Consider the following 57,671-nt stretch of genomic DNA (forward strand, 5'->3'; position numbering starts at 1 on the left):
TAGTGATCGTTGCAATCAACCCTGCTTGCGTTCCACTAATATTAAAAGTTGCGATCATTGAAGATAATGAAAAAGCTAAAAACATAATATCCATATTTTCTAAAGCAATACCCGCCGATGTTGATAATAATACCTTTCGTTGATACTTCGTCATTTTTCTTCCCCTTTTCTTTAAATCACCCTAAATTGTTAAAATCATATCCAAAATCCAAGAAAAAATCAAGAACTTTTTCAGTATATGCGAAAAAATTTTGATCCTTCTTTTGTAAACGAATGATTTTTCCAATGGAAGGTGCTGTGAATAAAGCCCTTTCTCTTTACACGCATGAAAGCGGATGCTATATTTCTTGGTAGAAATTGCTTACTATTGTTTTCAGATTGGAGTTTTTGACAAATGGACAAACAAGAATTTTTAGAACAAATCAGTCATGGATTGATCGTTTCTTGCCAAGCATTACCTGGCGAAGTTTTTTATTCAGAAGAAGGTGGCTTGATGCCTTATTTTGCACTAGCTGCAAAGAAAGCTGGCGCAGTCGGTATTCGGGCAAATTCAGTCAGAGATATTTTAGAGATCAAAGAGAAAGTTGATTTACCGATGATCGGTATCATCAAACGGGACTATCCACCTGAAAAACCGTTTATCACTGCAACGATGAAAGAAGTGGATGAATTAGTCGCCACTGGCGTAGAAGTGATTGCACTTGATTGTACCCTGCGTAAACGACACGATGGCTTATCGATCAACGCATTCATTGAACAAATCAAAACGAAATATCCTCATCAATTATTCATGGCAGATATTGCGACCTTTGAAGAAGGAATCAATGCTTATAAAGCCGGGATCGATTTTGTCGGAACGACATTAAGCGGCTATACCGAAGAAAGTGAAGAAACAGAAGGGCCTGATGTGCAGTTGATCAAACGCCTTCTTGAAGCAGATGTGTGCGTGATTGCAGAAGGAAAGATCCACACGCCCCAACAAGCCAAGGAAATCCAAGCGTTAGGTGTAGCTGGTATCGTGGTTGGGGGCGCCATTACCCGCCCACAAGAGATCACGCAACGATTTGTTGCTGCGTTAGATTGACAACACTTGAAAACAAAAAAACCACTGTCTTGAAGTAACGGTTCACACTGATCAGGGAATGGGACATTCGTTCACCTCCCCCACCTATAACCGAATAAACGGCGGGAACAGAAGTACCCTCTTATTATTAAAGTGCCCCTTCTTGAACTCCGTTTATTCCATTCTAGACAGTAATGGCGTACTAGATACTTTTTACCTACACAAAAAACGGTCTTTCAACACGTGCAAGGATGATCGCACGAATGGAAAGACCGTCTTTTCAGCCAGGGGGCTAAATAAAATATAGGATAAAAAAGAAAAAAATTTAGTTGGCTTTCATATGTGCATCGAGTAATAACTCGTCAGGAAATTCACGAACATTAGCCATGGCACACTCACCAAAATAATCTGGCCCGTTCTTCCCTTTAAAATCAGATCCTCCAAAACAGTGGATATTGAAACGATCAACTAATTCCTGTACTTTTCGTTGATCTTTCAAACTATGTTCTGGATGATATTTTTCGATACCATCAATACCAAACGAAGCCAGTTCAGGGATCAACTCGAAACTGTCGAGCTTTCCCGGATGGGCAACGACGGACATCCCGCCGCCGATCTTGATTGCTTGGATCACTTCGTAGACATCGATCATCTCTGCCTCTTCTTGACCAAAATCATTATATTTGAATAATTTACGGTAAAGATGTCCATCAATCGATGTATCGTATCCTGCTTTGATCAACGCAGACATGATGTGTTGTTTGTAAAGAGCGGTCGCCTGTTTCGCAAACTGTCTTACTTGCTCTTCTTTGATACGAAATCCTTCAGTTTGGATACGTCTCAACTGACGTAAGGTATTTCTTGTTCGCGCCGCACGCAACGGTTCACATAACTGTTCGATATACTGATAATTCAGTAAATTATACCCCAAGATATGTACCTGTTGCCGGCGTTTGAAATCATAAGCGGTCACTTCGATGCCTTCAATAAAATTGATTGGGGAAGGAGCGAAGACCTGTCTTATGTGAGCTAATCCCGCCGAGGTATCTTGATCTACGACGGACAGGATATTCATGTGATGATTCAATGCTAATTTGAGTAGTTCTTCTGGTGAACTGCTACCATCTGAAAAGTAACTATGGACATGCAAATCTGCTTTCACTCGACGTTCTCCTCTCCTTTTTTCCAGTCAATTTCATCTCAATCAAGCGTGAATGATATATTTTTTTCGTAGTCTGATCGCCACGACTTCTAAGATCGCAACTACTGCTAAAATCATATACACTAATACGCCGATCTCATGAAAATCAAAATAAAAACTACTTGTCATCGCAAGTTGGAACCCTAAACCACCCGCTCCTGCGGCGGCACCTACGGCAATCGCATTAGTAAAGTTGATCTCAAAACGAATGAACAACCAAGAAAGCAAAGCGGTCATACAAGAAGGTAAAATTGCTTGGAACACCACCTGCCACCAACTTGCCCCACATGCACGCAATGCTTCGATCACACCAGAATCGATTTCTTCAATACTCTCAGAAAAGACCTTTGTGAGGTAAGCAATCGTGTGAAAAGACATGCCAATGATTGCCGCATTCGCACCCAATCCAATCAAGATCGAGAAAATCATGACCCACAAGATCGTTGGCACCGCACGGATGAAGGACATCACTGTTCGGATCGCGTTTGATGGGCCTGAATGGCTGATATTTCTTGCTGTAAATAACGCCATCAAGAAGGCTGTCACACCTCCAAGCAATGTGGTGATCACCGCCAAACCTACCGTCATACCTAAAGCTTGGAGCAATGTCTCAAAAGAAAAACGTCCAGAGAGTCTTGGCTGGAGAAAAATCCGTTGCAAGTCTGTAAAAAATTGTCGCGTCGCATCCAGCAATACAACCTCGCCATAATCCATCGTGAGTAAGGTGTAGATCGATATACTAGTCAGTAGCGTAAACAAGACCCAAGGGACGATCCGATAGGTTTTCCACACGCGAATACGGATTTTCTTTTTAGCATTTCGTCTGATTTTTGTCGGTTGGGCTAAGACGGTTTCTGTCACCGCTAATTCAAGTTCACTTTGTCGTTGGACCATATCAATGAATCATCCTCCTAATTTTATTGGACGAAAGTTCCAGTGCGATCACGATGACAACGATCGTCAAGATGACCATTCCTGCCATATCGTAGCGAAATTTCTTATAATAGAGGTCAAATAGAAAACCGATCCCCGTTCCGGTCAATATGCCGACCAATGTTGCATCACGGATGTTGTTTTCGATCATGAACAATATCCAACTGATCAGCTGACCAAAGACCATCGGTAAGACGCCTTGAAAAATGATCGCAAAGTAAGAAGCACCAGTCGCCGTCATCGCTTCTGTGATACTTCCTGCCACTTCATCGATCGTTTCCATAAACGAGCGTGTCAAGTAACCGTACGTTGTAAAGGTGATGGCTAAATAACCAGTAAATTCATTTTGTTTGAAACTCAACAGTAGGACCATTGCCCAAACCACGATCGGGATATTTCTAAAAAAACTAGCAAAGACCCGTGCCACTGTTTTTGTTCCCTTATTCAGGCCAGTTGTCTCTGAACCAATGATTGCCGTGATCAATGAAAATACTGTGGCAGTCATCGTTGCTGTGATCGACAACAAAACCGTCTCAAGTAATTTAGATAAGATCAATGGCAAGGATTGGATCGAATTTTCCGTTGGGATAAAATTGGTGAACAACCAGACAAAACTCTGGGGAATCGCCGCAATAGCTGCACCAAATTGAAAGCCAACAAATTGTGAAAAGGCAACGTACACGACAACAAAGCTAAAGAGTGTCACAAATAAAAACTGCTTCTTTTTACGAAAGAGATCTTGATTCAGTTTTTTATCCATCCAAGCCCTCCCTATACTAACAATTCATCAGACTGATAAATCTGATTGATTTGATTTGTTGTCAGTTCATCTGGGTTCCCAGAGAACACGACATTGCCACTGTTTACGCCAATGATCCGATCGGAATAATCGATCGCAACCTCTACTTGGTGAAGATTCACTAGACAAGCGATATCTAATTCTTTCGTCACTTGCCGTAAGTAATCCATAACGACTTTCGAAGATTTGGGGTCTAAAGATGCAATCGGTTCGTCACATAAGATCAACGCAGGACGTTGCATCAACGCTCGAGCAATCCCGACACGTTGTTTTTGTCCACCACTCAATTCATCACAACGTGTGTAAGCAAACTCTGATAATCCGACTTTTTCTAACAAATCGAAGGCTTCCTGTTTTTCCTCTTCATTGTAGACACCAATCGAGCCTTTCACGGCAGACTTGTATCCAAGTCTACCGTGAAGGACATTCTCAACAGCTGTGAGGCGACTGACTAAATTATAATGCTGGAAAATCATACCGATTCTTCTTCTTTTTAAGCGCAAAGACTTCTTCTTTAGACGTTGCATGTCCTCATCTTCAAAGAAGACAGCCCCTTCATTGGCAGAAATCAACTGATTGATACAACGTAGAATCGTGGATTTTCCTGCCCCAGATGGTCCGATGATCGAAACAAATTCTCCTTTTTCTAGTTGAAAGGAAATGTCCTTTAACGCTTGTTTCCCGTTACTATAGGTTTTTGAAATCGAGTCTACTTGTAATAGCATGGCTCGTCCTTTCTACTTCGAGCGAAGTGGGTCATAGAAACTATCAGTGACTTCTACAAATTGTTCATCGGCTTCTTTCTGATATAGACCCACAGATTCTGAGTCTTTTGGTGAAAAGATCGCTTCATTATTCGTCACTTCTTCACTCATCATGGCTTGAGTGATTTTATCGACTGTTTCTTCATCCAGATTATCTTTGTTGACAACAAATGGTCCATTTAACACTGGGATCGAATGGATCACACGGACTTTTTCGCCTCTGACTGTATCAAATGGTGCCTCTGCATCAGCTTTTACTTGGTAAACGACACCAGCTTTGTTTTCTTCCCCCTCCACGACATCAAAATATTGAGCCATGTTCATAAATGCTGCTGCATCCGCATCTCCCTTAAGCAAGTTGACGGCAGAGCCTTGATGGGAACCTCCGAAAAGTACTTTGTTGAAGAAATCGCCATCGATGATCAATTCATCCGAACTACCAAGTCCAAACTGATCAACGATTGCTTGACTTGGTACTCTAAACCCAGAAGTCGAAGAATTAGAGACAAAGGAAAACGCTTTGCCTTCGATCGGTTCCAACGTATAGGCATCACCCTCTTGATACTCCGCTGTATCTTCTTCATTGACGACAATAAAACTGTAATAGACGGCATCTTCCAGAGTGCCACTTGCACCCGAATTTGTTAAAATCGCTTGAACATTTTCGTTTTTTCTATTTGCTTCAATATAGCCATCGGGCCCCATATATGCCAAATCTACTTGTCCGTTGGCAATGGATTCGATCACGATATTATAGTCCGTACTTATGACGATTTCGACGTCTCTACCTGTTGCTTCTGATACGATCGATTGGATTTCATTTCTTGATTGTTCAAATTCACTTGCTGATTCATTGGGATAAAAAGCAATCTTGATTGGCTCAGAAGAATGTTGACTTTCGCCATCCGCTTGAGCATTAGAATTACACCCAGCTAATAAAAATAAACCGGTCATGAAAAACATCGCACTAATAAGTTTCAATTGTCTTTTATTCCAAAACATGTGTGGTAAGCTCCCTTGTTTTTTATTTGGTACATCTTCCATTTTATGGACTCAATGTAAATTTCTAATGGACTTCGCGATAGGAGTAGATGAAGATTGTAAATCATTTGTAAAACAAGGGTTCTTTTCTTTGATCAACCAACACCTTGGTACATCTGCGTCTTTTTTTGAAATAAATGAAAACCATAAAAAATCCTCTTAACAAATTCATCCAATGTTTACAAAAAAACGCAAAAAATAAAGGATGACTCGGTTGATTTGTTTCATCATCGAGTCACCCTTTTCTATTTTTATCTTTCATATTCGTGGTTTTAGGTAGTTGGTCTAGTTGATTTTGTTTAATTTGATTCTAACAATAAACGGATAGATGAGACGGTAATACTTCGATCGTTACTGGAAGTTTTGTTCCTTCATCTCCATCGATATTTGTTGCCAGTTCTTCTTCGTCCACTAAAGAAATCACTAGTTTTTCTGCGGTCTGATACGCAAGATTCTCCGTTGTCGCATCGACCCCTTTGATCAAATCAGGCACTGCTTTTAAGGTATCAAAAAATGAGCGGTCTTTTAAATATACAAAATGAAGCTTGCCATCATTGATTTCTGCCTCTGGTAAGAGCGTCTCAAAACCACCGACTGAGTTTGTCAAACCAATCAGCAGTGTGCTACTTTCGATTTCTTCCTCTACGCCATCAGCTTCCACACGGAACGTATAGGATTGGGTATTCGTCAGTTGTTTGAAGCCAGAAATAAAATAAGCCATCTTTCCTAGTTTGGTTTTCTTTTCAGGATCAACGTCATTGATCGCTTCTGGAATCGTTCCAATGGCAACGACGTTCATAAAGTATTGATCATTGATTTTCCCGATATCTAACGGTTTCGTGTGGTCGATCGAGAATTGTTGGATGGCTTCTTCTGGATCAATCGGCATATTCAATGCTCGGGCTAGATCATTGACCGTTCCTAAAGGAAAGAAGCCAAAATTTGGTCGTTCCTCTTGCTCTGCGAGACCGCTGATTGCCTCATTGACTGTTCCATCACCGCCCATCGCAAAGACACTATCGACTTTTTCCAACGCCCCTTCACGAGCAAAATTTGTTGCATCGCCACTTTTTTCAGTGTGCAAGACTTGGACTTCCTCAAAAATGGTACGCAATTTATTTTCTGCCATTTCTTCATATTCTTTTGCTTTTTCTCCTCCAGAACTAGGGTTAACGATCAACAACGCTTTTTTCATCCGATTTCTTCCTTTCTTGTTTGTTCTTTCTCTTACAATAACATAAAACAAGAAAATTCTAAGGAATGATGCTATTGGGAAAAGCAACAAAAAAGCGGTAAATCCTGAATCAACAGAATTTACCACTTCACTTTTCAGATCATTTATGCGACAAAAAATACTGCCGCTTCAAAACATGCCACTTGACTCATTAAACCTAAACTATTCAGAAGCACCGGTTATTCGGCTTTAGTGCATTCTAGACCTTCTTCCGCACTCTCATGTAACGATACTTGAAATAAAAAATAGCCACTCACTTAAATTGATTATTTGCACCTATTCATTGTTACCTGAGATCATGAAGCCCGACCAGCCATAAAACCAAATAACCGGTACTTCCGAAATACTTTGTTTATTGCGATTGCCAATCGGCTGGATAAGTGACATAGATAAAGCGTGCTTCACCAGTTACTGAGAACTGGATACTCGTACTTTTCGGGATCAAGATCAATTCGCCAGCTTTTGCAGAGACTTTTCGTCCATCGATCAATACATCTAACTGACCAGAAATCACATAATCGATTTCATCATATTCTAACGTCCAATCAAAAGTCGTATCGGTCATTTCCATAATGCCACAACCTAGACGTGGGCTTTCTTGTAATGAAAAAAGATCTTTTGTATACACACGGTCAGCAGGGTTACCTGTATCAAGGCGATCTTCCTCAGAAACAGTCATTTCTGCTAGTCTAATGGAAGCAACACCACTAGGATCGACCTGTTTTGCCGGCATCAATTTTTCCATCACTAATTGTCGTACTAAGTTTTCGATCATTTGACGATCTAATTCTGCCATTTTCGCCACGCTCCTATTCTACGATCGTTTGCTCTTTCGTTGTTGTTTGCTCACTTACGGTTACTTCTTTTTCTTTTCCTAATAAACGATTGGCCATGAATACTGCGACAAAGATTGCAGTGATCCCACCAACGATTTTTCCAACCATCATCGGGAAAATCATTTCTTTCGCCACGCCCGCAGTAAAGCCTAAATGATCACCTAAAATAAATGAAGCAGAAACTGCAAATGCTACATTGATGATTTTTCCACGACGGTCCATATCTTTTAACATTTGGAACATTGGGATATTGTTTGCTAAAGTAGCCACCATGCCGGCAGCTGCAATTTCATTCATACCTAAAACTTTTCCTAATTTCATCAATGGTTTGTTGAACACTCGTGTGATGACAGCTACTAAACAGAATGCGCCAGCCAATGTCAACGCAATGTCACCCACTACTTCGATACCTTCTGTCACCGGAGCAATTCCTGGAATCAATGTGATGTCAACTAATTGTTGGATTGCACCAATGACCAAGCCAGCAATTGCGACGATTACTACACCTTTACCAAAGACATTGAATCCTTTGATCATCCCTTGTGGCGCTAACCATAGACCAACGATGATCAAAGCAGCCACGATCACGATCGGCAATAAGTTTGGTAAGATCATACTCATTGGCATACCAGCGACTAAGCCACCTGCTAACAAACCTAATGGAATCGTAATGATCCCGCTCAGCACACCTGTTGCTAAGTATTGTTGATCTTCTTTTTCAATGATCCCTAAGGCAACGGGAATCGTGAAAACTAATGTTGGGCCCATCATTGCACCTAGAATCGCACCGGCAAACAAGCCAGCTTGTGGATCATGTGCCATTTGTTGTGCTAAGGCGAAGCCACCCATATCGTTTGCTAACAAAGTCGTCGCAAACATCGAAGGATCCGCACCTAAGAATTCATACACAGGTACAACGATTGGGCTAAGAACTGTTGCAAGAACAGGTGCTAATGTGATGATCCCGACCATTGACAAAGCTAATGAACCCATCGCCATCAAGCCTTCTTCAAATTGTTCCCCTAAACCTAATTTGTTCCCGATACATTTATCGATCCCGCCGATAACCATAAAAAGAACCATGATATACATAATGATTTCATTGATACTCATCGTAAATCTCCTTTATTCTTCAATTGAATCAATCACACCGACAATCATTGCATCAATGGGTGTATCTGGATCACCAGCTGAAATTCTGGCTGCTTGTCCTTTGCTGATCAATACCTTGTCACCAACTCCGGCACCGGCATTGTCTGCTGCGACAATAAATCCGATTTTTGTTTCTTTCTCGTCTAGTACATCGACCATCAGTAGTTTCCAACCATTTAGTTTTTCATCTTTTCTGGTCGACCATAGACTTCCAGTCACTTCACCTAATAGCATCTGTGATCCCTCCTCATTTGAATAAACGATTTCTTAGCGCATACTCCTCTGCTAAAGGTGTCAACCGTTCCTGATTCATTAAATCTATTCCATTTGTTTGTTGTAGTCGCTGGATCAATTGCTTCTCTGTGATATACTTTCGCTTTGGCAACTCATTTGCTAACACCTTTTTTCGGCAAGCCGCTAAAAATGAGTCATAGCTTGCATTTTCTTCTTCGAAAAAATACATCCCATAACGTTGGCATTGCACTGTTGATTCAGTGATTTTCTTTTTCAGGTGGTACTTCATTTTGTTTGGACTGTTCACTGACTCTGTTTGCAGAACCAAGACAGGCTTTCCTGCGAACAAAAAAGAAAGGATACTCGCCGTTTTACGATCAATCGGTAGCAACTGAGCAATCGCGGCCAATTGAGGAAAACTGACATGTTGGACGACTAAGCCATCGCTTTTCGTTGGATCTTGCGTTTCTATCCAATCGACCATCGATCGTTCAGCGAATAACGTTGTAGGATAACTTGCTTTTTCGTCCATCCATGCTAACTGATAGTCAGCTGCGGGCAATCGGTTCATCAGCATTTCGGTGACTTGCTGAATGACTTTTTCAATCTCCGTTACCTTCACGAAATCCCCTCCCTATTTACAAATGTAACCACGATCTCCTTTGTTCAAGCCACACGCATTTGCTTCATCGTAATCAATGTGCATATACGTCGCAAAATCTGGACTGACACGGACAACCACATCATCAAAGATCAGCGGACGACTTGCTTCCACACGTACTTTCACCGTTTGACCATTCACTACTTGGTTTTTGTTTGCATCTTCTGGCGTCATATGGACATGGCGCTTTGCCACGATCAACCCTTTATCTAATTGAACAGCTGATTCACCGTTCATCAAGACCACACTTGGTGTTCCTTCGATTTTGCCGCTTTCTCTGACAGGCACGCGACTGCCTAAAATACGTGTATCCGTCATCGAAACTTCGACTTGTGACTCCGCACGTTCTGGGCCTAAAATAACCACATTTTGGAATAAGCCTTTGGGACCTGCGACAGTGATCCGCTCTTTGCAGACATACTGACCTGGTTGGGACAATTCTTTTACTTTGGTCAATTGGTATCCTGGACCAAATAATGCGTCGATATCTTTGCGACTCAAATGCACGTGTCTTCCTGAAGCTTCTACTTCGAAAGAATGTTGTTGTGACTGGATACGTTGTACCACTTCATTGATAATTTCATTTAAATGATCCAATCGGTTCATCTCCTACTCATTTTTCGGCAGTTGAATCATACGTTGCAATTCTTCTGCCCATAACATAAAAATAGCTAAATCTGTCGGAAATTCTTCTAACAATTGACTGATTTTCTCTATTTGATACTCGATCTCATTGATTGAATAGCGCAAGGTTCTTTTTTGCAAGGAGGAACGATACATCATTCCTGAAAGTCGTTTTGGATGAGTTGAGAGCTTTTCCCCATCCAATCGACTAAAGCTTACTAACCAATCTTGCTGATACTCTAAATACAACCAACCTTCGGCATAAATATCGTTTTCTTCCAATAAATGAAAGAAGAGTAGATTTTTCAGTTTTTTTATTTCTAAACAGATTTTTCGTCGCACACTGGGCATCAACGATTCTTGTTCAAACATAGGTTGCTTAGGTTTCTCCATTGGAGAAGAAACGAGGTTTTCTCGCATAAGCGGAATATGATGCTCACGTAAATAGCTAGAAGCTGCGGGAGTCAAAAGACAATCCTTTGGCACAACGAAAGTGATTCCTGTTTGTATTTCTTTTTTCCGAAACATGTGCCGTAACTGGTCTTCTGTAATCACACTCATAGGACGCTCTCCTTTCTCCAATGGATTATTTCCAAGCATTGATCTCGTCTTGGAAACAAGCCTATAACAATAATATCCACTTTACTTCCACAACATAGATAAACGGCATTCCAGAAGCAACTCCTTCAAAAATAAGGGCGAAAAGCCAAAAATATGAGAAAATATTTTCGGCTTTTCGCCCTTATTTCTCGGAGCTGAACCCTTCTGTCACAACCTCTTGTTTCATTTTAGATGTCTATAACGATGATTATTCAGCCTCTTTTGGTAAAATCGCATCTACTTCAGTGTGAGGACGTGGGATCACGTGTACAGATAATAATTCGCCAACACGTTCAGCTGCTGCTGCACCTGCATCTGTTGCTGCTTTTACAGCCCCAACATCACCACGAACCATGATTGTTACTAAGCCGCCACCTACTTGTTCTTTGCCGATCAATGTTACGTTTGCTGCTTTCACCATTGCATCTGCTGCTTCAACAGCACCTACTAATCCACGAGTTTCGATCATTCCTAAAGCGTTTGTACTTGACATTATAATTTCCTCCTATTGTGTGTGTTTTCAATTAATATATATTACATATTATTGTAATCGAGCTAATACTTGGGCAACGAGTGTATCGATCAACTCATCTTTGTTGCCCCCTTGGTTGTTTGTTTCTTGGACTGGCATTTGAGCGCCAGCGCCAAATTCTTGACGGATGTCCGCTAGATCAGTGACACCGTAAGCGACACGACGAACATTGAATAGGTTTTCTACTCCGATATTGTCAGATGTAGAACTTCCACCAACGGCGCCACACCCTAGTGTCAACGCTGGAACTAAGCCAGTTGAAGCCCCGATTCCGCCTAATGAACCTGCGGTGTTGATCAACAGACGAGAAACTGGTTTTCTTAAGCCAAATTCACGGACGACTTCTTTGTTTTCAGTATGGATACACATTGTGTGTCCTGCACCTTCACCTTTTAAGATTTCTACCGATAGATCACAAGCTTCTTGCCAGTTTTCTACCGTGTAAAAAGCAATGATCGGTGCTAATTTTTCTCTTGAGAATGGATACTTGATGCCAACGTTGCTTTCTTCTGCCACGATCAGACGACGATCAAATGGAATATTCAACCCAACTAATGAAGCGATATGACGAACCGAACGTCCAACGATTTGTGGGTTCATCGTGCCGTTAGGTCGTAAGATAAAGCGAGACAATTTATCTGCTTCGTCTGGACTCAAGAAGTAAGCACCTTGTTTGATCAATTCAGCTTTGACTGCTTCACGATTGACTTTTTCCACGATGATCGACTGTTCTGATGCACAGATCGTTCCATTATCAAATGTTTTAGAATCCATGATCCGTTTCACCGCCATTGGGATCAATGCGCTACGTTCAATATATGCTGGACCATTGCCTGGGCCTACGCCGATCGCCGGTGTTCCTGAAGAATACGCAGCTTTGACCATCGCATTGCCACCAGTGGCTAAGATCAAGTTTGTATCTTTGTGGGTCATCAATTCTTTTGTTGCTTGCATCGTTGGTGTCGTGATCACTGAAACACTCTCTTTTGGTCCATCCGCAGATTCGATCGCTGAACGAATGATCTCCACTGTCGCTTGGATCGATTGTAATGCGTTTGGATGTGGGGAGAAGACGATACTATTCGCAGCTTTCAATGCGATCAATGCTTTGTAGATCACTGTTGAAGTTGGGTTTGTCGATGGGATCAACCCAGCAACTACGCCAACAGGTACGGCAATCTCCGTTACCTTTTTCTGTGGGTCTTCATTGATGACACCCACTGTTTTCGTATGTTTGAATTCTTCATAAACGATTTTTGAAGCAAAAGCATTTTTGATGATTTTGTCTTCATAGATGCCGAAGCCAGTTTCTTCATTCGCCATTTTCGCTAGACGTTCACGTTGTGCAAATGTAGCGTCTGAAACGGCTTTGACGATTTGATCAATCTGCGTTTGCGAAAATGTTTCTAATACTTTTTGCGCCTTTTTTGCAGCTTCGATCAAATCACGGGTTTCTTGGATCGAGCGTAAATCTTTATCCACGATGGGTCACTCCTTTAATTTCTGCCATGATCGCCTCTACTAATGATTGTTTGCTTGCAGATTTGATTTCTGATGGTTTTAAATGTTTCACATTCAATTTGTAAGCTTCTTTTCGTAGCTCTGCGACACGTTTTGCTTGTAACTCCGCACGACGATCGTTTGTTTCACTGATCTGGGTGGCTTCAACCTTCGTTTCGACTTTCGTCGGCTCGGCTGGTTCTTCTGTTTTCGGTTGTTGAAAAAGGATGTGCGTCTGTTCATCCACCCGTGAAATCACATGATGTGAGATCAGACAGTTCAACGCCTTCGCTACGACGACCCCTGCATCGACTGCTGCATTCACAGCAGCAACATCACCACTTAGTTGGACAGTGGTTAGTCCACCTTTGATGATCTCCGCATTCAACAAGGTCACATCTGCGGATTTCAACGCAGCATCGCTGACACTGACAGCGCCTAAAAATCCGCGAACTTCGATCATTCCAATCGCATTCATTCGTGACACTCCCTTAGTAGCTCAACGGATTTTCTGCAATCCGTTGAACGACCTGTTCAAAAGCTGTACAAGCTGCTTTACATGCTGATTGACTACCCGTTAAAAGCGCCCCACCAAAGTTTGTTTCAGATGGTGGTCCAAAGAAACTGCAGATTTCAACATCCGCCGCTTTCAATGCTGCATCTAGTGCAACCATCGCTTCTAAAGGTGGCGCGATCAAGTAAGCAATTGCTTCGCCTTCACGAATGTTCGCTTCTTTTGATAAGTATCTTCCAGAACGAGAAACCACATGGGCAAAGTACACGATGCTGTCATCGTCATTTGCACTGATAAAGCTTGCTTCTTGTTCAATGACTTGTGTCACGACAGATAGTCCACTGGTGATCTCAGCCGGACTTGGTCCAGCAATGATCCCAATCACTTCACCCGCAAGTTTCGTAGAGGCATTCGCCGCTCCTGCATACATACTTTTTGCATAAACAACTTCTACTTCCGCTGCCTTTGTTGCTTCATCTAAAGCCACATAAGTCACATCATCACAATCTGATGTCACGATACCTAATGAGCGCATCCCTGGTGTCAACCCAAATTGCTCCGCTAATGCAGCATCTACATTAGGAATGACTTGAACACTTAAGACGTTTGCGCCTAAACGATCATTTTTCATTGATGTTTCTCCTCCTATTCGGCTTCTTTCAACTCAATACCAGATTTTTTCTTATCTAACATTTTCTTGATCAATTCCGCAATATATGCACCGGCCTCGACCGCTGGTGTCCCACCTTTATGGATGTTTGAGATCACTGTACGACGAGCTTCTGGCATTCCGACAGTTGGACGGTAAGCAACATACGCACTCATCGATTCTGCTGTTACAAGCCCAGGACGTTCACCAACTAATAAACAAACGACCTCTGCATCGGTGATTTCGCCGATTTGATCCATTGATGGTACACGACAATATTTTACGAATACGACTTGATCAAAATCTAAGCCATACATTTTCAAGCCTTGTTTGATTGCTGGTAGTACTTCTTTGATATTTGCTCCGATAGCCGCAGAACTTAATCCGTCCCCAACAACGATCTGTACTTTGGCTTTTGCGGTCGTTTGTTGTTTGATTTTTGTGCTATTTTCTTCGTCAAATTGACGACCAAAATCTGGACGAGTCAAGTATTCGTCTTTTGTTTTACAAATCGTTTGTGTTGAAATGAAGCCCATTTCCTCAACCAATTGCGGATCAACATCAGAGAATACGGCATCTTGTGCTGCTGCATGGTCCGCACGGAAACGTAAGGTAGAATCAGTCATATAGCGAGTGCCTGTACGTCCCACTCCGATACGAGCAGGTGTAAATGCCTTCATACGCAAGTATCCTGTTTCGTCTTTTGCATCTTTGACCAAAAGCTGTTTCCGCAGATCTAACTCTGTGATGTCATCGATCATCCCTTCTTCTACTACTGGCATGGTTGTTGTCATCGTATTTGTTGTTGCGGCTGGTGCTTTCGGTTGTTCTATTGTTTTTTCACCGGCTACCATTTCACTTAGCATGGAAGTGATCATTTCTTTCAATTGTTGTTCGTTCATTTTTTTCTTGCACCCCACTTATTTGATAAATACTGAAGCATCGCCGGCTAGGCTTGTTAATTTCCCATTTTCCATCAAGCCCATTTTCTCCATCCAACCTTCAAATTCTTTAATTGGACGTAAACCGAACAATTCACGGACTGTTGCTGTTTCATGGAAACCTGTCGTTTGGTAGTTCAACATCACATCATCCCCATGAGGAATCCCCATAATATACGTACACCCGGCTGATGTTAGTAACACAGCTAAGTTTTCCATATCATTTTGATCTGCTTTCATGTGGTTTGTATAACATACGTCACAACCCATTGATAAACCTGTTAGTTTACCCATGAAGTGATCTTCTAAGCCTGCACGAATGACTTGTTTTGAATCATACAAGTATTCTGGTCCAATAAAGCCGACAACAGTATTCACAAGGAATGGATCAAATTTCTTCGCTAATCCATAGCAACGTGCTTCCATCGTTACTTGGTCTGCACCAAAATGAGCTTCAGATGATAACTCAGAACCTTGACCAGTTTCAAAATACATCACGTTCGGTCCAGCTGCTTGGCCATTGCTCAATGCTAATGCTTGCGCTTCAGCTAACATATCCGCATTCAAACCAAACGCAGTGTTTCCTTTTTCTGATCCAGCAATGGATTGGAAAACTAAACCAGTCGGTGCGCCTTGACGCATGGCTTCCATCTGGGTCGTCACGTGAGCCAAGACACAGGTTTGTGTTGGAATCTCCCATTCGCTACGAAATTCTTCAAATTTATCTAAACAACGTTTCACGCTTTCTGTCGAATCATCCACTGGATTCAATCCGATCAGTGCATCGCCGGCCCCGTACGATAATCCTTCCATTACAGAAGCCATGATTCCGTCTACGTCATCTGTTGGATGATTTGGTTGTAGACGATTGGAGAAAGTACCTGCGCGACCGATTGTTGTGTTGGCTGTTTTTTCAATGTGGATTTTTTTTGCGCCTACGATCAAGTCCATATTTGACATCAATTTGCAGACTGCCGCAATCATTTCCGCAGTCAATCCACGAGAGATATATTTGATTTCAAAATCTCCTGTTTTGTCTGAAAGGATATATTCTCTTAATTCGGCAACTGTCCAATGTTTGATCATGCCGAAAATACGCATGTTGACTTGGTCGATGATGATACGTGTGACTTCATCTTCCTCATAATCAACCACTGGATTGTTGAATAAATCATTTAAAGTCAGATGAGATAGCACGACTTTGGCTGCCACTCGTTCTTCCGCAGAAGTTGCTGCCACACCCGCTAATTTATCTCCTGATTTTTCTTCATTTGCTTTAGCCAATACTTCTTTGACTGAAGAAAATTGATAGGTTTTGCCAAATAATTTTGTTTTTAAAATCATTTTTCTTGTCGCTCCCTTAATTAAATACTAATGTTTTGACAACTACCGGTAACACTGCACCTTCGGCAACAGGTTGACCAATATCGATATAATCCCCATTTTCTACTTTGACGGAATCAATGCAGATGAACGGATAATTCCCCGGTAAATACGCATATAATGCATGACCTAATGCTTTTGCCATGTCCTCGTCCACCATGATGACTAGTGGGATATTTTCATTGATCAAGGCAGATAACCCCCGAACGATGCCTTCCCCATATCGTTGGACGTCTGCGAATGTCGGATTCACGAGCCCCTTCATCGCTAAAGCGATTTGCGGTGTTTCTTCCAAACGATGCCAAGCCAGCTTTTCATTGATTCGCTCACCCATTGCTTCCGCAGGCAAGGACTCATCTTCTTGGGAAACTTTCAAGATCGGAATATTTTTGATTGGCAGGATCTGCTCATGATAAGCGATCGTACTGCCACTAATATCAGCGGTATGGGAACCTGCACCGACCACCGTTGCCCGAATCGTTTCATTACTTTGTAAGACTTCTTTTTCAACAAAAATTTGCGATTTTCGTAAAGCCGTACCTAATAACAGACCGATATCCCCATACTTGAATATATCTGTCACTTCTTCGATCAAGCAATCCGCTACGCCACCAGAAAAAGTGACGATTGGTAGTTCGCCATCTAGCCGTAATCCTCGGTTCGTAATGAATAACTCATAAAAGGGACTTCGTTCTCCGATACCCACACTATTCGCCAAAACTTTTACTAACTCATCGATCACTGGTTGGATGGCAGTAACAGAAGCTTTTGTTCCAACTTTCAAGGGTAATCTCAACTGCTCGACCATTTCTGTGATCTTTGGTGAAATATACGAAATATTCCCTGCTTGGTCGACCTTGATCAACCGACCACCGATATCAAAACAGGCGGTATCATCGATTTCCCCATCGGTGAAGACGACTAAATTACTCGTGCCGCCGCCGATATCGATGTTGACGACCGAAGCATGACGCTTTGTCGAATACTCTTGCGCGCCTGCCCCTTTTCCGGCAATGATACTTTCAAGATCTGGGCCAGCTGTCGCGACCACGAAATCTCCAGCAAAGCCACTCAGTGCTTGTAATACTTTGCTCGCATTGGCTTTACGAGCTGTTTCACCGGTGATGATCACCGCACCCATTTGGATTTGCTGCTTTTCTATCCCTGCTTGGTGATATTGTCGGGAAACAAACGCTTTGATTGCTTCATCATCAATCATTGTCTGATTGATCAAAGGAGTGAAGATGATTTCACTACGGTAGATCACTTCCTTATCTGAGATCGTGATCCGAGGAACAGAAAACGCAGAGGCGAAATTTTCGATCGTCAACTCAGATAAAACAAGCTGAGTCGTCGAGGTACCTAAATCGATCCCTACAGTAAGAATTTTTTCTTTTGCCATCTTTTTTCTCCTTTCTGCAAACAAAAAATGCTTAAAGACAGCCTAGAATCTCTTCTACGCATCTTTAAGCATCGTTGCTTTTTCACCGAACAACATCTTTGGTGTTCTGTTCAAAATAGAAACAAGTTTTTGTTCCTTTATTGGATGATTCAATTTTTACTTTTCCTTTTAGCTTATCTTTGATATAGCTATTCACGATCATCAAACCTAAACTGGTCTCTTTGTTTCGGTTGATATCGTAGCCATTGCCATTATCTGTGACAGTGATCGTAATGACTCTATTTTCGATTTCCCCGCTGACTTCAACTACGCCATTTTGATCTGCCTCAAAGGCATGATCAAAGATATTTTGGAGTAATTCGTTAACGACTAAGGAAATGGAAACCATTTGATCGCTAGAAACAGTGATCGTCGGATCAACGGTTAGATTCAATCGCACTTTCTCCGGATTGAAAATATGCCGGAAATTGTACATCACTGCCTCAAGCATTTGTCGCAAGGAAACATTATCTTCCACTTGCTTCGACAATAATTCATGTGTCATCGCGATCGCCATGATCCGGTTCACACTTTCTTTTAGTACTTTACTAGCCTCTTTGCTAGTGGTACGGCGTGCTTGGATCCTCAATAACGAAACGACGGACTGTAAATTATTTTTGACACGGTGATGGATCTCGCGGATCGCCACCGATTTTGAGACGATTTCATCTTCTTTCTTTTTCACTTCTGTATTATCTTGAATAATCATTGCTACTCTCGATCCTGCATCAATCCAAACTTTTCGAATATTAAAGTAATAATTTAAATACGCTGTCTCTAATTCGATCAACCGATTTTCGGTCTGATCGTTCATCTGATAAAGAACATATTCGAACGTTGTATAATCAAGGGAGAGATTGTCATAGTGTAAATCGTTGATCATTTCGCGATAGCCTAGTTTTCGGTATAATTCTTTGGCCCGATGATTTGCTAAGACCAAATTTCCTGTGGTCGTATCAAAAATCAAGACCGCTTCGGCTAACTGGTCCATGATTAGAGGATCAACTGTCGATTCGATTGCTATTGTCCCTTGCTCGTTTGACTGTAATTCTTGTCGTTCAACTGCCCCAATCGGTTGCTCGACTCCCTCTTCTACGATGATCACACCAATTGTTCGTTGTTCATTACGAATCGGAAAAATGTTTTGTTTGATCAAGCGATTCTCTTGCGTAACTGCTAACAAACCAATGCTATTCAAGCTTGTTTCCATGGTCCGTAAAACGCCAGGTTCATTTTTTAATAACGCTTCTTTTCCGACAACTTCATGTTTATATAATGAGGGAATATATTTTGGCTTTTTGTGATAGACAACTAATGCTTCTTTCGTCATTTCATTAAAAACATCGATGAACACATCTGCCATCTCATAATGCTTAGACTCTGCTAAATAAGCACTCGTCCGACAAAGCTCTTGGATATCTGACTGGGTTAAGTTGGTATAACGCTGACATAATGTATTGATCCGTTCCATTATTCATCATCCATAATAATCAATTCTGCGATGTCACTCATCCGTGCGCGTTTGTTCATACTTAATGCGCGCAACATCTGATAAGCTTCTTCTTCAGAAATATTATTTTCTTTTGCTAAGATCCCTTTTGCCTTCTCTATAACTTTTCGTTCTTCCAATTTCAACTGTAGTTTATCGATCTGCTGCAGCAAGTTTTGGGTTTCTTTTCCTCTAGCGATCCCCATTTCAATGGTCGGGATCAATGATTTTGCATCTAATGGTTTTACCAGATAACCGATTGCTCCTAATTTCTTCGCTTTCTCCGTATTCTCATGATCACTGTAAGCAGAAAGAAACACGATACTCCCTGCTAACTGATCTTGGATGATTTTTTTACCGGATTTTAGACCATCTAAAATCGGCATTTGGATATCCATCAATACGAGATCCGGCTTGTTCTCTTTACAAACTTCGATTGCTTCAAATCCATCTGCGGCTTCCCCAACAACTTCATAACCAGCTTCCAGTAGAATATCTCGAGTGTCCAATCGTGTGATTGGTTCATCGTCTACTATCACAATTCTGCCCTTCATATTCAATACGCTTTGTCTCCCCCGAACTAAGTTCTTGTAATTTCACACGTCACAGAGAATTGCAAAATCTGTTTGAGTCCATCCAATACAGCATGTAATGCTGCTTCAACAGAACTCACGTCGCCAGAAATAACTACTGAACCAGAGAAACGATCGATAAAACCAATGGTAATGTCGCCACTTTTCGTTGCAATATCCACAGCGATGATTGCGGCTTCACTTGGCGTGATCGTCAAAATCCCTAACGCATTGCTTGTGCCTGCCGGTAATCCTAATTTTGTATAGACTTCCTTGTCGGGACTCGCAATGATGTGGGCTAAAGTGACTTGTTTTCCTGGGACGTATTCTTGGATCATTCGTTGTTTTTCTTCCAAACAAGACTCGCTCCTTCATTTTAAGCAATAAAAAATCCTCAATAATAAGCCATAAAGTGTTCACTTTACGCTTGTTATTAAGGGCCCCATTGCTCTTAAATTTTGAAGCACTCCGTTGTGCTCATTCATTATATGTTAACCTTTTCACGATGTCAATCTTTATAAAATGGCTTTTAATATTGCTCTAACGCCTTTTTCATCTGCCTTACGAGGATTCGTTCTCGTGCAACCATCTGCTAAGGAAGAGGTGGTAATTGCTTCTTCTTGTACTAATACTTCTTTTGAAGACAAGCCGTATTCACTCAACGTCGCTGGCATCTCTAATTTTTCTCGCAGCTGTTTGATCATACGAATCAAATTCTGCACACCTAAACGAGGATTTTTCGTTTGCGTATTGCTTATGCAGTTTGCTAATGCCGCATATCGTTCAGCCACTTTGATTTCAGTCACTTGACCATTTTCTAAACCACTATTGTAAGCAATCACTTCTGGCAGTAAGATCCCATTGATCCGTCCATGTGGCACATGTAAACGAGCGCCAGCAGCATGAGCGATTCCATGATTCAACCCTAATGAAGTTGAATTGAACGCCATCCCTGCCATACAAGAGGCTAAGTGCATTTGCTCTCTTGCTTCTTTGTCTTGCCCATTTTTGTAGGCTCGCTCTAAATATTCGAAAACTAAAGCAACCACTTTCTCACATAAGGCATCTGCTACCCCATTTGCTTCTGTAGAAACGTAGGATTCAATCACATGGGTCAGCACATCCATTCCCGTATCGGCAGTGATTTTTGGTGGGACACTCATGACTAGTCCAGTGTCTAATATCGCTATATCCGGTTGGATCTCTTCTGTTACTAAAGGGATCTTCAACCCCAATTCACTGATCGTGATCACTGAGAAGTTTGTCACCTCAGACCCTGTCCCACTGGTGGTTGGGATTGCAATAAATTGGGCAGTCAAGAGATCCATTGTCTTTTGCCCAAAATATTTCATTGCTTTCGCTGCATCGATGGCTGAACCGCCACCGATTGCTACGATGACTTCACTTTGAAATCTTTCCATTTCTTTGATTCCTGAAACGATTTTATCAAGTGGTGGATCAGGAACAATATCACTAAATACGTGATACTGATTTAAATAAGTCATGACTTTTTCTACCAGACCATTTTCTACCATAAAGGGATCAGTAACGATGAAAACACGCTTATCTTTGACACTCTCAAGACTTTGTAACGCATCTTCTCCCACAATGATCTGTGTCGAGAATTGTATACTTTCCACGAACATTCCTCCTTGAAACCAAAATAAAAGAGCCTTCAAACCAATGGAAATCACAAGATCCATTTGTCTGAAGCCCCTTTGCTTCTTTTACAATCCATACAACAGTGTATGGTGTCTATTCTGTAATTATTAATCAACACATGCGCTGGGAATCAGCAGTACGCCATTGTACTTGAAATCTCTTTCCCCATTGAAAGACCAGCCCAATATTCCCATACACATCATCGTGCTATGTGTGGGATTGAATCAAATATTCTTGGGCTGACTTTCAAAAAACGTCATTTTTTTAGCAACACCCTGTTTTGCCTCGAAACAGTTTGCCCAATAATGAAAAATAAGAAAAGACCTGACTTAAAAGCTCGAACGCTTTATCACAGTGGCGGGACCGTGCCAGCATCTCACTGGCTTCCATTCGTATCTCTCATAAACATTTGATTAATCTAACAGCACTTTACCACACTGTTTGTGAAAAATCAAACACTTTTTATAAACCTTCTTCTTTTATCTTATGGAAGACCTTCTCTCCTCTTGTATAAAAAACATCCTCTTGCCCCATTTGCACATTCATATAACGCGCCAACGCATAAAAATAGTCAGACAAGCGATTCACAAACACGATCACTTCAGGATTGATCGCCGCAGTCGCACTTAAACGGACGATATGTCGTTCCCCGCGACGAGCAATTGTTCGCGCCACATGGACCATGCTCGCTCCTTGACAGCCCCCTGGTAAAATAAATCGTTCGATATCCGGCGATTGCTGTGTATAAAAATCAATCCGTTCTTCCAACCAAGTAACGCTCTCTTGTTGGACTTTCAGCGGTCGTCCATCTTCCAAGACCGTTGATAAATCAGTCCCTACATCGAATAAAAGTTGTTGTAGTTCTTCCAATTCTTTCTTAAAAACCTCTTGTTCTTTTGACAATTGACTGATCGTATAGCCCAACCATGAGTTCAATTCATCGATCGTTCCATAACTTTCCACACGATCTGAATCTTTCGATACACTATGACCGCCAACTAATTTTGTCATTCCCTTGTCGCCTGTTTTTGTGTAGATTTTCATGATTCTCCTCCTAAGTACTCAATCAATTCTGCTAGTCCCGTTTTTTCGACTGATGAGACTTCAAACAGCTTCGTTGCTCCAGCTGCAAGCAATTGTTCACGTACACGCGTCAACTCTTTCTCGTCTTTCACTAGATCAACTTTGGTCATGATCCCGATGACTTCTTTTGGAAAGATGTGGCCAAATCCTGGTGAAAAAATCTGTTCTTGGTCTAACGCACTTTGCACCAAACCAATGACATCTGCTTCTGCTGCTGTTACAGTCAAAGCAGCGTAGTATTGGCGATGTAGAATAAATTCCCCTGGTGTATCGATCATCTCAGGATGAAATTCTACCGCTTGGGTCTTATCATAAACGATCGCTTCTCCTCGCAAGGCTTGACAAAGAGTGGTCTTTCCACAGCCAATCGCACCCATTAAAATGATTCTCCTCATTTACCTCTCCTCCATAAAAAAAGCCTAAAAAAGCAGAAAAAGCTCTACTTTTTTAGGCGTCATTGCCGTATTCATACGCACACATCGTTGTGTGCTTCTTTTCACTAGTGTAATCGCTTCTTTCAAGTTTGTCAAAATAAATCTTAGCATCTAACTATGTGAATAGTAAAATCCCTCACACTTATATTAAAATTTGAAGTTAACTTCAGATAGTCTATAAAATTGTGATTACTGATAGAAATCACAACACAAAGCAAATTGCCGCTATACCAATTGTATATATTGTTAATTAGTTGCTTGAACAATAGTAATAAAAAAAGGACCTCCACTTTCACTTTTTAGAATATATCTAAAATGAAAGTAGGGTCCATTTAATCACTTAAATTTCTAACGCACGATCGAGCGTGACATCATCGCGATCGTATAACGGTTTCCACGGATCGCACGGCTCATCGCCATGATATTTTCTACCGGAGCGATTCCCGAGTAGCCGGCATCCCCGATATGTTGGATATCCACACCACAAATTTTATTTTGGATCGCAATTTGTTTGATCGTGTCTGAATCGGATGATTCTTGGCTCATACCAATTACATTTGAAATTGAACTGTTCAAAAAAAGAAATTTCTGTTGAGAATATCACCCCTTCGATCGCACAATATTTAGATTTAGGAAAACATAACAAAAACATCTTTGTTGTTAGGAACTGGGCATATTTGACTGATTATACCCACTTTCAATACACAGAAAGTTGGCATCAAGTCGATTCATTCAAATTCGTTTTGTTGGCTGATCGGCCGATGAATCACTAATTGAGTCAAATAAAAATGCCATTGGAAGAGAGAACTCTTCCAATGGCATTTTTTCATTATCACTAATTAAAACAAAACAGTTGCTGGATCAATCAATTGCGCTTGAGCTAAGCTGTTGTCACGACTGATCTCAAAATGCAGATGGCTGCCTGTACTATTACCAGTAGAACCGACAAACCCAATGATTTGTCCTTGTTCAACTTCATCATCAACTTTCACAACGTATTCTTGTTGATGAGCATAAAGCGCTGTTGTGCCATCTTCATGTTCAATGGCAACATAATTTCCCCATGAAGGATGGAATTCTGCTTTGATCACAGTACCCGCTTTACTAGCATAGATTGGCTCCCCTTGAGGTGCCGCAAAATCTAATCCACGGTGGAATTCACCACCACGAGGACCAAATGGGCTAGAAATCGTATAATTTCTTAATGGCACGATATATCCTTCTTTATTCACTTCAGGTCCGGCAACTTCTTTGTCATATTGTTCTAAATCATAAGTTTCGATCAGACCATTTAGTTTTTCGTTATATCTTGTATCTGTTGCGTAACGGCCTGTTAAAAATTCTGTTGCTTCTTTATAAGTTTCTGCATTGGATTTCCAAGCACCTGAATAGAACTCACTATTTCCAGTCAATCCTTCAGTCATTAATTTAGCATAGTCTTCAAGACTTTCTTCATAGTTGGCATATTTTCTGAATGTTGCTTGGATCGTATACAATGTACCATCACCAGCATCTTCTTGTGTGGCAAAAGTCACACCATTGCCCTCGTGTGTACCTTTGATCCCAAAAAGATTGTAGTTAGGGGCTTGCGCCAACTGGCTTTGTCCACTAGCTGATTCTAAAATCGCTTGGGCGATCATCACTGATGCGTATAAATCATGTTCTTGCCCGATTTCTCGAGAAGATTCACCGATTTTGCGAATGAAGCTCTCAACTGATTCATCTTTTTCAAAATGGATCGATCCTTCATCCGTTTCTTGACTTGATGGTACAAGATCTTGAATCGGTGTAGTTGCAGAAGGTTGACGTACCTCTTGAGCAACTGGCGCTGCAGGAGCAGGCGTTGGTGCCACAGGTGCAGCTGGTTGTGTCGGCTGACTCGGCTGTGGTGTAGTTGGTTGTGTTTCTCCAGTAGAACCGCCAGTTGATGGTGGCGTTGGTTTTTGTGGCTGACTCGGCTGTGTTGGCTCTGTCGGCTTCGTCGGTTCTGTTGGTTTTGTCGGCTCCGTTGGTTTTGTTTCCTCCGGTGTGCTTGGCTCTGTCGGTTCTGAAGTATCAGGTGTGGTTGGTTCACTTGAATCACCAGTAGACGGTGGCGTTGATTCTTCTGTACCATCTGTTGTTGTATCTGTTGTGTTATCTTCACCTGTGATATCAGACGAATCCGTCGTTGTTTCTGTTTGGGCTTCCGCTGTTACTGGTTGGTCCGCAGAAAAAACTTGTTCATCTGCTAATACTTGTAAAGGCGTAGTTAGTAACATTTGTGAAAGAAATACAAATGAAACTAATTTATACGTAGACTTTTTTTTCAATTTTCTTACATCCTTTTCTTTAGTTATTTTTAAGATACATGTTAGTTATGAATTTTTTGTTAAAAAAATAATAATTTTTATAAAGTAATAACAATTATTTATCTCATATTAATGCTTCGTTCCACTACTAATAACAAACGTTAAGTGAAAATATCTAGCGAACACTGAGATAATACGACAGACTTTTACTTTATTATAATTCATTTTAACAGGAATAAGAAGAGTTAAGCAGTCCATATTTTTTCATCATTAAGAGCAAAATTTGAACTTGACATTGATTTTTCCCCATTTTTTTTACCGAGTAATATCAAATAATCTATAAAAAAAGCCCTCCAAATATTGCTATTCAACTATTTGGAGGACAGTCTCTGCTAAATTGATATCGAAAAAAAGATAGAATAACCAATCCTATTAGTGAAGTTTACTACAAATTAAATACAGTTTGATTATTCAGTTTTTTTACGTCCAGTCAAATCATTGTTTCCTTTTTTACTGCAACGATTAGTACAACTACTACTAAGATACCTCCTAGAGCGATTCGCATATAAAAAACAGATTTTCTCGTTTTAGGAAGAAATGATTCTCTTAAACCATTTTTCTTTGGAGCGGATCTTCTTGGCTATGGTTGATTAGGAAACTCTTTTTCTGGTGTGGCTTCGTTATTCACTTTGACTTTAACGATGCTTAAACAAACTTTTATATCATTGATTTTTCCATATTCGGCGATGATCGTTCTATCTTTATAAATTTGACTTGGCAGCTGTGGGGCGTCGTTTTCACTTGTCAATCTATCTTCAATAATTCATCGTCTATTCAAAATAATATCTGTAAACTTTTTCTACAAACAAACGTATCTCTTTTTTATATGAGCATTTTTTTCTAACTTCATTTTCTATTTGCTCTACATCTAATTCTCCAAAAATATCTAAAGGTTTATTTCGAAGCATACGTATGGTTTCACTTAGTAAAGAGGTAAACTTTTCTAGAGTAATTCTTTGAGGTAAAGTATTTTGTAGTTCGATTATTTGTTCTGGTGAAAGTTCCAAATCAAAGAGTTCACTTCTCCTTAACTCAGTGTCCTCATTTTTAAAGACAGGTTTTTGTAACTTACAGTAAAATGTTTGACTCTCTTCATTTTTTAATACAAAGACTTCTTTATTTTTCTGTGACCTTATAGGGTATTTATCTACAACTGTTAGATTGTCAAAAGGACCTAGCTTTACAGACTTTTTCTTTCTATCATTTCCATGTAGTTCTTTTATCAAATTTTTTGATTCAGAAAAATTCCACATATCTCTTCTTTCGGGAATGGTTGCTTCCGGTATCGTTTTAGCCAACTGAGTGATATACTCAACATCTTGAACACCCAACCATTCTGATTTGATCCATCGTGTGCCATGGATTGCTCCTAATAAACCACCTGTTGCTGCCGAATTTGTATCCGTGTCACTCCCTTCAAAAAAAGCGATCTCTAACAATCCATTCTGTGGATCTATAGAGAATTTAGATACGATATAGATCGCTGTCAAACAAGTAACGACTCCTGAACCTTTCACTTTCGGATTATTGCAGTCTAATTTCGATAACGTCTCAGATGTTTGATCAAATAATCCATTTGCTAACGTTTCTTTTATTAATGTTAATCCATCAAATAACTCTTCTCCCGTCTGTTCCCACAGTTTTTGATAATTTATACCTATAGAAAATGAAGCATTCAACCAATCATTGATATTATTAGGTACAGGAAACTTAGACCATTCTTCTTTTTTATTAATGAGATAGTCAACTAATTCCCCATATTTCATTTGTTTGTTGTTGGTAATCAGATACTCCGCAGCTTTTCCATAGACTAACGCACTCAAAATAGCTCTAGGATGTCCATGGGTAGATATTCCATTCAAAAATATTTTTTGATTCATTTCTTCACTACTTATATTTTTCTCATAAGCATGCGAAATGACCCTCATGACTACACCATTTCCACCCGCTTCAAAATAGGATTGGATGGCACTCTTATTTTGCTTCCACGGTGGTTTGCCATTCGACCATGAACGAGCAGCGCGCTTCGTAGCTCCTCCTCCTCCACGTTCATAAAGCAACCACGAAGGTAATTCGCTTCTTCCAAAATAAGATAGAAAATTACGATAGTTTAACGCCCTCGCAGTCGCTAGCGTCAGTTGGGTATCATCACTGTAACTTCCTTTTTGTATGATTTCTTCTGTATAGGTGTGACCATAACCCGAACGTCTTACCCATTTTTGAAAATCTGTACTCCTAGCAGATTTATTTTTTGTTTGACTTCTTTCTTGTGGCCATCCCATGGCATCACCGATTGCAACCCCTAATAAAGATCCCAGATATTTATCTTCTATTGAGTTCATCCTCTCACTCCTATTCCATATAAAGACTTTCTTCAGGGATATCACCGGCTCTTAATTTATTCGCCAAATTTTTGTCATACATATCTGCACAAGTAAAAATTTTAATTGTGGATAGATCACATTGAGCAATTTCAAGACGATTCAATTCTTTCTTCGCTTGTGCTTGGTCTCTAAATACAATTCCTTTAATATTTGTCTTTGAGATCGAATGTCTTATTAGCACCTCCGCTTGATTATCAGTAGGTGAGCAGATCAACATATTCTTTGTTCTGTTCAATTCCATCTTCCCTACTGATCTAGACTTATACAGACTCTTGAAACTCGATAGACCACTCCTTATGAGTTTCCCACTTTCTGTAGCAGCATTACATGGACAAAAAAGAGTTTGATCATTAATGACACTAGGAGAAATCAACAAAATAGAGAATTCTTTAAATAAATCAAGCCTATTCCTCTTCTCTAACTCATATAAATAATAGACATTAGGGTATTCGATTGAACAACAAATATAATCTTCTTTACCATCAATTCTATTTAGATCATTTTTTTCCAGATCTTCTTTGATAAAATTGTTCGCAAGGATCTTACCATCTCTATCCAATATCTTGGGCAAATTTTTGGACTTAGTAAAATGGCACAAACGAGTAATTTTTCTCTCACTAATATATGATTCATACTCATTCATAACCGTTCCTCAAATCATATAAACTTGTATCCTCTGGCAATAGTTCAGTTAATTTGTCCACATACGTAATTATTACTCCAGATTTTGCCCGCGTCACACTTACATAGATCAATTTGACAAATTTTACTAGCGCGTCTTGTTTGCTACCATATTTAGCTATTTCCTCTTCTGTAGGCATATATCGATCACTCATAAATGGTAAGAAAACTAAATCAAATTCTAATCCTTTAGCAGAATGATAAGTTCCGATGTGCAAGTTGTCAGTATTCTTCCATTTACCCATGTCTTTTTTTAATATTGTATGCTCAATTCCTTTTTCAGCAAAAATAGACGCTATTAAATTGACATCTTCTCTCGTTTTGACTAGCACTGCTTTGGTTCTTGATACATCCGAGTTGTCTACTAAACCCATCAAAGATTCTATTTCCTCTTTTTTGTCTCTACATTTTATTACAAGAGGATTTGGACCAACCACATCTGGAACAATGGAGTCGATTTTATCATTCTCATCAATTTCAAAAAAGGGTAATTCCGAAATTGCTTTCGCTAACTTTCCGACTCCTGATTTGTTTCGATAGTTTTTTTCCAATTTCCAAATCTTGACATTATTTAGTCCCGCAGAACGCCATGAAATCCTACTTCCATAAATTTGTTGATTCTCATCACCAAAGAAATTGATACTACCATCTTTCGATACTAGCATACTCAAAGACTTCAACATCATTGGCGAAAAGTCTTGACCTTCGTCAACAAGTATATATTTATATCGCTTTTCCGTATCATCTCTTTGCGCTTCTTCAAACACCGCTGTAGCTATACTATCCCAATCATATAAATAGCCTCTTTTATTCCTTAGATCTACATATTGTTGGTAGACTTCGTAAAAATAGATTCTGTTTTTCCTTAAAATCCGAGCATCCCGTCTTCCAGTTCGTTCAATTTTAATATACGTCTCTTGATCCATTATTCCCATTTTTTGTATCCATTCAATTTCATCGATAAAAATATCCATATGTCGTTCTAACGTATTCTCATCAGGATATTTATTTTTCACTTTATCTAGCGCCTCTGCAATAAGTTTATTTTTTGATTGTAAGATGGCGTTTGTCTCCATTTTACCTCTTGAATTCAGATACCCTCGTGCCAACTTATGATAGTTTTGAATCAATAAATTTTTGGGAGAATCTTCTAATATAAACTCCATATATTTAATAAGTGTCCTATTATATGTAAGTATAAGGACTATATCATCAGGGTAATTTTTTGCCATATTTATCGCCCTAACTAAAGCAATAGTTGTCTTTCCGCTTCCTGCCGTACCTAAAACAACAATATTATCTTCATCAGAAAGATATAGTACATCCACTTGTTTTCCTTCAGGTTTTGGTAATCTCATAAAATAACCTCCACTATTTTATTTATCCAGATATCTCCCCCACGAAGAAAAGCGCTTACGAAAATTTATTGATTTGTCCCGGAACCTCCTTTATCAATTATTTTATATTATCATTATATACACTGAATTGTTAAACCGTAAAGTTATAATCTGTATTTAAAATAACTTTTATTTTTTAATAAGAAGAGAGGTTATGAAAAAATTATTCCGCGACTTCTCTTAAGCAACATTATTTGATCAAAAATAAAAGAATCGATTTAAGCATATTTCATGCTTAAATCGATTCTCGATGAAATTATTTCAATTAAAACTAACCAAACGTACTGTGTCCGGAAATATAACAAACTGAAGAATTGTTAAATCACATAACTGTTTATCTTTTTGAGGATGTTTATATAAGGTGGTCGCCTTTTTTACTAACCTTCCACCCTCTTTTTGAACTGTTTCCATTTTGGAAATAGTTCGATCTTCTATCAATTCACTAGAATTAAATATATTTTTCAGATGTTTACTAATTGCCGGAATGCCAACATCAAAAGCTTCGAAATCGTCTTTTGTGTTGCCCAAATGGTCTCAGCTTGACCATTTCTTCACTGTATTCATACATCAAAAAATTGGATTTCATCCAACTTGATTTATTCTCCCTTCTTGATTCCATCTGTATTTTATTAAGATAGTTGCTAAAATTGTCACGATACTTGATTCATATCATATGTAACTCGAATGAACATTGTTCTTATTTGGCAACTCCCCAAAAATATTGTGTTCAACTGATTTATTTGTGTTATAGCAAAAAATCGTGTTACTAATATATACGCCAAATATTGCCATGAAATTATAGTAGGTATTATTATTTACAGAAAAAACTAAGACTTTGTTCAAAGTCTTAGTTTTTTAGATTTCAAGAGTATTTATTTATATAATAAAATGACTGGGTGTATACAACACACGATATAATTATAATCCAATACGTTGTTTAAATATTTTTTCTACATCTTTATCTTCAAAATATACTCGACATCCATCAATTCCTCTTGTAAGAAGTACGTAATATATATTCAAAATATATTCAGTTAATTCAGATAAAGAAAATTCTTTTTTTAGAGGTGTCCCACCACTATCCTTATAATTACTAGGTACTGCCATTATTTGATTATCTATTACCGTGATATCATTTCCTATAATTACTCCAGAATAATTCAGATCATATCCTTGAATTGAATGTATAGATCCAATTTCTTTTTGTGAATTAGGTTTTTTTATCCAATCTTCATAAGTGGAGTTCCATCTTCTATTAATACCGTCTATTTCCCAATCATAAGGTAACTCATATAATTTTTTTCCTTTGTTAGACTTTTTATTTATATTAGATTTCCATTCTCTACAGTATCCAGCTATTACTCTATTAGTTGTTTCAGGATAGGCATGAGAGTGAAGCTCTACATACTCGATAACTTCATTAAAATTATCCGCGATGCCAAAGTAGTCATTTTTGAATACATCTAAATTAAAATTTTTATCTTCACTTAATTGTAGAGCATACAAAATCCCTTTTAAATAGTCTTCTCCTGAAAAATTACCATCACCACTAATTCTAAATTGTTGTGATAAAGTTAATTTTTTATAATTAATAGTTAATTTTCGAATTTCAGAAGGAGTAATATTTTGCGGTTTAATTCCTTGATAGGAATCGTATAACAAAACCAACCCCTCAGTTATTTCTTCTAAGAGTGTAATTTCATCATCATCTTTATTAAGGTGCCTTCTTGAATTAGGATGACCCTTTGTATAGTATTTTTTTAACTTGTGTGCTTCATCAACAATTATGATATCAAATTTTTCTTTGTTTTTCTTAGCATCTGTTATCAACTGTGAACTAGTCTTAACAAATAATCTATTATTCAAGTTTATAGATTTAAAAATTAAATTAAACTGTTTTCTTAAATTCCCAGTTGTAACAACACCAATCTTTAAATTAGGGTTATTTATTGCTAGGGAAAAAGCTAAATTTGTAAATAATACAGACTTACCTGAACCCGCGGGTGCTTCGACTATAAATTTTCCTGAAGGATCAGTTTCAATTTCATCAATAATTTCTTTTTGCTTTACGGATAGTTGTTTAAATGGAGAATATTTAAATAACAAACTTTCTCTCAATTTATTTATATTTTTATTTTTGGATAAACCTAGCTCAAATAATTCATTTTTCCATAATCTATAAAATACACTAGAACGAATTTCCTCTTTATTTTTATAAACTAATTTTGTTTGTCCATTATTGCCATTTGCCAAAACAAAATTAGTTTCATCAGATTCAGCGACCATATAATTAAGTAGTAAGGATTCCAAATCTAATACAGCCGATTTATGAAATAGGTTAGAATAGATAACTAGACATTCAGTATACTCACGATAATCAGTTTTAGGTTCTTTTTCAGCTAAATGCTCTCTATGTCTATTATTAAAGCAACTAGTTTCACCAACATAAATTATTTTTCTTTCTAGATTATAATATATATACGTAACTGGATTATTATTTAATATATCATTTTCTATTTTTGATAGATTATTCGATATCCATCCATTGTTTAACTGTAGTTTTAAAACTCGATAATACGACATATTTCTCCCCATAAATTTTTACTTATTTCTTGTATTTATTATAACATAAAACAATTTATTGTTTTTCATGTTATTGTCGTAATTATCTGTCTATAACTATCACTTATTTCGTTATTAATAGTGTTTTTTATTTAAATATAAGCTACTATTATTATTTAGAATATATGATTTAATGTAATAATTTGTATTTTTTTAATTATAGCCATTAAGATATCAAAATAAAGTATCTATCTTTTTTTGTTGAACAAATATTTCTCTTTATTCTTTGTGTTAGTTAAATTCAAAATCGCTTTATCTTAGTCGACAAAAAACTCCGAAACCTCAAATAAGTCTCAGAGTTAATTACTATTTCTCTATTTGCGATGCTCCTTCCCCCAACTTCTCCCATATCTCACTCTGCTCCTGAAAATGCTTCACTAGATCCACCTCAAAGATATCTTTGAGCAATTTTCTCGAAACTGTTTCCAGAAATGGACCTTGCTTGATGACTTGGCCTGTTTTCATGAACAAGACTTGGTCGCTTAAAGAGAGGGCTAAACGGATGTCGTGGAAGACTCCGATGATTGTTTTGTCTTGGTTTTTGCCCCAGTCTTTTAAATAGCCGATGAGTTCGAGCTGGTGCTTGATATCGAGATGATTATTGGGTTCGTCTAGTAATAAGATATCTGGGTCTTGGGCTAATACTTTGGCTAAGAAGACACGTTGCTTTTGACCTCCGGAAAGTTGGTTGACGGGGTGGTCTTTCAGCTCTAATAAATTAGTCAGTGCTAGGCACTCCATGACTTTTTCGCGGTCTTCTGCTGTGGTGACTGACCATAGTCCTTGTTTGATGTGCGTATAGCGGCCCATCATGACAGTTTCATAGACGGTGTAGTCAAAGGCAATGGTTGAAAACTGGCTGAGTAAGGCGACTTTGCGTGCGGCTTCCTTGCGTTTCATCGTGCGGACTTCTTTTCCATCGATCGTGATCGATCCTTCGTAGGAAAGGATGCCCGCAATTGATTTTAATACGGTCGTCTTGCCACAGCCGTTAGGTCCTAGGATACATAGGTTCTCACCTTTGTTCAGCTCGAAGGAAACTTCTTTGATGATTTTTACTGAGCCATAGCCAGCTGTGACTTGCGATAGCTTCAAGGTCATCACTTTTCCTCCTTTAGCGGTAATTTCTGCTGACAAAAGGAATTTCCGTTACGTCGTCTTCTTGGTTGAATTTCATCGCGATCATGAAGAAGTAACCCGACAATAAATTGAAAAAGTCTAGCAAGCCTGAATCGACTTTTTTACCTTGATAAAGATGGCGATACAGCAAACGAACGATTACTTTACAATCGACACGTAAAATATGAGCTAATGCACCTCGTTCACTTCCTTGAGGTAAGAAGAATGGTCCACTTTGGTTTGTTCTTTCTGCATTCAATTCATCGACACGACTCTTTAACCAGTCGACTTCTTCTTGCGTGATCGTCATTTTTGTACGCACGCACGCATTTGCATGGTAAACCAATTCACCGATTTTTTCTAACTCCTTGTAAAAAGGAGAATCTTCACACTTTGCGCGTAGTAACCCGATTTCTGAAGATAAGCGATCGGTGTGTAATTCATAATCGCAACGTAAATCATCTGCATCGTCTGCTAAAAATGGATAAGCCTCATAAGGACTTCGATAAATATCTTTCATAATTGTAAAACACTCACTTTCGTTTGAAATAAACATAGGCAAAAAAGGGCGCACCAATCAATGCTGTGACAGCGCCTATTGGTATTTCTTGGGGAGATAATAGCGTTCGTGAAATCGTATCGCCGACGACCATCATGCTGCCACCTAACAGTGCTGCTCCTGGAATGACCCAACGATGACTGGCACCGAAGTAACGTCGGATGACATGGGGGGCAATCAAATCAACAAATCCGATCACGCCGACAAATGAAACCGCACTTCCTGCAAGTAAAGCCGCAAGAACCATCACCCATAGCTTGATCGTTCGAACATCTACACCAGAGATTAACGCCTCTTCTTCACCTAAAGATAACACATCTAAACTTCTAGCAGAGAACCAAAGAGCGATTGTTCCAAATAGTAAGATAGGTAAAAAGATATGGATTTTTGCCCACGTGCTTCCTGAAAAGCTACCCATTTGCCAGAAGACTAATTGCTGCAAATGATCTTTGAACAATGCCGTGACGATCGTCAACATTGCGCCCACAAATAAGGTCATAACCATTCCCACTAAAATAACTGTTTGGTTCGATAATTGCTGATCCAATCTTTGACTCATCGCCAAAACAATAAACACAGTTGCTAAACCAAAAATAAAGCCTGTCAGAGGTAATGTGAAATTCGGGAACAACGGTAAAGTGATTCCTGAAACAATGATCAACGCAGCGCCAAGTGATGCCCCTGATGACACACCTAGCGTATAAGCAGAAGCCAACGGATTACCTAATAAGGATTGCATGACCGTTCCACTAACAGCCAAAGCAGCTCCTACAAGAAACGCCAAAACCACTCTCGGCAGGCGAACCTGCCAAAGAATGGTGACGATCGTTTCATCTAGCTGTTTGTCTCCTCTTGAAAATAATGCTTGGATCAAGGTATCAAAAGGAATGGATACACTCCCGATTTTGATCCCAAAGAATACCACGATGATACTTAAGACCACTGCTATCAGCAACCGACTTTGTTTATTCATTTTCCAACGATTGGTATTCATCAGGGTAGATTGCTAATGCCATTTCTTTTAAGGCTTTTGTCATATGGTGGTTTGGTAAAGAGCTCGCAGCGTTATCGATATAGAATACTGCTTCATTTTTCACCGCAGGAACGTCTTTCCAGCTTCCACGATCTAAGATTTCTTGCACTGCATCATCCAAGTAATTTACGTTCGTCAAAATTACATCTGGCTTACTAGCAATCGCTGCTTCTTCTGTTACTGGAATCCAGCTTTCTTGATCTGCTAAAACATTTTCTGCACCTACAAGTTCGATCATTTCATTCAAGTAAACGCCTTTACCAAAGCTATAGATTTCAGGTAATGCGCTAATCTCAAACAATACTTTTTTCTTATCCGTAATCGTTTCACCAATTTCTTTGATTTCATCGATCTCTTTGTTCATTGTATCGACTAATTCTTGTCCTTTTTCATGCTCTTGTAAAGTATCCGCGATAAATTGGACATCTAAAGCAATATCTTCAATGGTATTACTTGTTGGAATGTTCACGACAGTAATTCCTGCATCTTTTACTTGTGACCAAACATTTTCAGAGCCATGCAGACTAATATCTGAAACATAGATCACTTGTGGGTTCAATGAAATCAATGTTTCTGCATCCACAGCCATCATATCAATTTGTGGCAACTCATCAATATCTTTTGTCATTGCTGGGCTTTGTGTGTCAACCGCTACTAATTGATCTTTACGTCCTAGATCATCGATCACTTGTGTAACTGAAGGAACTAAAGAAACCATTTTATCCACTTCTTCAGGAATCTCGATTTCTTCACCGCCACGATCTTTCGTCGGCAAAGCAACTTCTGAAGCTGTCGTTGTTTCTGCTGTTTCGCTTGTTTCGTTGTTATTATTTGAGCAAGCACTCAACCCAAAGACTACACTCAATCCCAATACAGCAACTAATTTCGATAATTTTTTCATCATCTTTTCCCACTTTCTTTGACTCATTTTTACTTTTCCCAGTGATTACTTTTTTACGATAACCCTTTCATTTCCATTTTCTTATCAAACAACTTTTTTTAAAAGTAAATAAAAACTACCTTTCCTTTTACAGGAGAAGACAGTTTGATTGATCACACAAAAAAACGCTTGATCTTTCTCCTACAAAAGAACATGATTGCCGTTAAACCGGTCTCCTGACTTGGCTTCCATTTACTCCCAACCCTTCCAGAATTATCTGTGGTCCTATTGGTTTCATCCACCTTACAGTAGGTAGGTCTGTAGAGGACTTTCACCTCTTTCCCTGACATCTAATCGACTATTTTATTTTAAATTCACTTTTATTCACTCATTTATCTCTTGGAAATTTTAGCTCTATCAACAAAAGTATCTCCGCCAATACTTTAACATATGGATTTCATAAAAGATAGACGAAAATCAAGCGAAAAGAGCTACAAAATACATGAATTTCAACAAAAATATATTATTTTCTGTTTTTTAAAATGGTATTCATTTATACTATAAAAACTGACGACACTGTATCATTCGTTGATTTATCTAACGTTTTTTATTTTAATAAAACAAAGCTATTGATAGTCATTCCTATCATGTAAGTGTAAGGTAAAAGGACAAGAATTTGCTAAAAACCATGCAAAAATTTCCTATGTTATTCATTAGAAAAAAGAATAGATTTATCAGATTAAGGCGATTCATTTTAATAATAAAGTCAAAGATTACATTGAGATAGATGCCGAGATCCAAGTTTTGGGCTATCTTTTCTACCTGCCATAATTATTATCCAGTACTAACCAATCGACTTCACTTTGTATCATTTACCAGTTTGGCATTATACTCAAATAATTTCTAAAATAAGTCTACAGGCTGATGGATCGATTCTCCTTCTATGAGATTATTAACTTTACTAATTACCCATTAACTTAAGGAAAGAAGGCGGAAAATATGACGCAACAAATCGGGTTCTGGGAATCCATAGTAGATATCTTGACTTTAAAACCAGTATTCTTGATAGGTCTACTGATTTTGGCAAGTTTTTTATTCTGGCTCACTAGAAAAAATAAAGATTCCTCTAAATTGATAAACATTCTATCAGCACTTTTACTATTTTATTATATGAGTTTCACATTCTTCAATGTGTTCGGTGTTCCTACGCTTCGTGAGTTGAATAGGATCAGTGGATTTGGTGAGAGTATTTTCAATCCGAATATCAATCTTATCCCTTTTATAGATGGAATAAATGCAGGTTATATTCTTAATATTCTTTGCTTTATACCCATCGGGTTCTTGTGTCCGTTAATTAGCAACAAATATAGAAAATTCAGTTATTCTCTTTTACTTGGATTTGGTACCTCATTGTTGATTGAAATAAGCCAACTATTTACGATAGCTAGAGCAACAGACATTGACGATTTAATTTCAAATGTACTAGGAATGATTCTAGGTTATTTTCTGATTGAGGTCATCTTAAGAATGATCAATCATTCGTCAAACAAAATCCTTGATAAAACGTATGGTTTTTCATGGATGATTCCTGTATTGGTCGTTTTTATTGCTTTCGCTAATACATTTTTTAGTTAATACGCAAGAAACAGGAAAACATATCGCCGTCACTTAAATGTTTTGACGTCAGTTGTCCTCTCGTTGTATTAGAAATACCACCTCTATGAAAAAGGCTAGACCCCCTAAAGAATGAACGAACATTTCTTTAGAGGCTTCTAGCTTTTTATCATTCTATTCCGTTTGTTTCAATCACACTTTTATACCAGTCAAACGATTTCTTTTTGTATCTGTTGCCACTGCCCTTTCCTTCATCATCCAAGTTAAGAATGCTGCTAACAATGATATATATAATGGAATTTGCGTTTCTCCACCAGATTTTTGCTCATAAGTTTTAGATAATCGTTGTGTACTATCTCCTTTTGTAACTATCATATCGAAGGTCAAATAAGTTTTGTAATCAGAAAAAGCTTGAATTCTACTCTCTTTACTTTGCCCATTATCCAAGTCGTTTCCAGATAAAATAGAAAATAACACTTCTATCTGTTGAGCATATTTACTTTCAAAAGCAGCACTCAATAAATTCCACTCTCCATTGTCCATTAACATTTCATCCATAATCATTTCATAATATTCTTTATTATTACTAGCCGCTGTAATTTTAAATCTATAGGTGTCCTCTCCAAATTTTCGATTCTTTAAAGCGTCATTAATTTCATTTACTTGCCGCTGTATATTCTCAATATTACTTTTTAACTTACCTAAAAATTCATACCTGAATTCATAGACAGCTTTTTCTTTGGCATCTTTAATATCCAATTCAAACTTTGGCAATTCACTATTCGTAAATTTTTCGTATTCTTCCAAATACAGATTAGACTGTTTAAGATTAATTGACAAATTTTCAGTAAACATTTGATTATAATCATTCATTTTTTCTCTTATTTTTTCTTCTAATTCATTAATACTCACTTGTGTTTGTTTCTGATTATTTTCGTAATTTGTAATAAATTTTTGATAGACAAGAATATCTAATTTATTAACTGCCACTCTATACGCTTCTTCAAAACTTGGTAGTTGTTGGCATGATTCAAATTTGGTTTGAAAAATTTTTTCTTGTGCCATGATTTTTTCTAAACATTGAGGAAGGAGGGTCTGATTTATTTGATTCATTGTTTCTTGGCTAGTATTTGAATTTGTTGTTATTTTAGTAATCTGAACAGTTAAGTCGCTTACTTCTTTATCCAAACGCTTGATTTTTTCATCTAACTCTACAAGCTCAGAGTCATCTAAATTATTCAACTTATTTTCTAACGTCTTTAAATCTGCTAATTTTTGATTCAGTTTCTCACTATCAGCATATTCAGTAACTATTTCACATGAATAGGAATCTTTTTTTTGATAATTTTCTACTTCTTTCAGAATAGTGAGTTTCTTTTCTAGCGTTCGTAATTCTTCTTGACATCCATTGAGTTTTTCTTGAACATCAAGTAGTTGCTTTTTAACAGCAGTACTTCCAATTGACATCGTCAAATTTTTAAATTGCAGCTTACGAGTAACAAAACCTTTATATAAAAAACCATCTATAGTAATTGAAGTAGAGAATTTTGCTAAACTAAAAATATCTTCACAAGCAATAACATGTCCCAAAAGAAAATTAATGTATGCTTGAACTAACTGATCACCTGTTTTTAATTTCCGCGCTAGTGAATTTTTTTTTGCATTAAAATGCTTTTTCTGTAATTTCTCTAAGTTAATTATTCCGATACCATAAATCTCTTTTTGCTTTTGAACGGACTGATAGTATTGTAATGCTTTATTATAAAATTTAGGATCAATCACGAGATAATATCTTTGCCCCCCAAGATAAGCTTCAACTGCTTTTTGCCAACTCTCTTCACCTTGTTTAAAGTCAATCACATCAGATAAATACTCAACCTGAGCGTTTTTATCATAGTTACTCAAATATTTTTGTAGTGCTTCCTTAAACACGCGTATTTGCTCTGGAACCATTTTAATCCCTTTTTTTAATCTTTCCTCCTCATTTAAAAGAACAGAAACTTTAGATTTAAGCCTTTTCTCTTGCTCATTAACGAAATGCTTGTAACTAACAAGCTCTTTTACTATCTGATCCAGTAAATCATTCATTTCAACAAATTTACTAATTAATTTCTGTTCTTGATTATATTTTTCAAATACTTTAACTAGATTTGTGATAGACGGAAGCTCAATTGGTAAAGCTTTGACTACTCTAATAAAGTATTTCATTAAAGCAATTGCTTCTTGCCCTTGCTCTGTTTGATTTTGAATCGTCTGAACCTGTTCATTCACGCTCTTTATCTGATTGTTTAAAAAAACTTTATCTTTTAAAACAACTAGAGAATCCCGCTTATCTCGCATCTCCTCTTTTTTTGCACCCAGCACATCTATTCTTTTTGAAGAATCAGCTATATCCCGAGTATTTTTTTCAATCTGTCGTTGATAGTTTTCAACATCGATATGATAATTTTCTTTTTGCTCTTGGAGTGCATCTAGCTTAGCCTTTTCAATGAAATATTCTTGGCGTAACTCAAGTAACTTGCGTTTTTCCAGCCCTTGTAATTCGCTCTTAATATCTTCCAGTTTAGCAACCTTACTTTTGATCTTATCACTTTCCTGTTCAAGATCATTATAACGACGAATACTTTTTTGCATCTCTTCTACATTAATAGGGCTTTCCGTTTCACTTACAAAATCGGTCAAAAACATTTCTATGTCTTTCACAGGGGTAAAACTAACAGATTGCTTCAATAATCTTCGATAGTCATCACGAATTTGCCCAAACAACCCAGCAATTTTTTTCCTATAATCTTTATCAGTTACAATTAGTGTGACCTTTTCATTTTCAGTTTTAAAATTATTCTCATAAATTAATTCATTTATTGAATAAGGTATTCTCTCTTCTTCATTAATAAAATAATCAGCTGGTAATTTAGATTTAGTTGTCAACCATTGTACATTAGGAGAACTGTGATCTGAACTACAATCTGCCACAAAACCACAGCAAAAATACTCGCAAGTCTCTTCATTTTCAAATTCTGCTACCAAATAACTAGTAAAGTTTTCCTCACGCAAATAGAAAAATCCATCCCCACCATCATCTCCGAGTTTTCCATACAAGTAACTTTCCAATGTCCGTCTAGAATTTTCATTGGCTGCCTTATTGAAAATATGCTTCTGCTTTTCTCCCAACAGAATAACATTCAACGCATCAATAATAGTCGATTTTCCTACTCCAGTTTGTCCAGTAATTAGAGTAATATCTTCAAATTCGACAAGCTGAAAATCATATGCTTGCCAATGAATTAAGAGTAATCTTTTTAATTTGATCATGAACTATTGCCCTCCCACAATCAGTTTAAGTTTTTCATCTAATCTTTCATTCGGCAACAACAGTTTAATTGACGGATAAATGATGAACATGGTATCAGCATCTTCCCATTTCCCTGACTTTTTCCCTAAAATTCCAACTGTTGATAAATAACGCAAACATCTACTCAGCGCTTGTAAATTAGGTTTCTTATCCTTAATACCATATTCCAATAACTTATCAATGAATTCGGCTACTCGAACAACAATTGTTGAAGAACCATTAAACTCTTTTATTTTTTCATCAAAAAATAACCTCAAGGCTAAAATATAAAGAGTTGTTTCCTTATCTAATTTTTTTCTAGCAGATGAAAATTGACCCTGAATGGAAATAACACTAATATCGCGGTTAATACGCACTTCGTACCCTCCAAACTTAAAATACTCCTCAAAAAGCTCAAATTTTTCTTCTATGAATAAATAATCTTCATCCCAGTTTTGTCCATCATTTTTGATACGATTAATATACGTACAGTTCAACAATCTAGTAACAGCCTTTTGAAATTTTAACACAGCCTCCGACGTCAAATTGTCGTACGCTTCAACAAAGTTTAACTCATACATTTCGATTCTCCTTTTTAAAAATCAGCTTTGGTAATTTATAGTAGCCATTACGAACATACTCCTTTTTGATAGCAACTATATAACCGCTTCCATTTTCTTCGTATCCACGAATCGCTCCCATAATAGTCAAGATAAACACCTCATAAGAACTAATTTTATAGTCTAAAGTTGAAATGGTTTCTTTCTCCTTTAGCAATTCTAAAATAAACTGATCGACCTTTTTCGAAGAGTACCTAGGATTAGCTAGCTTTTTGAATAATTGGTACTGCTCTTGCTCAAAACCATCTTCTTTTTTCTTAAACACTTCGATCTTCTTTCGAGTTTTATTACTAATATCTTCCTTCTTCTTTCTAGGTTCAAACAAGTACTCTTGATCAATGAGTTGAAATTCCACAATATTTGCTAAATCATAGGTTTGAGTATCTTTATCTGCTTTAATTTGATGAATCAACCGATCAATTTTATCTTTTAACTGAAAATCAGAACGCAAACGATATTGAATTTTTCCAATTGATTTTTCAGTATATTCATTTTTCTTATTGTCAATCTTATCAATCAAAAAACTGACATCCCGATAAAAATCAGCAATTCCATTTAAATACGTGAGAACCTGTTTCTCAGCTTCCAATTCAAATCCGGAAATCGATTGAATTTGATTTTTTAAATTCTGTGTAATTAATAGTTCGATTACCTCGTCACTATTATATTTAGTGATTAAAGTCAGGATTGTATTTTTAAAACGAGGCAGGGAATCTCTTGTTTTTAGAGGAAATAAGACTTGATCAATAATTTCTTGTTTGTAAATATCAAAATGTTGAGATAGCATTTCACTTGTAGATAAATCATCAACAATTTGGGTATACATTTCTGATAAATCGAAATAAGCATTTTGAATAGCCCGTTGTAATCCTTTTGTAGAAGTCCAAGCTGATTCGAGAGCTTCAAGTAGATTACTAGGATCCTCTAAACCAGTTTTTAAAGCAGAATAAGTAGAAAACACGTAGCTTGAATAAGAGGCCGATTGATTTGAATTAATTTCTCTCAATATTTGAATGAAACTATTTACATAACTTGGGAAAGAAACTTGCTGAGTAAAACCTTCCTCTAAATTAACTCTCAACCAACCTTTTTTTTCCAGTTGTCTTAAAATGCTTTGGACCAGCATTCTTAATGTCTTTATTTCTTCTTCATACTCATCTGCATACTCTAACCCATTCAACGTAACCCCCAACGAAGATAGATGGTTCTGAAGACTATCAACAACCTTATCTCGAGAAAAATAGATATTCCCTTGTAGTAAAGCATCAATATGGAAGAGAGACTCCAAAAATATTTCCTTGTGTTTAGAAGTTAAAATTTTAAAAAAATCATTTGGAATTTTGTTAAATACATTTGTCATCTGCTCACACATCATTTCATTTTATTGATTTTTTTGAGTAAATTATTCTTGGTACCTTTGGTAAGCTTTTAGATTATATGCTCTTATTCCTGTTATTAGTTCCTCTACACGTTGCGATTTCCCATGTCGTCAAAAAGATGGTACGCATAATCTTTCGCATTTTGAAGACAGGCGAACCATACGAAAAAACAAGAGGGTCGTCAACTGAACTTTTAAAATTTTTTAGACAGGCTAGGCTTATTTGTTATGCGCGAAAAACGTCTAAAAAAACCAGAAAAACTGTTAGTTTTTAGTTGACTTAATATAGTTTGTCTCCTTGTTTAACAATTTAAGTTTTTAAGTGAGTTTGAGTCGAAATTTTGGACAGATTCTAGTAGAGACAGCTTCGCCTTTTTTTGCTAACTATTCAAATTCCTACGTTGTTAGGATGGAACAGGTAAATAAAGCATAATACACCCCCCTTAGTGAGCGTTTTCACTTATGATACCATACTTTTTTAGTCACATTGTCCATTTTCTAACGTTTCGAATAAAAATCGCGGAATAGTTTCAATAATTTAAAAAAATACGTTTTCTTGTAGTAAAAATAAACAAAAAATCCTCATTCATAAAAAATGTGGAGCACAAGACTATTCATCAATGGTAATATTCTCAATATCCGTATCTGGTTGATCAAATTTAAGTGAGACTAAATCTTTTGTTCTGAAGGCTATAGACCATCCCAGATTCTCAATAGGAAAATAATTATACGTACTTTCATAAACTTGGGGCGCTCGTACTACAGTCGGAGCCGTAATTTCATAAGTTACCTCGTTTTGAACTGTACGCATTTGATATTCTTTGTTGGAGATTGCCTCATTGATTGTCTCATCATTTACATAATTGTCCCCAATCGCATACAAATCTCCTTCCACATTATATAATCCTGTATAACTAGAATCAGGGTAACTCACTTCATGAATAATAAATGAAAACTCTTCCTTCTCCGTCTGATTTCCTGATGAATCAGTGATAATATTGAAATAAAAATCTGATGGTTCGATATCAATTGGGTTCAAATTATTATCTGATTTCATCTTGGATAGGAATTCTTTTCCTGATTTTACTATGGAACTGTCGCTTTTCTCTAACAGCTCCTCCGCTATTGCAATATCTTCTCGTACACCTTGAACTCTAGCTGATTGATAATCAAATTCATCTTGCTTATCTTTTTCTAATATCTCTACATCTGTCATATTAGAGACTTCGCCGATAGTTAACTTAGTATTCTTATATCTGCTAATTTTATTATCCTTATCAAATACTAAAACAGACTCAATTGCTGTATCTTTTCCAAAATTATTTTTTGTAACATACCATAGTTTTGTCTCTTTACCTTTATCATTCATATATTCAGCAAACGTATACTTTCAAAATTGGGCGCTATTAATTATTTTATTTAGGCTTAACAATGCAAAAATAACTGCATAGTAGTTAAATCTCTCTAAAAATTTATATCCAAATGGTGTTACTTTATACACACCCAAAATAAAAAAAGCCAGAAACACCTTCAAATAGGCATTTCTAGCTTAATCAATACAATTACCCCACAGCCCCTTCCAATGACTCTTTTGGGAAGCAATGGAACGGAACAGGCTTTAAATAAAGATTTCATTTAACAAATTTCCATAGACTGACAGTGTATATTATCAGGTAATATCATCGAGAACGTAGCCAATATCGTAGCCAAAACAGCAGGTAGAGAAGTTATTTGAGGATTCAAGTTATTCTGCTTCGACCATGAAGTTGAGTTAATTAAAGATAATTGAAGATAGTTGGTATTTCAACAATTTTTGAATAGAGCTAATCAATTTATCGATGATAATTCATCTTGATTGGTTTTCTAATCGTATTCAAGTTGCGCGGCGTGCTTTTGGTAAGAAATTATAAGATCCGGTTAAATAAAAATAGCACCGAATCAATATTTTCTTATTCATGGAGTTTTGCAGAACTATATAAAGTTATACGCTGCTATTACCTCAAATCATTACCACAACTTGGCAAGTTGGCTGATTGAAGAATAGCAATCACTTTTTCATTAAACCCTTAACCCTCTATCGTCCGGCGGCTAAAACGTTGATATAACGGGATTTATATTCTATATTCCGGTAAATCGTCCGGTAAAGATGAAAAAATTTTATTAAAACTAGTTAACGTCAGTGGCTATCAGGTAATATCTAGTAGCTGTCCCTCGCCCCTCAGAACCAATTATGCCTGCTTTCTTCAGACTAGATAATAGTTCAGATGTGTAGCTTTTTTGCAAGTCTAGTGCATCTTGAATTTCTTGGCGGCTAGCAAGTTTCCCATCACTAAGATATAGGATAAACGAAATCACCAATCCCAATCCATAGTATCCAGCTTATACTCAATACAACACTACTAAATTAAAAATGTAACTATATCAAAAGAGCGTAGGATATCCAATATCCTACGCCCTTAAGTGTAGTCCTATTGTCTTTTCAGACATCAAACCTACACCGCTATTTGTATTAAAATATTAACATGTATCATTCTGTTTGTAAAGCAAAAGATGTGGCTATATATACTCTTTAATCGCTTTAATTTTATTAAATACATCAGTCCCAACTATTGTATTAAAAACAGACGTAGGAACGCTCTTTTGGAGTTCTCTTACTAGTCCCTCATAATCCCTAACTATGGCTTTAATCTCAACTTTTGTCATACCTATAGATTTCATATAAAACACAGACAGTGCTAGATATTCTGTAATCGTATTAAACGTACAATTAGTTGTACCCATTTGACTTTCAATATGTGAACGAATCCATGTAGGAATTTTAGAATTTTTAAAACGGCAATCGAATATAATATGATTGTGAGCTAATGCATTCCTCAACTCTTTTATTATCCAGACATGTCTTGAGAGCAGCTCGCCATTTGTATCATTAGGATCTAAAATTCCTAAGCTTTGTAGAATTTTCTTACGATCCCTTATATTTAGACATTGAAAAAAGGAGCCTAATGTTCCCAACGAAATAACTTCAAATACTGCCCATAAAGGGATTGGCTTATCTTTGTGAACAAAATTCTGAATTACAGGATTATCATTTCCATATTCAAATAAAATCGTAGTATGCATTTTCTTCCTTAATTCTAATCTTTTTTTCACTAAAAAATTGTAGTTTCGATCACTCGGATTCACAGTTTTATAAAAGTTTAGTTTTTTATCAAAAATAACTTCATAAGAACACTCATCTCCCGAAACTAAAGCATCGATAATATAATTTTTTATTGCCGTTTCAAGTTTCATAATAGGCGAATAAAATAAACTCTTCAAAGCCATATCAAAATTGTAAATGGCTGTAATTTCTTTAAATTTAGTAATAGGTAACTTATTATTCACATTTCGTGCAAAACGATATCCTTTATATCCATGATAGTAACCCATCATTAATAGATCTTTTTTATCTCTACTTCCACCTATATCAATATTATGGCCCACTTTTGTATCTCTAATGTGTCTCATCAGGCTATCAGTACTTTTTCCTTTTTCAGGCATTTAACAACTTCCTTTATTAGTTAATATTTTCAATATACAAAATTTCAAGCATCAAAAAAACTTTCATAATAGTTATAAGCAAAATTATATAGTATTTTGTAAGATCAATTGATAATTTCGTCTAATTTCTTCTCATTAATGCATTGAATTAGAAGCTAAATCATTAAGCAATTCATTAGTTAATACATCAAATACATCCTGTTCAATTGATGATTTTAATTCTCTCATATTAATAAATTTTTCCACGTTATCAAAATACCAGTTAAGTATCCCCATCTGATTAATTCTTGCTTGTTCAGTTTCATTTAAAGACTCAACGATGCTATCGTATTTTTTCTGAATTATTTTACGTTTCGATATAATATCAAGATCAAAAAATTGAATCGATTTTTCTATTCTAGAAGCCATGGCCACTCCCAACTTGCTCTTCATTTCACTTATACTTTCAAAATTCGATGTTAGTATAAAAATTGTATTAGATAAATCTACAGAATAATTCAAGTCTCTAAATACCCCTTCATCAAAAACTTCATAAAAAGCATTATAAAAATTTGGATGAACTTTATCAAACTCATCAATTAAAACTACATTACTTTCGCGAGAAAGCAAATCTCTCGCAAAAGAATCTTTACTATGCTTATCACCAAAAATATAGTTGTTAGCTTCTTCGGTCTGCATCATAGAAAATTGGATTCTTAATAGCTCACCTCCGAAAAAGTGGCTAATAGATTTAGCGAGCTCAGTCTTCCCAACACCAGATGGTCCGAAAAAATGTATAACTATAGGTTTATTTGTATTTTTTTTTGATAATTGATATAAACTAGATAAAACTGAAAATTTAGCATGATTTTGTCCAATTACTTCTTTTTCCATAACTTGATTAATAGCATCAATCTGATCAATAGAAAAGTCTTTATACTTTGAATATTCATATTCAAAGATATCTTCTGAATATGATGCAATTAACGACTCTATAACTCTTTTGGGAGGATTTTGCAAAATTATATTTTCAATCTCATGAGCTAAAGATATAATGTGTGAAAAATTAGAAATCACATGCTCCAATACAGAGGAAAAATCATTTTGCATTATTATCGAATACTCCACATACTCTTTTTCATCAGTATAAAATTTAATACTTTTATCTATATACCCTTTATTTGAAGCTCTTATTGTTTCATTATATTGACTTATTAATTCAGGAAATAAGATAGCATCATCTAAAGAAATCCCCTTACTGTCTAGAAAAGCACGATAATCTTTACTTGATCCATAAAAAATCGTTATTTTTTCCATTTATATAACCCCCGCTAGAAATACATCAAACATTTCCAGTTCTATACCTGATTCTGTGATATTTCCCGACTTTTTATCTTTCTCCCCATCCTTGATATTGTCTAGTTTAAAAAACTTAGGCTGTTCTTCTTTATCAGGTTCTAACTTTATTTCCTCATTAAAATTCAACTGATTTAATGATGCTTTCCCCACTTGAACACCATAGATTAACAAATCCATTCTAGTTAGGTCAATACTTCTATAATTATTCCTAAGAGCTTCTATATTGAATCTAAATATAACTTTTCGCTCTTCTTTTACTCCTAAAAATTCAAAATAACCTTTAGCCATTTTTATTGTCTCATTAAATTTTTCTATATTTAACTCTATTTCATCGGAGGTGTCTATCAGAGTCCGTCCATTCATCATATTTGTATAAGCTGAAATTTTGAGAAGCTCAGTTAATGAGCCTTTAGGTTCAGACAAAGTAAAACCAGAAAAATTTTCTATCTGACTATTCTCAGCATTGCAAACTGTTAAAAAATCCGACAATAAAGTATTTTGGATAATCGTTTTTGCCATCTTATCAGTATTATAAGAAGTTGACACATTAATTTTTCCAGAAACGTTGGCAGAAAGACCCGCGATAGCGGTCAATAAGGATGCGAACGGATTTAATTTAATATCTGCGCCACCAGAAGCTCCAATTCCTTTTTGTGTTTGACTTAACAGTTCCGTAGTTTTAACAAGACTACCCTCTTGCACAATTTGCATATAATCTGTTACTGATCCTTCATCGAAGTAAACAATTTTTTTCATATTTATTCCTCCGTAATCAAACATTAATGTATTATTTTATATCTAAAAGTTGCCACATAAGAGTATACCCTAACGTTACATATATCACTCATTATTATACCAGTATTTCTTCGTGACACATAAGGGTGTAACATAATAAATTTAAACGAAATGACTACAAGTAGTCATTGAAGCAAATCCTCATAAGACACCTGTAGAACATCCCTAATAGCTCTCAATTTATCTAACTTAATATGTTGGCGGCCGCCTTCGACCTTAACCAATGTTTCCCTAGTTATAGCGATTTTCTTGAGCTGTAGGTCTCTAATCAGCTCGGTTTGACCAATTCCTTTTTCTAATCGGATTCGTCTAATATTGCTACCGATTACATTTTCTTTATCATTATTTTTTTCCTCTTTCAAGAATAGCACACCTTTTGGACTAAAATTAGTCCTTTTTCTTATTAATATTAAAGATTTGGTATGCTACAACGAGACTAGTATTAGTCCACATACAGTTTTAAGGAGGAATTTTTTTGAAGAAATTTGCAATCATTCTAACCTGCGCTTTACTCATCGGAACTATAAGCGGGTGTACCACTTCTGACACAAGTTCTACAAGTACAGAAACTAGTACAACAACCTCAGAAAAGAATTACCCAATACATTTTTTTTCCGGTTCCAGATGGATTTGAAGCTTATTATCATGATAAAAAACTAGATGTCTCTTTATCAGAAACTGAATCTACTGAAAAGATTTTGCCAATTGAAATTGAAAGAAATCAAGACGATATAAAACTAAAAGCTGATCTTCCCTTACTAAACAGCACACAAATTGATAGAGATGAAAATATCAAAGTTAATATTGAAAAAGGAGCGTTAGCGCAACTTTATACTAAAAAAGTTGAACAATTTTTTGAGGCTGGTGCCAATAAAGACTTTTCAAAAATAAGCGACTATTCGGATAACTTTTTTAATGAAACCCAAGATGAAATCACGAACTCAACTTTTATGGCTGAAGATATGTACAATATGACGTAAAAAAAAAATAAAAGCTTACGACCATCCATTAAATCTGACACTAAATAATGGATTACTCTCTTTTGTATTAGCAGGTTACGTTGACTATGAGTATTCACCAGATTATTTGGAGACACCTCTTCAACACGAGAACAATGATATTAATTTTAGTTTCGTCTAAGAGTCAAAAAATAAAATATGGTTAGTTGATCAATTAAGCACTATAAACACTAGCTTCCATGAATTACCTAATCCTGAAAGTGAAGTTGATATGGTCATTAAAATCTTCTAAAAAAGAAGCGTTGAAAGAATGAGCTCTTCTTCAACGCTTCTTTTATTGATTCAATTTGCAATATTATTTGAACGAGTAATCTGATTTCTAAGCAGTTGTAAAACTCTTTGTGGCGGATAATAGAATGATTATAACGATTCTATATTGATATAACATATATCAACAAAAATAGTTTTTATTCACTACAAACTAAGACAAGATCCACTATACTCAAGTAGTAACCGATTGGTTAAATTGGATTTACAAAAAGACACCGATGGAGCCTCAAATTACTCCACATGGATTTAGGCATACCCACTGTAGCTTATTGTTTGAAAGTGGTGCTTCGATAAAAGAAGTACAAGAACGATTAGGTCACAAAGATATTAAAACTACCATGAATATCTATGCTCATGTCACACCACAATCTATTAAGAAAACAGGTGACCGATTTGCAAAATTTATGGGCGAATAATTCCAAACGTAGCCAAAAACGTAGCCAACTATTAAAATGCAAATAAAAAAATGCTCGAAACGCTTTAATATCAACGTTTCGAGCAATGAAATAGTTGTTACCCCACAGACCCTTCCATATTGGAATCGGCTTACTAACCAGTGTCATTCATTGTCAAAACAAGTAATTAAGGTCACTCATAATAGGTCAATTAGTCATTAACCATCATTAATTATCAAATTAAGATGGTCAAAATCTGGTCAATTTAGATATGTTATTGGGAGCAATCATAATCAGAAATAATTTATTTATTTCTGATTTTCTTTAAGAAAAACTATCACTCGGTCAGACAACAACATTAACGGTAATATAACGTTATTTGCAATATCTAAAGCCTCTCTTTGGTTCATCCAAACTGGTGTATGAGCAAAAGTGTTTAGTTTTGTTGCGAGTATTTGTTGCTGTCCTTCTTTATGAAATTTGTCTTTTATAACATCCAATTGATTATTAAATGGATTGTACCCTCCAAAAAAGCGTTGTAACTCTTCTTTTTGAGGTTTAGTTAATGTCGTATCTTTTTGCTTCGTTATATCTTTCAAATCATCTATTACACTTGCAATTTTCTCCCCTAAACCAGCCTTTAAAGTAAGTTCTCTGGCTCCTATATATTTTTTTGCCAAATCCTCAGTTAGAGCTCTAAAAGCCATTACATATACCAAATAATGCGTTTCATAGTCTAGACTTGTTACTTGCTTTAAAAGTTCATTGTAATCAATTGTTACTTTTAAATTCGCAGGTACCGTGACTATGTTAGACTGTTTAAAGAACTCTGTTTTTTCAACCTTCATCCCAATATAATTGTCTACTACTCTTCTTTCTTGTTTCCTTACTTCTTTCTCTCTCTCTGCTAATCGCTTTTCTCTATCACTTAGTTCCAATTCTTTTTTTCCTAGTTTTTCTTTTTCACTTATTGTCTCACTATTAGATTGTCCCTCTGTAGTTTTTTTCTTTTCAGCTTCTTGTGCTTTTCTTATTTCATCTTTTTTTTGTTTTTCAGCTTCTTGTGCTTTTCTTATTTCCTCTGTTTTTTGTTCTTCCGCTTCTTTGACCTTACGCATTTCTTCCGCTTTTCGGTCTGCTTCACGTTTCACTCTTAGTTCTTCTTCTTTTAATCCATCAAGTACCGTTTCATAAATATCTCTTCTCAGATAATTCAAAAAACTTTGAAGAAGTGCTACAAATTCAAATGTAACTTCTCCATCCTCAATTAAACCCTCACGGTTAGTTTTATCTCGTAACAAAGGATTTTCACTATGAGAAATAGAAATAAATCCAACTGTTTGTCCGTTTGTCAGAAATTCATTGGCTCTAATCAGACCTCTCAAAGCATCTATTTCAAGCCAATCATTTTTAGCTTCTCCATATGGATAAACTCGCGCATTATCTCTGTACAAATATATCCTGTGCTTTTCAACTAATTCTTTTTCTTCAGCTGTTAACACATAATTTTTTAAATAGTTACCTCTAGATGAAAAATTGAAAGCATAAAACTCGAAATTAAATCCTCCACATCTCAAATCCTCAATTTTGAAATTTTCTCTTTCTAAAAAATAGCGTTTATATGCTGGATATTTTATAAAGGAAGTTGATTGGAAATTTATAATATGTGGACTTCCGTTTAAATAAAATTCAAAGTTTCCTGTTTTATCATCAAACTTACCATTAGTTATTGACACTAAACATTTTTTCTCCAACAAATTTAAAAATTTTACTACGTCCTCAAGAAATAATTTTTTATGGCTTGTCTCTTTACCGTTTAAAAATAGATTTATACTGAATTTTTCCACATAGGATTCAATATTTTTATTAGAGCTCCAACCATGTATGATTTTGGATATAGGTTCTAGTCTAGCTAAATCATCATAAATTTCATTTACTTTTTTTGCATTCCATATTCCATTCAAATTAGACAATTTCAAAATAGTTCCTTTATCCTCTAAATGCGACAAAACTAACTCATCATCGCAATTCTTTTCTTCATAAACAACTTCTAATTCTGATAATAAATGCGTCCCTTCTGGGCTTTCAAAGTATTCCGAATCATATGTTGACAAATCTAATTTAGCATGATTCCATTTCTTTTCTGATGAAGTTTTTGTGAAAAGTTCAACGGTTTTTCCCAACTTAAGCATGGAGTATCTACCAATCCCTTTTTCCCCTTGATAAACTCTTCCTAATTTGGTTTTCTCCCCCATTTTCTTTTTTCTTCTCTTGTTAGCAGTTCCCGGACTCAACCAATTATTTACTATTTCATTCTTGGTCATCCCATCACCGTTATCAACAATATAGATTTCTGAGCCATCGTTCAATTCAAAATTATCTTCAAAATTTTTAAAAAAGATTTTAATATCTGTAGCATCAGCATCATATGAATTTTTTACTAACTCTATCAAAGCTGTTTTTTCATCTTTAATTAAATCTTCTCCAAGCATTTTCAAAATCCTTGTTTCGGGCGCAATCTTCATTACTTCAACCAATATTATTTCCTCCCTACAACGATAAACTCTTCTGAGTATATTTTTTTGCCTGTCTTTTCTTTACTAAATTTTCCTTGACTATTCCTATAAGGAGTTAGGATTTTATTTGATATTTTTCTTTTGGCCACCTCAACATTACTAAATCCGTTCTCGATCATCGCAAGCGCTAAATGTTCAGCATTTTTAATTCTGACATTTTTATATTCTGTATTTCCAATAACAAATAATGCCATGCCTCCATCATTTAGAAGTCTATAAGAGTTTAATACTATTTTTTCCATATCCAAATAGTATTTTCTCACAGCTTTTGAACGTGATTTAGATTCTTTGTTATCATTTAATTGTTTAAGAACTTCTTCTCCAATTTTATTCAATTTTAATTTTGTATCAATCTCTTTTTCAAAAACACTACCTATAGTATCTTTTCTAAATTCTCGATAATCGTCAGTAAAGCCCAACCAAAGTAAAGAAAGCTGATGAAGATCTGCATATTCATAGGATGTTACATATGGAGGACTTGTGACTAATAGATCGATTTTTTCTCTATCTTGTATTTTTAAAGAATCTACTACCTTTATATCAACAACAGTATTTCCAGTTATTCTGGATTCTAAATTTGAGATATACATTTTTTTATACTGCCTTTTGAAATAATATAAAGCTGACTTAGTTATTTTTTTAGAATCTACAGTCGGTTTGATTGACTTAGTTAACCATCTAGATGTTGATTTTAATATATTAGAAAAAGCACATAGGAAAAACTCCTTGTAATCCTCATCTTTCCCACAAACACTTTCAATAAAATAGAGTAATCTTTCTAATTCTTCTATTCTTTCTTCTTCAAACCAATATAATATTCGACTATTCACCTTTTTATACTCAATAGGAATGCACATTTTAAAACCAGTATACAATCCTATTATTTTTTCAAAATAGTCTGTTAATTTTTGAGGTTCAAGTCGCTTACTTTTAACTCTAGCAATTAACGATGCAACGGGATTGACATCACATCCCCAAAAATCATATCCTTGCTTTGCAACTTCATATGCAACAGTACCACAACCGCAAAAAATATCTCCCACTGTTGCTACATTAACTTTTTTTTCTCTGGCATATTCTAATGCCTTGATAGTAATAAATGAAGGAAATTTTGCTGGATACGTATGTATTCTATGCATTTTGTCCTCATCTTTTTCACCGAAATTCCAATATTCATCTGTCTTAATATAATCAAAATTTTTTATACTCTCACTTATGCTTTCCATAAAAGTCCTCATATCTAAAATTTATTTGCTAATTACTATTATACTATCCAAACTTTTTTATAACAAACACTTTTAGTAGGCGTTTACAACTTTTGCTTGCAGATATACCTGAGATATTTGTAGGTCTGTTTCATCTGCAATAACTCCCACAACTATGTAGTACTTTTTAAGGATTTTCAGCCAAAAATTATTTTTCGTTTCATTTACATATGAAATATAGAAACCCTTGTATATCAATGTTTATAAAGCTTTATTTCATTTCGTTTCATGTATCAAAACTTATTAACCTTTTGCAAAAGTCAAAAAAAGAGTACCCCAAGTGAGCACTTTAGCTCATTTAAAGGGTACCCTTAGTACGGTCACAAAACAACGGGGTGGGGTTCTCTATCCTATTCAATTCCTTGTATGATTCTGCCAAAGATATGATTAGCTTGGGTTGGTTGTCCATCAATTAGAGTAAGAGTGTACTCAGTTTCCAGCGGCTCTTTTAAGCTTACTGTAATCCCTTCTCCCACCTCTTGCTGAACAGATAGGCTAATTGCTTTCAGATGTTCAATTGCTTCTGATATAGCTTGCTTTTCATTTGGAATAGACTCATCAACATAATAAGTAATCCTTGTACCATTGCCATCATTTTCGGTCGTTAGATAACCTTTATAAGGCAATTGACCATAGTTACTGATAAAGTAGCTGAGTTGCTCATCTTTGGTAAAATTTGATTTCACATCATCAAAAGCTACACTACTATTCACAATATTACTAAAACCATCTCTAAGCTCTTTATTATCTGTTTCTTTAAAGTATAAGTAATTATTCGGATTCCCTTGATTCTGACTAGTTATTAACACTTTAGGTACTCCTGAATTAATGGTAAAGAAATAAACATGCTTCGATAAACGATCTTGTGCCTCTGCATCCGAATAAACAGCTACTAAAGAGTAACCTGATTCTTCCTCGCCACTTTCTGACCAGTTTAAAACTATTGGCGTGTTACCAATAACTGCTTGCCACTTATTGGTATTCAGAACCGAGTCAGGGAGTTGTAAACCATATAAATCAACATTATTATTCAGACTGTATTGTTTATACGTCTGATTCATGGTTTGTCCCCAAGTATTCATAAAGTCATTAAGTTTTTTATCCTTATCAGCATTCCATAACATTTCATCAACTATCTTATCTTCTGTTGAAGAATTACTGACAGAGCTCTCTTTTACAGAACTAAGACTGTTAGATGTTTCACTAAAGGTAGATGAGCTAGGTAGTTCTTTTTTATTTTGACAGGACGCCATCAAAATAGTGGGTAGTAGAGCTAATAACACCAATACTTTTTTCATTCTGTTACTCCCTATCAAATTTATCTTGATTTTTTTCTATATAATCATTGTAAAGCACAGTTGACATTGATACAATCGTTTGCCCTGCTTGAATTTTTTCGATATCTTGTTCCAATATCCCTGTTCTTATTTTATCTATGCCTTCATAAAGAGTTTCATGAGAATCCTTAATCTCTTGAGGTAAAGCACTTGGAGGTTTGATGTTTTTCAATTTTTTCATTTGCTTACCTAAATAGTCTGCTGTATCCTGCATATCTTCATCAGAATAGACATCTGTCTGCTTGATTTTCACGTCACTATCAACGACTATGTTCACAACTTCTTGTACGTATTCTTTTTCTGATAGCCCCTCCGAACTAAATAACATTGAAAAACAACCTAATAATAGCAAGCTCCCCACTATCAGTATTTTTCTTCTATCTTTGGGATGATGATGCGTTTTGAGAAGCTTTCTTATTGCAATTGCGAAAAAAATAAAACCTATCCCACCTAATATTTTTATCATCTCTTGACCTCCTCAGTATCCAGATGATAAGCCCAGAAGTGTTCCGAGAATACCACCTGCTACACCTGCAATCATTAAAATAGTCCCATGCTTTTCATCATGCTCTCTATACAAATATCCCATAATAACTCCAATAGCACCAAATAATACAGGAATAAATAGGAGTGAGATGACAACTGAAATCCACCCAGTAATCTTATACAGATTTCCACTCCGCTTTCCCTTACTAATCTGGTCTTTAACTTCACTAAGAGATTTTTCTATCTTAGGGCTTATTTGTTCTGAGTATAACTCCTTATTTTCCTGAGATGTGCCACAAGATGGGCAAAACTTTGCTGATTCCTCCATTTGACTTCCACAATTTCTACAATACATTTGTTTTTTCCTCCCTATTTATACTAAAAATATCATAAAAGAGCTCATCCATATCAACTTCTAACACTTGCGATAATAGCTTCATTTGGTAAGGTTTAGGTACTGTCCTACCAGTTTCCCATGAGCTAATTGACTGCTGAGTGACAGACATCTTCTCAGCTATTTCAATTTGAGAATACCCTTTTGCTTCTCTATACAAACTAAGTCTTCTTTTCTCTTTCATAATCTTCTTCCTCCTCACAAACATTATATACATCAATTTGTAGTAATTCAACAATTATATGTGATTAAACACTATTTTTAACAGGAATAAACAACAGTTTGTTGTATAGTATAAGTGTCGGAGGGATAGATTAAATGAAACAATATGCTAAAACCATACGAGAAAACAGAAAAAAATTAGGTTGGACTCAAAAACAACTTGCTCAGAAAATCCATGCCTCTCAGCAAGCTATTGCTCGTTGGGAAAATGAAGTTACTGAGCCTCGAACTGAAAATTTACAAGCACTTTCAAAGGCTCTGGGAGTCCCTTTAAGCCATTTTATTGATAGGCAAACAGAAATAGCAGATGACGATTTCAACGCTTTGTATCGCTCCTTATCACCCGAGGATAAAGTTAAAACCTTAGACTATATGAGGTTATTAAAAAGGCAAGAAATGGAACGAAACGAGTTTAAAGATCACCCAGCTAGTTAAAAAGGGTGATCTTTAGACTTTAAAACTAGATTGACTCATCTCCAATGTTATTTTCCAAAAAAATCAATTAATAAGTTATATATTTTTCTCCTTCATTTGTTGAAGAATGTCTTTTACTTTGATTTCCAACCTATATACTCTTTTTTTGAAGGTTTCCTTAGAAATTTTATGTTTCTCGCATATACTGTCTTCGTCAAGTAATACCAAATCCAATATAAGCTGTTTTTCCCTTGTTTTCAGAATTTCTGATTCTATCAACTCTTCTAGTAATTCAACGGTTTCTATCTC

General features: G+C 36.5%; 55 protein-coding genes, 4 pseudogenes and 2 riboswitches (2 of these 61 cut by a window edge). Of the genes and pseudogenes, 6 read left to right on the top strand and 53 right to left on the bottom strand.

All coding sequences use genetic code 11. The annotated features are described in order from the left end of the window. Positions 1 to 154, bottom strand: partial view of an MFS transporter gene (locus ACH0AK_RS10935; protein ID WP_019722476.1) — the 5' portion only. 1,040 nt of this gene lie to the left of the window's left edge; 154 of the gene's 1,194 nt are visible here — the first part of the coding sequence; it begins with the start codon at positions 152 to 154; its stop codon lies off the left edge, out of view. Between the two features lie 240 nt (positions 155 to 394). Between ACH0AK_RS10935 and ACH0AK_RS10940 the strand changes: the two genes are divergently transcribed. Then, a complete protein-coding gene (locus tag ACH0AK_RS10940) occupies positions 395 to 1,084 on the top strand; it encodes an N-acetylmannosamine-6-phosphate 2-epimerase (RefSeq protein ID WP_019722477.1) in 690 nt (229 codons plus the stop codon). A gap of 304 nt (positions 1,085 to 1,388) precedes the next feature. Here ACH0AK_RS10940 and ACH0AK_RS10945 read toward each other — a convergent pair whose 3' ends face one another. From ACH0AK_RS10945 to ACH0AK_RS11070, 26 genes and pseudogenes are all read right to left on the bottom strand, one after another. Beyond that, positions 1,389 to 2,225: a PHP domain-containing protein gene (locus ACH0AK_RS10945; RefSeq protein ID WP_023520150.1), complete on the bottom strand. Its 837-nt coding sequence runs from the start codon at positions 2,223 to 2,225 to the stop codon at positions 1,389 to 1,391. Between the two features lie 42 nt (positions 2,226 to 2,267). Further along, the gene (locus ACH0AK_RS10950) at positions 2,268 to 3,158 is read right to left on the bottom strand and encodes a PhnE/PtxC family ABC transporter permease (RefSeq protein WP_010734688.1); all 891 of its coding nucleotides are present in this window, start codon (positions 3,156 to 3,158) and stop codon (positions 2,268 to 2,270) included. Between the two features lies 1 nt (position 3,159). After that, positions 3,160 to 3,957: an ABC transporter permease subunit gene (locus tag ACH0AK_RS10955; protein ID WP_023520152.1), complete on the bottom strand. Its 798-nt coding sequence runs from the start codon at positions 3,955 to 3,957 to the stop codon at positions 3,160 to 3,162. Between the two features lie 11 nt (positions 3,958 to 3,968). Next, positions 3,969 to 4,721: a phosphonate ABC transporter ATP-binding protein gene (gene phnC / locus ACH0AK_RS10960; RefSeq protein WP_019722481.1), complete on the bottom strand. Its 753-nt coding sequence runs from the start codon at positions 4,719 to 4,721 to the stop codon at positions 3,969 to 3,971. A 12-nt stretch (positions 4,722 to 4,733) separates the two neighbouring features. Further along, positions 4,734 to 5,762 carry a phosphate/phosphite/phosphonate ABC transporter substrate-binding protein gene (locus tag ACH0AK_RS10965; protein ID WP_499796907.1) on the bottom strand — a complete coding sequence of 343 codons (1,029 nt, stop codon included), beginning with the start codon at positions 5,760 to 5,762 and terminating at the stop codon, positions 4,734 to 4,736. A 349-nt stretch (positions 5,763 to 6,111) separates the two neighbouring features. Then, positions 6,112 to 6,996: a diacylglycerol/lipid kinase family protein gene (locus ACH0AK_RS10970; RefSeq protein ID WP_010734684.1), complete on the bottom strand. Its 885-nt coding sequence runs from the start codon at positions 6,994 to 6,996 to the stop codon at positions 6,112 to 6,114. Between the two features lie 391 nt (positions 6,997 to 7,387). After that, positions 7,388 to 7,831: a EutQ-related cupin domain-containing protein gene (locus ACH0AK_RS10975; RefSeq protein ID WP_010734683.1), complete on the bottom strand. Its 444-nt coding sequence runs from the start codon at positions 7,829 to 7,831 to the stop codon at positions 7,388 to 7,390. Between the two features lie 13 nt (positions 7,832 to 7,844). Then, entirely contained in the window at positions 7,845 to 8,984 is a 1,140-nt protein-coding gene (gene eutH / locus ACH0AK_RS10980; RefSeq protein WP_023520155.1) for an ethanolamine utilization protein EutH, read from the bottom strand. A 12-nt stretch (positions 8,985 to 8,996) separates the two neighbouring features. Further along, on the bottom strand, positions 8,997 to 9,257 hold the full coding sequence (locus ACH0AK_RS10985; RefSeq protein WP_010734681.1) for a EutN/CcmL family microcompartment protein: 261 nt from the start codon (positions 9,255 to 9,257) through the stop codon (positions 8,997 to 8,999). Positions 9,258 to 9,270: 13 nt separating this feature from the next. Further along, on the bottom strand, positions 9,271 to 9,879 hold the full coding sequence (locus tag ACH0AK_RS10990) for a hypothetical protein (RefSeq protein WP_023520156.1): 609 nt from the start codon (positions 9,877 to 9,879) through the stop codon (positions 9,271 to 9,273). 12 nt (positions 9,880 to 9,891) lie between these two features. Continuing rightward, on the bottom strand, positions 9,892 to 10,524 hold the full coding sequence (eutD, locus tag ACH0AK_RS10995) for an ethanolamine utilization phosphate acetyltransferase EutD (protein WP_034691491.1): 633 nt from the start codon (positions 10,522 to 10,524) through the stop codon (positions 9,892 to 9,894). A gap of 3 nt (positions 10,525 to 10,527) precedes the next feature. Next, positions 10,528 to 11,103, bottom strand: a complete 576-nt coding sequence (locus tag ACH0AK_RS11000) for a hypothetical protein (RefSeq protein WP_010734678.1) — start codon at positions 11,101 to 11,103, stop codon at positions 10,528 to 10,530. A gap of 247 nt (positions 11,104 to 11,350) precedes the next feature. Further along, a complete protein-coding gene (locus ACH0AK_RS11005) occupies positions 11,351 to 11,635 on the bottom strand; it encodes a BMC domain-containing protein (RefSeq protein ID WP_499796896.1) in 285 nt (94 codons plus the stop codon). Positions 11,636 to 11,683: 48 nt separating this feature from the next. After that, on the bottom strand, positions 11,684 to 13,159 hold the full coding sequence (locus ACH0AK_RS11010) for an acetaldehyde dehydrogenase (acetylating) (RefSeq protein WP_137072707.1): 1,476 nt from the start codon (positions 13,157 to 13,159) through the stop codon (positions 11,684 to 11,686). After that, complete coding sequence (locus ACH0AK_RS11015; RefSeq protein ID WP_023520158.1) at positions 13,149 to 13,652, bottom strand: BMC domain-containing protein; 504 nt, start codon at positions 13,650 to 13,652, stop codon at positions 13,149 to 13,151. The genes ACH0AK_RS11010 and ACH0AK_RS11015 overlap by 11 nt, the downstream gene beginning before the upstream one ends. Positions 13,653 to 13,665: 13 nt before the next feature. Next, positions 13,666 to 14,319 (bottom strand): ethanolamine utilization microcompartment protein EutL, encoded by a 654-nt coding sequence (eutL, locus tag ACH0AK_RS11020; RefSeq protein ID WP_010734672.1) that lies wholly within the window; start codon positions 14,317 to 14,319, stop codon positions 13,666 to 13,668. A gap of 14 nt (positions 14,320 to 14,333) precedes the next feature. Continuing rightward, positions 14,334 to 15,239: an ethanolamine ammonia-lyase subunit EutC gene (eutC, locus tag ACH0AK_RS11025; RefSeq protein ID WP_010734671.1), complete on the bottom strand. Its 906-nt coding sequence runs from the start codon at positions 15,237 to 15,239 to the stop codon at positions 14,334 to 14,336. Between the two features lie 18 nt (positions 15,240 to 15,257). Beyond that, positions 15,258 to 16,622: an ethanolamine ammonia-lyase subunit EutB gene (locus ACH0AK_RS11030; protein WP_023520159.1), complete on the bottom strand. Its 1,365-nt coding sequence runs from the start codon at positions 16,620 to 16,622 to the stop codon at positions 15,258 to 15,260. Positions 16,623 to 16,638: 16 nt separating this feature from the next. After that, entirely contained in the window at positions 16,639 to 18,063 is a 1,425-nt protein-coding gene (gene eutA, locus ACH0AK_RS11035) for an ethanolamine ammonia-lyase reactivating factor EutA (protein ID WP_010734669.1), read from the bottom strand. 82 nt (positions 18,064 to 18,145) lie between these two features. Further along, a complete protein-coding gene (locus tag ACH0AK_RS11040; protein ID WP_010734668.1) occupies positions 18,146 to 19,573 on the bottom strand; it encodes a GAF domain-containing sensor histidine kinase in 1,428 nt (475 codons plus the stop codon). Further along, positions 19,573 to 20,145 (bottom strand): ANTAR domain-containing response regulator, encoded by a 573-nt coding sequence (locus tag ACH0AK_RS11045; protein ID WP_034691823.1) that lies wholly within the window; start codon positions 20,143 to 20,145, stop codon positions 19,573 to 19,575. Before ACH0AK_RS11045 ends, ACH0AK_RS11040 begins: the two co-directional genes overlap by 1 nt. A gap of 26 nt (positions 20,146 to 20,171) precedes the next feature. After that, entirely contained in the window at positions 20,172 to 20,519 is a 348-nt protein-coding gene (eutS, locus tag ACH0AK_RS11050) for an ethanolamine utilization microcompartment protein EutS (protein WP_023520162.1), read from the bottom strand. Positions 20,520 to 20,678: 159 nt separating this feature from the next. Beyond that, positions 20,679 to 21,803, bottom strand: coding sequence for a 1-propanol dehydrogenase PduQ (locus ACH0AK_RS11055; RefSeq protein WP_023520163.1), 1,125 nt, complete (start codon positions 21,801 to 21,803; stop codon positions 20,679 to 20,681). A gap of 287 nt (positions 21,804 to 22,090) precedes the next feature. Continuing rightward, positions 22,091 to 22,240: riboswitch (adenosylcobalamin (AdoCbl) riboswitch) on the bottom strand. Positions 22,241 to 22,287: 47 nt separating this feature from the next. Further along, positions 22,288 to 22,869, bottom strand: coding sequence for a cob(I)yrinic acid a,c-diamide adenosyltransferase (locus ACH0AK_RS11060; protein ID WP_023520164.1), 582 nt, complete (start codon positions 22,867 to 22,869; stop codon positions 22,288 to 22,290). Continuing rightward, positions 22,866 to 23,303, bottom strand: coding sequence for a EutP/PduV family microcompartment system protein (locus ACH0AK_RS11065; protein WP_023520165.1), 438 nt, complete (start codon positions 23,301 to 23,303; stop codon positions 22,866 to 22,868). The genes ACH0AK_RS11060 and ACH0AK_RS11065 overlap by 4 nt, the downstream gene beginning before the upstream one ends. Before the next feature lie 387 nt (positions 23,304 to 23,690). Beyond that, positions 23,691 to 23,894 (bottom strand): annotated as a pseudogene (locus tag ACH0AK_RS11070) (DUF7916 family protein); the annotation flags it as partial. Here ACH0AK_RS11070 and ACH0AK_RS11075 point away from each other — a divergent pair. Next, positions 23,873 to 24,115, top strand: a complete 243-nt coding sequence (locus ACH0AK_RS11075) for a UTRA domain-containing protein (RefSeq protein ID WP_023520167.1) — start codon at positions 23,873 to 23,875, stop codon at positions 24,113 to 24,115. The pseudogene ACH0AK_RS11070 and the gene ACH0AK_RS11075 sit on opposite strands and share 22 nt — an antisense overlap. Positions 24,116 to 24,181: 66 nt before the next feature. On the opposite strand, the gene ACH0AK_RS11080 is transcribed toward ACH0AK_RS11075, so the two are convergent. The 11 genes from ACH0AK_RS11080 to ACH0AK_RS11130 all read right to left on the bottom strand — a co-directional run bounded on the left by ACH0AK_RS11080 (position 24,182) and on the right by ACH0AK_RS11130 (position 36,416). Beyond that, a complete protein-coding gene (locus tag ACH0AK_RS11080; protein ID WP_023520168.1) occupies positions 24,182 to 25,654 on the bottom strand; it encodes a glucosaminidase domain-containing protein in 1,473 nt (490 codons plus the stop codon). 619 nt (positions 25,655 to 26,273) lie between these two features. Next, positions 26,274 to 26,441, bottom strand: coding sequence for a hypothetical protein (locus tag ACH0AK_RS11085; protein ID WP_023520169.1), 168 nt, complete (start codon positions 26,439 to 26,441; stop codon positions 26,274 to 26,276). A 22-nt stretch (positions 26,442 to 26,463) separates the two neighbouring features. Then, on the bottom strand, positions 26,464 to 28,035 hold the full coding sequence (locus ACH0AK_RS11090; protein ID WP_499796898.1) for an ADP-ribosylglycohydrolase family protein: 1,572 nt from the start codon (positions 28,033 to 28,035) through the stop codon (positions 26,464 to 26,466). 10 nt (positions 28,036 to 28,045) lie between these two features. Then, on the bottom strand, positions 28,046 to 28,720 hold the full coding sequence (locus ACH0AK_RS11095; protein ID WP_023520171.1) for a DarT ssDNA thymidine ADP-ribosyltransferase family protein: 675 nt from the start codon (positions 28,718 to 28,720) through the stop codon (positions 28,046 to 28,048). Further along, positions 28,713 to 30,116: a UvrD-helicase domain-containing protein gene (locus ACH0AK_RS11100; RefSeq protein ID WP_499796899.1), complete on the bottom strand. Its 1,404-nt coding sequence runs from the start codon at positions 30,114 to 30,116 to the stop codon at positions 28,713 to 28,715. The genes ACH0AK_RS11095 and ACH0AK_RS11100 overlap by 8 nt, the downstream gene beginning before the upstream one ends. Before the next feature lie 300 nt (positions 30,117 to 30,416). Beyond that, positions 30,417 to 30,683: a virulence RhuM family protein gene (locus ACH0AK_RS11105; RefSeq protein WP_023520173.1), complete on the bottom strand. Its 267-nt coding sequence runs from the start codon at positions 30,681 to 30,683 to the stop codon at positions 30,417 to 30,419. A 390-nt stretch (positions 30,684 to 31,073) separates the two neighbouring features. Beyond that, positions 31,074 to 32,738, bottom strand: coding sequence for a DNA/RNA helicase domain-containing protein (locus tag ACH0AK_RS11110; RefSeq protein WP_137072710.1), 1,665 nt, complete (start codon positions 32,736 to 32,738; stop codon positions 31,074 to 31,076). A gap of 345 nt (positions 32,739 to 33,083) precedes the next feature. Continuing rightward, positions 33,084 to 33,878 carry an ABC transporter ATP-binding protein gene (locus ACH0AK_RS11115; RefSeq protein WP_023520176.1) on the bottom strand — a complete coding sequence of 265 codons (795 nt, stop codon included), beginning with the start codon at positions 33,876 to 33,878 and terminating at the stop codon, positions 33,084 to 33,086. A 13-nt stretch (positions 33,879 to 33,891) separates the two neighbouring features. After that, positions 33,892 to 34,416 (bottom strand): ATP:cob(I)alamin adenosyltransferase, encoded by a 525-nt coding sequence (locus tag ACH0AK_RS11120; RefSeq protein WP_023520177.1) that lies wholly within the window; start codon positions 34,414 to 34,416, stop codon positions 33,892 to 33,894. Between the two features lie 13 nt (positions 34,417 to 34,429). Beyond that, positions 34,430 to 35,428, bottom strand: a complete 999-nt coding sequence (locus tag ACH0AK_RS11125) for a FecCD family ABC transporter permease (RefSeq protein WP_023520178.1) — start codon at positions 35,426 to 35,428, stop codon at positions 34,430 to 34,432. After that, positions 35,421 to 36,416 carry an ABC transporter substrate-binding protein gene (locus tag ACH0AK_RS11130; RefSeq protein WP_051377622.1) on the bottom strand — a complete coding sequence of 332 codons (996 nt, stop codon included), beginning with the start codon at positions 36,414 to 36,416 and terminating at the stop codon, positions 35,421 to 35,423. Before ACH0AK_RS11130 ends, ACH0AK_RS11125 begins: the two co-directional genes overlap by 8 nt. Before the next feature lie 161 nt (positions 36,417 to 36,577). Then, positions 36,578 to 36,749, bottom strand: a riboswitch (cobalamin riboswitch). Between the two features lie 618 nt (positions 36,750 to 37,367). On the opposite strand from ACH0AK_RS11130, the gene ACH0AK_RS11135 reads away from it, so the two are divergent. Beyond that, complete coding sequence (locus ACH0AK_RS11135) at positions 37,368 to 38,003, top strand: VanZ family protein (protein WP_023520180.1); 636 nt, start codon at positions 37,368 to 37,370, stop codon at positions 38,001 to 38,003. Positions 38,004 to 38,285: 282 nt separating this feature from the next. Here the strand turns inward: ACH0AK_RS11135 and ACH0AK_RS11140 are convergent. The 8 genes and pseudogenes from ACH0AK_RS11140 to ACH0AK_RS11175 form a co-directional block, all read right to left on the bottom strand. Next, a pseudogene (locus ACH0AK_RS11140) lies at positions 38,286 to 41,294 on the bottom strand (ATP-binding protein); the annotation flags it as partial. A 3-nt stretch (positions 41,295 to 41,297) separates the two neighbouring features. Next, positions 41,298 to 41,894 carry a DUF4194 domain-containing protein gene (locus tag ACH0AK_RS11145; protein ID WP_194179492.1) on the bottom strand — a complete coding sequence of 199 codons (597 nt, stop codon included), beginning with the start codon at positions 41,892 to 41,894 and terminating at the stop codon, positions 41,298 to 41,300. Then, positions 41,887 to 43,293, bottom strand: coding sequence for a Wadjet anti-phage system protein JetA family protein (locus ACH0AK_RS11150; RefSeq protein ID WP_226075756.1), 1,407 nt, complete (start codon positions 43,291 to 43,293; stop codon positions 41,887 to 41,889). Before ACH0AK_RS11150 ends, ACH0AK_RS11145 begins: the two co-directional genes overlap by 8 nt. Positions 43,294 to 43,921: 628 nt before the next feature. After that, positions 43,922 to 44,680, bottom strand: coding sequence for a hypothetical protein (locus ACH0AK_RS11155; protein ID WP_226075760.1), 759 nt, complete (start codon positions 44,678 to 44,680; stop codon positions 43,922 to 43,924). Positions 44,681 to 45,867: 1,187 nt separating this feature from the next. Then, positions 45,868 to 46,851 carry an Abi family protein gene (locus ACH0AK_RS11160; protein ID WP_194179493.1) on the bottom strand — a complete coding sequence of 328 codons (984 nt, stop codon included), beginning with the start codon at positions 46,849 to 46,851 and terminating at the stop codon, positions 45,868 to 45,870. 135 nt (positions 46,852 to 46,986) lie between these two features. Continuing rightward, positions 46,987 to 48,147, bottom strand: coding sequence for an AAA family ATPase (locus tag ACH0AK_RS11165; RefSeq protein WP_194179494.1), 1,161 nt, complete (start codon positions 48,145 to 48,147; stop codon positions 46,987 to 46,989). Then, complete coding sequence (locus ACH0AK_RS11170; RefSeq protein WP_194179495.1) at positions 48,148 to 48,945, bottom strand: DUF6414 family protein; 798 nt, start codon at positions 48,943 to 48,945, stop codon at positions 48,148 to 48,150. A gap of 164 nt (positions 48,946 to 49,109) precedes the next feature. Beyond that, a complete protein-coding gene (locus ACH0AK_RS11175) occupies positions 49,110 to 49,355 on the bottom strand; it encodes a helix-turn-helix domain-containing protein (protein WP_194179496.1) in 246 nt (81 codons plus the stop codon). Positions 49,356 to 49,459: 104 nt separating this feature from the next. On the opposite strand from ACH0AK_RS11175, the pseudogene ACH0AK_RS11180 reads away from it, so the two are divergent. Next, positions 49,460 to 50,235: pseudogene (locus ACH0AK_RS11180) on the top strand (hypothetical protein). A 172-nt stretch (positions 50,236 to 50,407) separates the two neighbouring features. Next, positions 50,408 to 50,689, top strand: a pseudogene (locus tag ACH0AK_RS11185) (tyrosine-type recombinase/integrase); the annotation flags it as partial. 287 nt (positions 50,690 to 50,976) lie between these two features. Here the strand turns inward: ACH0AK_RS11185 and ACH0AK_RS11190 are convergent. The 6 genes from ACH0AK_RS11190 to ACH0AK_RS11215 all read right to left on the bottom strand — a co-directional run bounded on the left by ACH0AK_RS11190 (position 50,977) and on the right by ACH0AK_RS11215 (position 56,910). Further along, complete coding sequence (locus ACH0AK_RS11190) at positions 50,977 to 53,205, bottom strand: ATP-binding protein (RefSeq protein WP_499796901.1); 2,229 nt, start codon at positions 53,203 to 53,205, stop codon at positions 50,977 to 50,979. A 2-nt stretch (positions 53,206 to 53,207) separates the two neighbouring features. Further along, complete coding sequence (locus ACH0AK_RS11195) at positions 53,208 to 54,470, bottom strand: methyltransferase (protein WP_499796902.1); 1,263 nt, start codon at positions 54,468 to 54,470, stop codon at positions 53,208 to 53,210. Positions 54,471 to 54,859: 389 nt separating this feature from the next. Further along, entirely contained in the window at positions 54,860 to 55,807 is a 948-nt protein-coding gene (locus ACH0AK_RS11200) for a DUF4767 domain-containing protein (protein ID WP_499796903.1), read from the bottom strand. Positions 55,808 to 55,811: 4 nt separating this feature from the next. Next, complete coding sequence (locus ACH0AK_RS11205) at positions 55,812 to 56,312, bottom strand: hypothetical protein (protein WP_129235116.1); 501 nt, start codon at positions 56,310 to 56,312, stop codon at positions 55,812 to 55,814. Between the two features lie 12 nt (positions 56,313 to 56,324). Continuing rightward, entirely contained in the window at positions 56,325 to 56,687 is a 363-nt protein-coding gene (locus tag ACH0AK_RS11210; RefSeq protein ID WP_129235118.1) for a zinc-ribbon domain-containing protein, read from the bottom strand. Further along, a complete protein-coding gene (locus tag ACH0AK_RS11215; protein ID WP_129235120.1) occupies positions 56,677 to 56,910 on the bottom strand; it encodes a helix-turn-helix transcriptional regulator in 234 nt (77 codons plus the stop codon). Before ACH0AK_RS11215 ends, ACH0AK_RS11210 begins: the two co-directional genes overlap by 11 nt. 134 nt (positions 56,911 to 57,044) lie before the next feature. Between ACH0AK_RS11215 and ACH0AK_RS11220 the strand changes: the two genes are divergently transcribed. Beyond that, the gene (locus ACH0AK_RS11220) at positions 57,045 to 57,383 is read left to right on the top strand and encodes a helix-turn-helix domain-containing protein (RefSeq protein WP_129235122.1); all 339 of its coding nucleotides are present in this window, start codon (positions 57,045 to 57,047) and stop codon (positions 57,381 to 57,383) included. 75 nt (positions 57,384 to 57,458) lie between these two features. Here the strand turns inward: ACH0AK_RS11220 and ACH0AK_RS11225 are convergent, their stop codons facing one another. Next, on the bottom strand, positions 57,459 to 57,671 hold the final stretch of the coding sequence (locus tag ACH0AK_RS11225) for a hypothetical protein (RefSeq protein WP_129235123.1). 594 nt of this gene lie beyond the right edge of the window; 213 of the gene's 807 nt are visible here — the last part of the coding sequence; its start codon lies off the right edge, out of view — the gene reads right to left on this strand; its stop codon occupies positions 57,459 to 57,461.

Origin of the sequence: Enterococcus pernyi (assembly GCF_045371165.1) — a bacterium.
GTDB classification, from domain to species: domain Bacteria; phylum Bacillota; class Bacilli; order Lactobacillales; family Enterococcaceae; genus Enterococcus_B; species Enterococcus_B pernyi.

What these genes read in the sequence shown, in the direction of transcription:
- ACH0AK_RS10940 (WP_019722477.1), top strand. Translation starts at nt 395, where the DNA reads ATGGACAAACAAGAATTTTTAGAACAAATCAGTCATGGATTGATCGTT.
- ACH0AK_RS10950 (WP_010734688.1), bottom strand. Translation starts at nt 3,158, where the DNA reads ATGGTCCAACGACAAAGTGAACTTGAATTAGCGGTGACAGAAACCGTC.
- ACH0AK_RS10955 (WP_023520152.1), bottom strand. Translation starts at nt 3,957, where the DNA reads ATGGATAAAAAACTGAATCAAGATCTCTTTCGTAAAAAGAAGCAGTTT.
- phnC (WP_019722481.1), bottom strand. Translation starts at nt 4,721, where the DNA reads ATGCTATTACAAGTAGACTCGATTTCAAAAACCTATAGTAACGGGAAA.
- ACH0AK_RS10965 (WP_499796907.1), bottom strand. Translation starts at nt 5,762, where the DNA reads ATGTTTTGGAATAAAAGACAATTGAAACTTATTAGTGCGATGTTTTTC.
- ACH0AK_RS10970 (WP_010734684.1), bottom strand. Translation starts at nt 6,996, where the DNA reads ATGAAAAAAGCGTTGTTGATCGTTAACCCTAGTTCTGGAGGAGAAAAA.
- ACH0AK_RS10975 (WP_010734683.1), bottom strand. Translation starts at nt 7,831, where the DNA reads ATGGCAGAATTAGATCGTCAAATGATCGAAAACTTAGTACGACAATTA.
- eutH (WP_023520155.1), bottom strand. Translation starts at nt 8,984, where the DNA reads ATGAGTATCAATGAAATCATTATGTATATCATGGTTCTTTTTATGGTT.
- ACH0AK_RS10985 (WP_010734681.1), bottom strand. Translation starts at nt 9,257, where the DNA reads ATGCTATTAGGTGAAGTGACTGGAAGTCTATGGTCGACCAGAAAAGAT.
- eutD (WP_034691491.1), bottom strand. Translation starts at nt 10,524, where the DNA reads ATGAACCGATTGGATCATTTAAATGAAATTATCAATGAAGTGGTACAA.
- ACH0AK_RS11000 (WP_010734678.1), bottom strand. Translation starts at nt 11,103, where the DNA reads ATGAGTGTGATTACAGAAGACCAGTTACGGCACATGTTTCGGAAAAAA.
- ACH0AK_RS11005 (WP_499796896.1), bottom strand. Translation starts at nt 11,635, where the DNA reads ATGTCAAGTACAAACGCTTTAGGAATGATCGAAACTCGTGGATTAGTA.
- ACH0AK_RS11015 (WP_023520158.1), bottom strand. Translation starts at nt 13,652, where the DNA reads ATGAATGCGATTGGAATGATCGAAGTTCGCGGATTTTTAGGCGCTGTC.
- eutL (WP_010734672.1), bottom strand. Translation starts at nt 14,319, where the DNA reads ATGAAAAATGATCGTTTAGGCGCAAACGTCTTAAGTGTTCAAGTCATT.
- eutC (WP_010734671.1), bottom strand. Translation starts at nt 15,239, where the DNA reads ATGAACGAACAACAATTGAAAGAAATGATCACTTCCATGCTAAGTGAA.
- ACH0AK_RS11030 (WP_023520159.1), bottom strand. Translation starts at nt 16,622, where the DNA reads ATGATTTTAAAAACAAAATTATTTGGCAAAACCTATCAATTTTCTTCA.
- eutA (WP_010734669.1), bottom strand. Translation starts at nt 18,063, where the DNA reads ATGGCAAAAGAAAAAATTCTTACTGTAGGGATCGATTTAGGTACCTCG.
- ACH0AK_RS11040 (WP_010734668.1), bottom strand. Translation starts at nt 19,573, where the DNA reads ATGGAACGGATCAATACATTATGTCAGCGTTATACCAACTTAACCCAG.
- ACH0AK_RS11045 (WP_034691823.1), bottom strand. Translation starts at nt 20,145, where the DNA reads ATGAAGGGCAGAATTGTGATAGTAGACGATGAACCAATCACACGATTG.
- ACH0AK_RS11060 (WP_023520164.1), bottom strand. Translation starts at nt 22,869, where the DNA reads ATGAAAATCTACACAAAAACAGGCGACAAGGGAATGACAAAATTAGTT.
- ACH0AK_RS11065 (WP_023520165.1), bottom strand. Translation starts at nt 23,303, where the DNA reads ATGAGGAGAATCATTTTAATGGGTGCGATTGGCTGTGGAAAGACCACT.
- ACH0AK_RS11075 (WP_023520167.1), top strand. Translation starts at nt 23,873, where the DNA reads ATGATTCTTGGCTCATACCAATTACATTTGAAATTGAACTGTTCAAAA.
- ACH0AK_RS11090 (WP_499796898.1), bottom strand. Translation starts at nt 28,035, where the DNA reads ATGAACTCAATAGAAGATAAATATCTGGGATCTTTATTAGGGGTTGCA.
- ACH0AK_RS11095 (WP_023520171.1), bottom strand. Translation starts at nt 28,720, where the DNA reads ATGAATGAGTATGAATCATATATTAGTGAGAGAAAAATTACTCGTTTG.
- ACH0AK_RS11100 (WP_499796899.1), bottom strand. Translation starts at nt 30,116, where the DNA reads ATGAGATTACCAAAACCTGAAGGAAAACAAGTGGATGTACTATATCTT.
- ACH0AK_RS11110 (WP_137072710.1), bottom strand. Translation starts at nt 32,738, where the DNA reads ATGTCGTATTATCGAGTTTTAAAACTACAGTTAAACAATGGATGGATA.
- ACH0AK_RS11115 (WP_023520176.1), bottom strand. Translation starts at nt 33,878, where the DNA reads ATGACCTTGAAGCTATCGCAAGTCACAGCTGGCTATGGCTCAGTAAAA.
- ACH0AK_RS11120 (WP_023520177.1), bottom strand. Translation starts at nt 34,416, where the DNA reads ATGAAAGATATTTATCGAAGTCCTTATGAGGCTTATCCATTTTTAGCA.
- ACH0AK_RS11125 (WP_023520178.1), bottom strand. Translation starts at nt 35,428, where the DNA reads ATGAATAAACAAAGTCGGTTGCTGATAGCAGTGGTCTTAAGTATCATC.
- ACH0AK_RS11130 (WP_051377622.1), bottom strand. Translation starts at nt 36,416, where the DNA reads ATGAGTCAAAGAAAGTGGGAAAAGATGATGAAAAAATTATCGAAATTA.
- ACH0AK_RS11135 (WP_023520180.1), top strand. Translation starts at nt 37,368, where the DNA reads ATGACGCAACAAATCGGGTTCTGGGAATCCATAGTAGATATCTTGACT.
- ACH0AK_RS11145 (WP_194179492.1), bottom strand. Translation starts at nt 41,894, where the DNA reads ATGTATGAGTTAAACTTTGTTGAAGCGTACGACAATTTGACGTCGGAG.
- ACH0AK_RS11150 (WP_226075756.1), bottom strand. Translation starts at nt 43,293, where the DNA reads ATGACAAATGTATTTAACAAAATTCCAAATGATTTTTTTAAAATTTTA.
- ACH0AK_RS11155 (WP_226075760.1), bottom strand. Translation starts at nt 44,680, where the DNA reads ATGAATGATAAAGGTAAAGAGACAAAACTATGGTATGTTACAAAAAAT.
- ACH0AK_RS11160 (WP_194179493.1), bottom strand. Translation starts at nt 46,851, where the DNA reads ATGCCTGAAAAAGGAAAAAGTACTGATAGCCTGATGAGACACATTAGA.
- ACH0AK_RS11165 (WP_194179494.1), bottom strand. Translation starts at nt 48,147, where the DNA reads ATGGAAAAAATAACGATTTTTTATGGATCAAGTAAAGATTATCGTGCT.
- ACH0AK_RS11170 (WP_194179495.1), bottom strand. Translation starts at nt 48,945, where the DNA reads ATGAAAAAAATTGTTTACTTCGATGAAGGATCAGTAACAGATTATATG.
- ACH0AK_RS11195 (WP_499796902.1), bottom strand. Translation starts at nt 54,470, where the DNA reads ATGGAAAGCATAAGTGAGAGTATAAAAAATTTTGATTATATTAAGACA.
- ACH0AK_RS11200 (WP_499796903.1), bottom strand. Translation starts at nt 55,807, where the DNA reads ATGAAAAAAGTATTGGTGTTATTAGCTCTACTACCCACTATTTTGATG.
- ACH0AK_RS11205 (WP_129235116.1), bottom strand. Translation starts at nt 56,312, where the DNA reads ATGATAAAAATATTAGGTGGGATAGGTTTTATTTTTTTCGCAATTGCA.
- ACH0AK_RS11210 (WP_129235118.1), bottom strand. Translation starts at nt 56,687, where the DNA reads ATGTATTGTAGAAATTGTGGAAGTCAAATGGAGGAATCAGCAAAGTTT.
- ACH0AK_RS11215 (WP_129235120.1), bottom strand. Translation starts at nt 56,910, where the DNA reads ATGAAAGAGAAAAGAAGACTTAGTTTGTATAGAGAAGCAAAAGGGTAT.
- ACH0AK_RS11220 (WP_129235122.1), top strand. Translation starts at nt 57,045, where the DNA reads ATGAAACAATATGCTAAAACCATACGAGAAAACAGAAAAAAATTAGGT.